Origin of the sequence: Enterococcus mundtii, assembly GCF_003957375.1 — a bacterium.
Classification (GTDB): domain Bacteria; phylum Bacillota; class Bacilli; order Lactobacillales; family Enterococcaceae; genus Enterococcus_B; species Enterococcus_B spodopteracolus.
The window spans coordinates 1,341,886-1,399,556 of the sequence record NZ_CP025473.1 but is presented as its reverse complement, the minus strand read 5'-3'; the positions used below and the strand labels follow the sequence as shown (position 1 = coordinate 1,399,556).

General features: G+C 39.1%; 49 protein-coding genes and 3 pseudogenes (1 of these 52 running past the window's edge). 32 read left to right on the top strand and 20 right to left on the bottom strand.

The annotated features are described in order from the left end of the window. On the bottom strand, nucleotides 1–1,130 hold the 5' portion of the coding sequence (locus tag CYK55_RS06935; RefSeq protein ID WP_126134096.1) for a DUF1846 domain-containing protein. It extends 373 nt beyond the left edge of the window; 1,130 of the gene's 1,503 nt are visible here — the first part of the coding sequence; it begins with the start codon at nucleotides 1,128–1,130; its stop codon lies beyond the left edge, outside the window. 159 nt (nucleotides 1,131–1,289) lie between these two features. Between CYK55_RS06935 and CYK55_RS06930 the strand changes: the two genes are divergently transcribed. The 12 genes from CYK55_RS06930 (at nucleotide 1,290) to CYK55_RS06875 (ending at nucleotide 14,039) form a co-directional block, all read left to right on the top strand. Continuing rightward, entirely contained in the window at nucleotides 1,290–1,481 is a 192-nt protein-coding gene (locus CYK55_RS06930) for a hypothetical protein (RefSeq protein WP_010735437.1), read from the top strand. Between the two features lie 191 nt (nucleotides 1,482–1,672). After that, a complete protein-coding gene (locus tag CYK55_RS06925; protein ID WP_034688319.1) occupies nucleotides 1,673–2,551 on the top strand; it encodes a hypothetical protein in 879 nt (292 codons plus the stop codon). Continuing rightward, nucleotides 2,551–3,627 carry a hypothetical protein gene (locus CYK55_RS06920; RefSeq protein ID WP_034688316.1) on the top strand — a complete coding sequence of 359 codons (1,077 nt, stop codon included), beginning with the start codon at nucleotides 2,551–2,553 and terminating at the stop codon, nucleotides 3,625–3,627. The genes CYK55_RS06925 and CYK55_RS06920 overlap by 1 nt, the downstream gene beginning before the upstream one ends. Before the next feature lie 116 nt (nucleotides 3,628–3,743). Continuing rightward, nucleotides 3,744–4,136: a DUF4430 domain-containing protein gene (locus CYK55_RS06915; RefSeq protein WP_034688312.1), complete on the top strand. Its 393-nt coding sequence runs from the start codon at nucleotides 3,744–3,746 to the stop codon at nucleotides 4,134–4,136. 30 nt (nucleotides 4,137–4,166) lie between these two features. After that, nucleotides 4,167–5,141 (top strand): cation diffusion facilitator family transporter, encoded by a 975-nt coding sequence (locus CYK55_RS06910; protein WP_126134095.1) that lies wholly within the window; start codon nucleotides 4,167–4,169, stop codon nucleotides 5,139–5,141. Between the two features lie 266 nt (nucleotides 5,142–5,407). Then, the gene (locus CYK55_RS06905) at nucleotides 5,408–6,187 is read left to right on the top strand and encodes an AzlC family ABC transporter permease (protein ID WP_034688309.1); all 780 of its coding nucleotides are present in this window, start codon (nucleotides 5,408–5,410) and stop codon (nucleotides 6,185–6,187) included. Next, entirely contained in the window at nucleotides 6,180–6,497 is a 318-nt protein-coding gene (locus CYK55_RS06900) for an AzlD domain-containing protein (protein ID WP_019723212.1), read from the top strand. The genes CYK55_RS06905 and CYK55_RS06900 overlap by 8 nt, the downstream gene beginning before the upstream one ends. Before the next feature lie 128 nt (nucleotides 6,498–6,625). Further along, nucleotides 6,626–8,218 carry a polysaccharide biosynthesis protein gene (locus CYK55_RS06895; RefSeq protein WP_126134094.1) on the top strand — a complete coding sequence of 531 codons (1,593 nt, stop codon included), beginning with the start codon at nucleotides 6,626–6,628 and terminating at the stop codon, nucleotides 8,216–8,218. 264 nt (nucleotides 8,219–8,482) lie between these two features. After that, nucleotides 8,483–9,331, top strand: a complete 849-nt coding sequence (locus CYK55_RS06890) for a DegV family protein (RefSeq protein ID WP_034688308.1) — start codon at nucleotides 8,483–8,485, stop codon at nucleotides 9,329–9,331. A 155-nt stretch (nucleotides 9,332–9,486) separates the two neighbouring features. Continuing rightward, the gene (locus CYK55_RS06885) at nucleotides 9,487–9,966 is read left to right on the top strand and encodes a DUF6530 family protein (RefSeq protein ID WP_010735448.1); all 480 of its coding nucleotides are present in this window, start codon (nucleotides 9,487–9,489) and stop codon (nucleotides 9,964–9,966) included. A gap of 21 nt (nucleotides 9,967–9,987) precedes the next feature. Continuing rightward, nucleotides 9,988–12,219 carry an AAA family ATPase gene (locus tag CYK55_RS06880; protein ID WP_126134093.1) on the top strand — a complete coding sequence of 744 codons (2,232 nt, stop codon included), beginning with the start codon at nucleotides 9,988–9,990 and terminating at the stop codon, nucleotides 12,217–12,219. 179 nt (nucleotides 12,220–12,398) lie between these two features. Then, nucleotides 12,399–14,039, top strand: a complete 1,641-nt coding sequence (locus tag CYK55_RS06875; protein ID WP_126134092.1) for a glycoside hydrolase family 13 protein — start codon at nucleotides 12,399–12,401, stop codon at nucleotides 14,037–14,039. A 64-nt stretch (nucleotides 14,040–14,103) separates the two neighbouring features. On the opposite strand, the gene CYK55_RS06870 is transcribed toward CYK55_RS06875, so the two are convergent. From CYK55_RS06870 to CYK55_RS06840, 7 genes and pseudogenes are all read right to left on the bottom strand, one after another. Further along, nucleotides 14,104–14,652, bottom strand: a complete 549-nt coding sequence (locus tag CYK55_RS06870) for a TIGR01440 family protein (RefSeq protein WP_034688301.1) — start codon at nucleotides 14,650–14,652, stop codon at nucleotides 14,104–14,106. Nucleotides 14,653–14,672: 20 nt separating this feature from the next. Next, nucleotides 14,673–15,167, bottom strand: coding sequence for an ECF transporter S component (locus CYK55_RS06865; RefSeq protein ID WP_034688299.1), 495 nt, complete (start codon nucleotides 15,165–15,167; stop codon nucleotides 14,673–14,675). Further along, the gene (locus CYK55_RS06860) at nucleotides 15,157–15,963 is read right to left on the bottom strand and encodes a bifunctional hydroxymethylpyrimidine kinase/phosphomethylpyrimidine kinase (RefSeq protein ID WP_126134091.1); all 807 of its coding nucleotides are present in this window, start codon (nucleotides 15,961–15,963) and stop codon (nucleotides 15,157–15,159) included. The genes CYK55_RS06865 and CYK55_RS06860 overlap by 11 nt, the downstream gene beginning before the upstream one ends. A 175-nt stretch (nucleotides 15,964–16,138) precedes the next feature. Beyond that, entirely contained in the window at nucleotides 16,139–17,668 is a 1,530-nt protein-coding gene (locus CYK55_RS06855; RefSeq protein ID WP_034688293.1) for an AMP-binding protein, read from the bottom strand. Nucleotides 17,669–18,284: 616 nt separating this feature from the next. Further along, nucleotides 18,285–19,283: a tyrosine-type recombinase/integrase gene (locus CYK55_RS06850; protein ID WP_023519670.1), complete on the bottom strand. Its 999-nt coding sequence runs from the start codon at nucleotides 19,281–19,283 to the stop codon at nucleotides 18,285–18,287. Between the two features lie 205 nt (nucleotides 19,284–19,488). Next, nucleotides 19,489–20,840 (bottom strand): annotated as a pseudogene (locus CYK55_RS06845) (sensor histidine kinase). Between the two features lie 4 nt (nucleotides 20,841–20,844). Continuing rightward, nucleotides 20,845–21,519 carry a response regulator transcription factor gene (locus tag CYK55_RS06840; RefSeq protein WP_126134090.1) on the bottom strand — a complete coding sequence of 225 codons (675 nt, stop codon included), beginning with the start codon at nucleotides 21,517–21,519 and terminating at the stop codon, nucleotides 20,845–20,847. Between the two features lie 141 nt (nucleotides 21,520–21,660). Here CYK55_RS06840 and CYK55_RS06835 point away from each other — a divergent pair. The 7 genes and pseudogenes from CYK55_RS06835 to CYK55_RS06805 all read left to right on the top strand — a co-directional run bounded on the left by CYK55_RS06835 (nucleotide 21,661) and on the right by CYK55_RS06805 (nucleotide 28,416). Continuing rightward, nucleotides 21,661–22,384 (top strand): annotated as a pseudogene (locus CYK55_RS06835) (polyphosphate polymerase domain-containing protein). Then, a complete protein-coding gene (locus CYK55_RS06830) occupies nucleotides 22,374–23,048 on the top strand; it encodes a DUF4956 domain-containing protein (RefSeq protein WP_126134089.1) in 675 nt (224 codons plus the stop codon). Before CYK55_RS06835 ends, CYK55_RS06830 begins: the two are co-directional and overlap by 11 nt. A gap of 13 nt (nucleotides 23,049–23,061) precedes the next feature. Further along, complete coding sequence (locus tag CYK55_RS06825) at nucleotides 23,062–24,906, top strand: carbohydrate-binding domain-containing protein (RefSeq protein ID WP_126134088.1); 1,845 nt, start codon at nucleotides 23,062–23,064, stop codon at nucleotides 24,904–24,906. A 282-nt stretch (nucleotides 24,907–25,188) separates the two neighbouring features. After that, entirely contained in the window at nucleotides 25,189–26,262 is a 1,074-nt protein-coding gene (locus tag CYK55_RS06820; protein ID WP_034688285.1) for an ABC transporter permease, read from the top strand. 7 nt (nucleotides 26,263–26,269) lie between these two features. Beyond that, complete coding sequence (locus CYK55_RS06815; RefSeq protein ID WP_034688283.1) at nucleotides 26,270–26,950, top strand: ABC transporter ATP-binding protein; 681 nt, start codon at nucleotides 26,270–26,272, stop codon at nucleotides 26,948–26,950. Between the two features lie 18 nt (nucleotides 26,951–26,968). Further along, nucleotides 26,969–27,580 (top strand): TetR family transcriptional regulator, encoded by a 612-nt coding sequence (locus CYK55_RS06810; protein WP_034688280.1) that lies wholly within the window; start codon nucleotides 26,969–26,971, stop codon nucleotides 27,578–27,580. 257 nt (nucleotides 27,581–27,837) lie between these two features. Then, nucleotides 27,838–28,416 (top strand): histidine phosphatase family protein, encoded by a 579-nt coding sequence (locus CYK55_RS06805; RefSeq protein WP_034688277.1) that lies wholly within the window; start codon nucleotides 27,838–27,840, stop codon nucleotides 28,414–28,416. 97 nt (nucleotides 28,417–28,513) lie between these two features. Here the strand turns inward: CYK55_RS06805 and CYK55_RS06800 are convergent, their stop codons facing one another. Then, nucleotides 28,514–29,386: a MurR/RpiR family transcriptional regulator gene (locus CYK55_RS06800; RefSeq protein ID WP_126134087.1), complete on the bottom strand. Its 873-nt coding sequence runs from the start codon at nucleotides 29,384–29,386 to the stop codon at nucleotides 28,514–28,516. 212 nt (nucleotides 29,387–29,598) lie between these two features. On the opposite strand from CYK55_RS06800, the gene CYK55_RS06795 reads away from it, so the two are divergent. The 11 genes from CYK55_RS06795 to CYK55_RS06745 all read left to right on the top strand — a co-directional run bounded on the left by CYK55_RS06795 (nucleotide 29,599) and on the right by CYK55_RS06745 (nucleotide 40,900). Continuing rightward, nucleotides 29,599–30,636, top strand: coding sequence for a Gfo/Idh/MocA family oxidoreductase (locus CYK55_RS06795; RefSeq protein WP_126134086.1), 1,038 nt, complete (start codon nucleotides 29,599–29,601; stop codon nucleotides 30,634–30,636). A 215-nt stretch (nucleotides 30,637–30,851) separates the two neighbouring features. Beyond that, nucleotides 30,852–31,895, top strand: coding sequence for a LacI family DNA-binding transcriptional regulator (locus CYK55_RS06790; protein ID WP_034688269.1), 1,044 nt, complete (start codon nucleotides 30,852–30,854; stop codon nucleotides 31,893–31,895). Between the two features lie 146 nt (nucleotides 31,896–32,041). Beyond that, nucleotides 32,042–33,376: a PTS sugar transporter subunit IIC gene (locus CYK55_RS06785; protein WP_126134085.1), complete on the top strand. Its 1,335-nt coding sequence runs from the start codon at nucleotides 32,042–32,044 to the stop codon at nucleotides 33,374–33,376. A 12-nt stretch (nucleotides 33,377–33,388) separates the two neighbouring features. After that, on the top strand, nucleotides 33,389–33,826 hold the full coding sequence (locus CYK55_RS06780) for a DUF3284 domain-containing protein (RefSeq protein WP_034688266.1): 438 nt from the start codon (nucleotides 33,389–33,391) through the stop codon (nucleotides 33,824–33,826). Nucleotides 33,827–33,918: 92 nt separating this feature from the next. After that, a complete protein-coding gene (locus tag CYK55_RS06775) occupies nucleotides 33,919–36,165 on the top strand; it encodes an alpha-galactosidase (protein WP_126134084.1) in 2,247 nt (748 codons plus the stop codon). Next, nucleotides 36,162–38,210, top strand: a complete 2,049-nt coding sequence (locus CYK55_RS06770) for a beta-galactosidase (protein ID WP_034688264.1) — start codon at nucleotides 36,162–36,164, stop codon at nucleotides 38,208–38,210. The genes CYK55_RS06775 and CYK55_RS06770 overlap by 4 nt, the downstream gene beginning before the upstream one ends. 83 nt (nucleotides 38,211–38,293) lie before the next feature. Beyond that, nucleotides 38,294–38,587 carry a hypothetical protein gene (locus CYK55_RS06765; protein ID WP_034688262.1) on the top strand — a complete coding sequence of 98 codons (294 nt, stop codon included), beginning with the start codon at nucleotides 38,294–38,296 and terminating at the stop codon, nucleotides 38,585–38,587. 162 nt (nucleotides 38,588–38,749) lie between these two features. Further along, nucleotides 38,750–38,941: a hypothetical protein gene (locus CYK55_RS06760; protein ID WP_034688259.1), complete on the top strand. Its 192-nt coding sequence runs from the start codon at nucleotides 38,750–38,752 to the stop codon at nucleotides 38,939–38,941. A 34-nt stretch (nucleotides 38,942–38,975) separates the two neighbouring features. Next, a complete protein-coding gene (locus CYK55_RS06755; RefSeq protein WP_034688257.1) occupies nucleotides 38,976–39,320 on the top strand; it encodes a hypothetical protein in 345 nt (114 codons plus the stop codon). Beyond that, nucleotides 39,317–39,841 carry a hypothetical protein gene (locus CYK55_RS06750; RefSeq protein ID WP_126134083.1) on the top strand — a complete coding sequence of 175 codons (525 nt, stop codon included), beginning with the start codon at nucleotides 39,317–39,319 and terminating at the stop codon, nucleotides 39,839–39,841. The genes CYK55_RS06755 and CYK55_RS06750 overlap by 4 nt, the downstream gene beginning before the upstream one ends. 114 nt (nucleotides 39,842–39,955) lie before the next feature. After that, nucleotides 39,956–40,900, top strand: coding sequence for an L-lactate dehydrogenase (locus tag CYK55_RS06745; protein WP_034688252.1), 945 nt, complete (start codon nucleotides 39,956–39,958; stop codon nucleotides 40,898–40,900). A 1,270-nt stretch (nucleotides 40,901–42,170) separates the two neighbouring features. On the opposite strand, the gene CYK55_RS06735 is transcribed toward CYK55_RS06745, so the two are convergent. After that, nucleotides 42,171–44,711, bottom strand: coding sequence for a cation-translocating P-type ATPase (locus tag CYK55_RS06735; protein WP_126134082.1), 2,541 nt, complete (start codon nucleotides 44,709–44,711; stop codon nucleotides 42,171–42,173). Between the two features lie 261 nt (nucleotides 44,712–44,972). Here CYK55_RS06735 and CYK55_RS06730 point away from each other — a divergent pair, with 261 nt between their 5' ends. Next, nucleotides 44,973–45,461, top strand: a complete 489-nt coding sequence (locus CYK55_RS06730) for a GNAT family N-acetyltransferase (RefSeq protein WP_126134081.1) — start codon at nucleotides 44,973–44,975, stop codon at nucleotides 45,459–45,461. A 32-nt stretch (nucleotides 45,462–45,493) separates the two neighbouring features. Here the strand turns inward: CYK55_RS06730 and CYK55_RS06725 are convergent, their stop codons facing one another. The 3 genes and pseudogenes from CYK55_RS06725 to CYK55_RS06715 form a co-directional block, all read right to left on the bottom strand. Then, nucleotides 45,494–45,808, bottom strand: a complete 315-nt coding sequence (locus CYK55_RS06725; protein WP_126134080.1) for a hypothetical protein — start codon at nucleotides 45,806–45,808, stop codon at nucleotides 45,494–45,496. Nucleotides 45,809–45,884: 76 nt separating this feature from the next. After that, a pseudogene (locus tag CYK55_RS06720) lies at nucleotides 45,885–48,056 on the bottom strand (DNA topoisomerase 3). Nucleotides 48,057–48,343: 287 nt separating this feature from the next. Then, nucleotides 48,344–48,685: a hypothetical protein gene (locus tag CYK55_RS06715; RefSeq protein WP_126134079.1), complete on the bottom strand. Its 342-nt coding sequence runs from the start codon at nucleotides 48,683–48,685 to the stop codon at nucleotides 48,344–48,346. A gap of 8 nt (nucleotides 48,686–48,693) precedes the next feature. Between CYK55_RS06715 and CYK55_RS06710 the strand changes: the two genes are divergently transcribed. Further along, nucleotides 48,694–50,382: an RNase A-like domain-containing protein gene (locus tag CYK55_RS06710; RefSeq protein ID WP_126134078.1), complete on the top strand. Its 1,689-nt coding sequence runs from the start codon at nucleotides 48,694–48,696 to the stop codon at nucleotides 50,380–50,382. Between the two features lie 151 nt (nucleotides 50,383–50,533). On the opposite strand, the gene CYK55_RS06705 is transcribed toward CYK55_RS06710, so the two are convergent. The 7 genes from CYK55_RS06705 to CYK55_RS06675 all read right to left on the bottom strand — a co-directional run bounded on the left by CYK55_RS06705 (nucleotide 50,534) and on the right by CYK55_RS06675 (nucleotide 57,651). Further along, the gene (locus tag CYK55_RS06705; protein ID WP_235186308.1) at nucleotides 50,534–51,103 is read right to left on the bottom strand and encodes a hypothetical protein; all 570 of its coding nucleotides are present in this window, start codon (nucleotides 51,101–51,103) and stop codon (nucleotides 50,534–50,536) included. Nucleotides 51,104–51,615: 512 nt separating this feature from the next. Further along, nucleotides 51,616–52,767 (bottom strand): LCP family protein, encoded by a 1,152-nt coding sequence (locus CYK55_RS06700; protein ID WP_034688243.1) that lies wholly within the window; start codon nucleotides 52,765–52,767, stop codon nucleotides 51,616–51,618. A gap of 114 nt (nucleotides 52,768–52,881) precedes the next feature. After that, complete coding sequence (gene aroE / locus CYK55_RS06695) at nucleotides 52,882–53,742, bottom strand: shikimate dehydrogenase (protein ID WP_034688239.1); 861 nt, start codon at nucleotides 53,740–53,742, stop codon at nucleotides 52,882–52,884. 181 nt (nucleotides 53,743–53,923) lie between these two features. Further along, nucleotides 53,924–54,694, bottom strand: a complete 771-nt coding sequence (locus tag CYK55_RS06690) for an ABC transporter ATP-binding protein (RefSeq protein WP_034688238.1) — start codon at nucleotides 54,692–54,694, stop codon at nucleotides 53,924–53,926. Between the two features lie 2 nt (nucleotides 54,695–54,696). Continuing rightward, nucleotides 54,697–55,578 (bottom strand): ABC transporter permease, encoded by an 882-nt coding sequence (locus CYK55_RS06685; RefSeq protein WP_034688235.1) that lies wholly within the window; start codon nucleotides 55,576–55,578, stop codon nucleotides 54,697–54,699. Then, the gene (gene trpX / locus CYK55_RS06680; protein ID WP_126134077.1) at nucleotides 55,575–56,600 is read right to left on the bottom strand and encodes a tryptophan ABC transporter substrate-binding protein; all 1,026 of its coding nucleotides are present in this window, start codon (nucleotides 56,598–56,600) and stop codon (nucleotides 55,575–55,577) included. The genes CYK55_RS06685 and trpX overlap by 4 nt, the downstream gene beginning before the upstream one ends. A gap of 424 nt (nucleotides 56,601–57,024) precedes the next feature. Next, nucleotides 57,025–57,651 carry a hypothetical protein gene (locus CYK55_RS06675; RefSeq protein ID WP_034688229.1) on the bottom strand — a complete coding sequence of 209 codons (627 nt, stop codon included), beginning with the start codon at nucleotides 57,649–57,651 and terminating at the stop codon, nucleotides 57,025–57,027. Between the last annotated feature and the right edge of the window lie 20 nt (nucleotides 57,652–57,671).

Below are 57,671 nucleotides of genomic sequence, written 5' to 3'. Positions count from 1 at the left end.
GTAAGGATCACTTGATCAAGAAGTTCGATCGCAATCACTGCCATCGGTTCAGTACTAGCCGCTTGACTAGCTTTTGCATACTCATGAGCAGGGGTCACGACTTTACGATCTTCGGGACGTAAACCGACTTCTTCCATGATCAATTTGATGCGACTGACGGCATCTTCATCTGTCAAACCTTTTTTAAAGTCACAAGCCGTTTGGAAATAGCGTCTGATGATCTCTTGTTTCGATGCTTCCTGTACAACTTCATCATCCGTGATACCGAAGCCTACGCGGTTGACTCCCATATCAGTAGGAGACTGGTAGACCGATTCCTTGCCAGTGATTTTTTCGATGATCCGTTTAATGACTGGGAAAGTCTCCACATCACGATTATAGTTGACTGCCATCTTATTATAGGCATCAAAATGAAAAGAATCGATCATATTGACATCTTTCAAATCGACTGTTGCTGCTTCATAGGCAATGTTCAATGGATGTTTCAATGGAACATTCCAAACAGGGAAAGTCTCAAATTTAGAGTAACCTGCTGCATTGCCTTTTTGGCTTTCGTGATACAGTTGGTTCAAGCAGGTAGCTAATTTCCCACTACCTGGACCAGGAGCTGTCACGACAACGATTGGTTTCGTTGTTTCGATGTATTCATTCTTGCCGAAACCATCCTCTGAAACGATTTTTTCGACATTGATCGGATAATCCTCGATTTCAGCGTGTTTATAGACTTTGATATTCCGACGCTCCAATTTATTGATAAATACTTTAGTTGCTGGCTGTCCGTTATACCGGGTGATCACTACACTATTGATCGATAATCCATATCCTCGTAATTCATCAATCAAGCGCAAGATGTCCATATCATACGTGATCCCATAATCACCACGAATCTTATTCCGCTCGATATCACCAGCATACACACAAATCAAAATCTCCGCTTGGTCACGTAACTTTTGCAATAATTTGATTTTAGCATCTTCTTCAAATCCTGGTAAGACACGTTTGGCATGCTTATCATCGACTAATTTCCCACCAAATTCCAGATACAACTTATCATAATGATGAACGCGTTCAAGGATATACGCAGATTGCTCTTCGATATACTTTTCTGAGTCAAAACCAATTTTTTTCACTTGTTTCCCTCCTTAGCTACTCTCGCATTTTTTCATTTTTTGAAGGTTTCGTCAACTATCAATTAAGTATATAAAGAAATTTCAAAGAAAAAACAAAAGAAACATGCTTGTCTCAGAAGGCATTCATTGGTATGATAGGTTTGATAAGGAAGGTGTCCTATGAAAAAAAGACAAAAAAAGAAAAACGCGTACAAACAGTATATACGCTCAATTTTTACAGGATATGAGCATATGCTAGAAGATAGTGAACTAAATGAATTAAAATTCTCTTACTTAAATGAAGAAACATTACTTACACGAGATGAAAACCAACGCATCCATTTTACAACAAGAGATTTACCCAAAAAATAAAGCTAAGAGCGGGGAATCGCTGACCCGCTCTTTTATGTTTTCTAACTTTCAATTATTACGAGTAAAAGTAATTTTTGTTCTAAGTCAGCGCATACTTAGTAACACTTTTTTCTTAGAAAATGATACTATTGGATTACATAGAATAATTGATGGAAAATTGATGCGTTCAAAAGCAAGAGGAGGCCAGTAAGATGATAGACCCACAGACGAACGAACATTATGATGAAAACGAACAAGAGGAAGCATCTTCGTTTTACGATATCAAAGAAAAAGCAAGTATGAATCTTTCACAATTATTAGAAGATCTGCAAGCTTTTGAACAAGCTGTCCGCGAGGAGAATATTCCCGCAATCTATCAGTTATACAATGGACGCTTGAACGATGAGCTTAAAAAAAGCTCAAATGAAAATCATGAGATCGATCAGCTATTGATGCGGAAGATCCATGACCGTTTCTTGCAAGAATTTCCCTTTATGAAACATACAGAGACTATCTCTCCGACGATGAGTTATTACCAGATCGGCACTTATTTTCATGAACGAGCAACGATTGGGATCGATGCTAGCTTACCTGAAATCTTTGTATTACCGCAAATCGATGAAGAATGGGAGAACTATGCGACGCAACAAACCCATGATTTTGATAAAAAAATTAATGAGTTAGAGGCAAAAGTGATCACTGCAAAAACAGAGATCGAGCGTTTAGAAGAGGCCATAAAAGAGATCGATCGGCAAATCACTGACTTAGATGATACGAAGGGTTTCTTGAATCGTAAAAAAATAGACGAAGAAATCCAAGCGTTAGAACAAAAGAAACAAGCACTTGAAAATGAAAAATTAGGTTGGTTACCTTATATCGAAGAACCAGAAAAAATCCAAAAACAAAAGCAAACCTTATTACATGAAGAAAAAGCGGACCAGCTACGCGCTGCAATCGTTGAAAAAGAACAACGTCAAATCAAAAAGTATTTTAGTGACATGGAAGGTTTCAGACAGTCGATCCATCGTTTCTTGATGTCGTACCTTGGCAGTGAAAACCCTGAAATAGTAGAAGAGGGAGGAGACGAGTGATGACAAAACAAGAAGATTTAGACCTACAAGAAGTAACAGCTGAAAATCATGGAACGACTGACCCAGTAGAAGAAGCATCCAGCATCGACAAAGAGTTGGCGAATGAAGTAGAAGAAATTCGCGAAGAAGCCAAAATCCATGAAAAAGAAAAAGTCGTCCCAGACTCGACGAATCAAACAGATTATGAACGTTCAACGATCGAGCAAGCGGTCAATGAAAACCAAGCATATCTTTCCGGTAAACAAAATGATTACGAAGATATCGTTGACTTGATTGCAGCTGCAGAAGAAGAGTTGGCCGATTTACGATTACGTAAATATTTGATCGAAGCGGATTTCACTGAGTTATTGGTCGCCTATCATCGCTATGTGTTAGAAGATACACCGATTTCTGCAATTGCTAAGACAAGTTTGATCGAATACTTTGCCTACGAGATATTAAAACCATTGAATGATATTGGCTTGGAGTTATCCAAACAAGCATATGATGTATGGGAAACAAGATATTTTTCAATCAATTATAGTTTGACCCCACAAAAAGAATTGTTGTTTTCCTTTGTGTTACCAACGATCGACCAACGATACCAAGTAGAATCCATCAATTTGATGCGAGTCTCCCCGGAACAAATGACGATTGAGATCGATGATGACCGAGTGTTAGCATTGATTCGTCATTGGTCTGTTGAACGTGTATTTTCGGCTAGTCAGATCACGATTTTCAATCATAAGTTGAATCAATTATTTTCTTATGCACGTAAATTAGGTTTTACGGTGGATCAAACCTTGTTAGACAACACGAAGCCACTAAGATTAGATATAGCAAGTAAGTTTCCAGCCACGCAAGAAGTATTAGATGATATTTTTATTGTCACAATGAAAAATCCGCAGTATGATCTGGAGAAATTGGATGACACGACGTATAAGGTGTTGCTGGATAAAGGTCAGTCGCTCCAAATTTCTCTGAAAGACACAACACAGACAGATCTAGCGATTTCTTCTGGTGACTATCATCGTTCAGTGATCGATTTCTTTATCAATTATGAATTTTTAGTACCTTTGATGGTCCGCAAAAATTGATGAAAAAGAGCAATCGTGCGTTATATGCTTCAGAATGATCCATTTAGATGATCGATGAAAAAAGAGCCAAGGAATCGGTTTTCTCCTTGGCTTTTTTTATACTTAGGAGGGGGAAAATGAAAAGGAGAGGAACCAGTTTACTCATTGTCTGTTCGATGTTGCTTTTCTTTACCGGTTGTACAAATCAAGAGACAAAAAAAGCTGATCCAAAACCGTCATCCTTGGTGACGAATGAAACAGCAACTATCACCTTGCAAGAAGATGGGCTTGATACCTTAGTAAAAAAAGTGACGTTCCATACAGGAGAAAATTTACTGGACGTGCTGGAACAAAACTTTAGTGTGGAAGAAGACAAAGGATTTATTACCTCAATCAATGGTCAGAGGCAAAATACCGAAGAGAAAAAATATTGGATGTTCAGTGTGGATGGTAAAAATACAAAAGTAGGCGCAAAAGAAACGATTTTAAAAAATAATCAAACCGTCATCTTTAATTTAGATACTCTTTGATGTTGTTAAGAATGAAGGGAAGAAAAAGCAATGGAGAATTTGAAGAAGAGCGGAATGTTTTCTGTATTGTCAGCGTTAGGTGCTAATCTCTTAGTTGCGTTTAGTAAATTTGTCGGTTATGCCATCAGTGGCAGTGCCGCTATGTTGAATGAAAGTATCCATAGTATCGTTGACTGTAGCAATCAAGTATTACTACTAGTCGGTGACAAACGTGCGAATCGTGGTCAAAGCGAATTACACCAATTTGGCGAAGGACGAGCAAAGTATTTTTTCAGTACGATTGTTGCCATGATGTTGTTTTTTGGCGGGGGCGCGCTAGGTGTGATGGAAGCTTTTGAAAAACTTACCCATCCCGCCCACGAAGTTGGTAATCCTTGGATTGTCATCCTGATTCTATTATTTGGTCTAGCTGTAGAAGGTAGTTCATTACGAATCGCGATGAAAGAAATCCGCGAATTGAACAGTGAAAACCTTTCAACTATGCGTTTTTTACGTGAAAGTCGCCACAGTGAGATACTCGTGATCTTCACCGAAGATCTCTGTGCTGTAATTGGTCTCGTTCTTGCCTTAGTCGGCACCGGGTTGACCATCTTGACAGGGATCGCTGCTTTTGATGCCATCAGTGGACTATTGATCGGCTTTTTATTGATGGGTGCTGCTATCTTTCTAGCAAAAGAATTTTATAGTTTGATTATTGGCGAGAGCGTGACTACGACAGATTTGAAAAAGATCAAATTTGCTTTTGAGCGAAATGAAGTGAATTGGGTCATTGATATCAAAACTGTGCATTTAAGTCCGACAGAGATTTTAGTTGCGGCAAAAATTGATTTAGATGAAAACAAAGAATACCAAGTACACATGATCATCAATGATATTGAGCGGACGATCCGTGAACAATTAAAGGATAAAAAAATCTATATTTACATTGAAACAGATAAATATGATCCAAATTATTCGCAAAGAAATAAAACACAAGAAAATACGATAGAGAACGTCGAGAAATAATTTAGAAACTAGTGTTATTTTTTTGCTTATAAAAAAGCTTGATGTTAAAAAACAACTTGTTTATTTATTGTGTAAAATCATCGGTAAAGTAGGAGGAAAATGAATTTTCTCTTATATTTTTCGATGATTTTTATTTTTTTTAATAGTTGTGCTTTAAAAATGAGAAAAATATCATGTTGTTTAACGATAAAACGGCTACATTTTTATTTATTTATGTTACAATTAGTCCGCTATTTATTTGTTGTAAATTGAAGGAGATATCGTTAATGAATAAACAGAAACGGGCGCCTTGGCAGGATTCGCTACATGCTTCGTTGCCACTTTGCCTTAGTTATATCCCAGTTGGGTTAGCTTGCGGAGTCTTACTGCAGCAAGTTGGCTTTGATCCACTCTTAGCTGGTCTATTATCTATTTTAGTATTTTCTGGTGGCGCACAATTCTTAGTTGCCTCTATGTTAGCCATACAAGCGCCATTTTCAACTACACTTTTGATGGTCTTTTTCTTAGAACTACGGTATATTTTGCTAGGGTCGAGTCTTTCAGGCTTTATGAAGAAAGAAAAGCGATTCTTTTTAGCTGTGTTCTCTCAATCATTGAATGACGAAAACTATGCAGTCAATTATTTGAAGTATTCCACTGATCCCACTTGGGACAAGCGAAAAGCTTTATATGTCAATTGGTTTTCAATGGGGGCGTGGGCGTTCAGTAACATGGTCGGAAATATTTTTGGATCAGTGATCCGAGTGGATACGGATTTGGTGCATTTTGCCTTAACTGCTATGTTTATTTTTATGTTTATCATGCAAATGAAAAATGCTTTACTCATCTTCACAGGGATTTTTTCTGGGATACTCAGTGTCTTATTCATGGTACTTTTTAAAAACACTTTCGGTTTGATCGTTGCAACGTTGATTGCTTCTTCGGCGGGTTTTGTATTAGAAAGAGCCTTCAAGAAGGAAAAAGAAAAGAAATCCAGCAAAGAGACCCAACCTTTGAATGAGCCATTGTTCCATTTCCCAGAACAGGAGGTGCAACATCATGACTGAGTGGTACTTGTTGTTATTGGTGATCAGCTTATTTGTCGTTGCATACATTCCACGAGTTTTTCCTATGCTTTACTTTACACATCGAAAAGTGCCTAAATGGTTTAGCGAATGGATGAAATATGTACCAGTTGCTTTGTTTGCAGCGTTGGCCTTCAAAGATGTTTTTATCACGCATGAACATTTAGATATTGCGTGGAACATCAAAATCGTTGCGATGCTATTTGTAGCAGGTGTTGCTTATAAAACCCGCTCAATGGCTTTGTCTGTCATTACAGGACTTGCTTCTGTGTTTTTATTATCAATGTTATAGAATTTCTTAAGCTTCTCCAAAAAATTGGGAAGCTTATTTTTTTGTTTTCCTCAACGAGTTGTCCTCCAAGTTTTTTTTGTTATAATAGGGAAGATGTTTATTCTAATAGAGATAGATGAGGTTGACATATGAATAAGAAATTGATGCAAGGGACATTTTGGCTTACCTTTGCCAATCTACTTTGTAAAGTTTTAGGTGTCGTTTATTTGATTCCTTGGTTAAGTATGATGGGGAACAATCAAGATGGCATGTTAGCAACTACCCTTTATAATGTGGGCTATTTACCATATGGCCTTTTCCTGATGTTAGGTACAGTCGGGTTTCCAAATGCGATAGCAAAAAAAGTGGCGGTGGCGACGAAAAAAGGGGATGAACAAGCTTGTCGGGTCATTTTTCGCAGTACGATCAATATCATGTTCGTTATCGGGATCATATCTGCCTTATTGATGTATTTGTTTGCTCCCGCTTTGGCGAAAATCAGTCCGATCTCGAATGTCGATAACGGTATTTTGGCGATTCGTAGTCTCTGTCCTTCCTTAGTAGCGATCCCAGTATTAAGTGCGATGCGAGGTTACTTCCAAGGAAAAAATCATCTTCGCCCTTACGGTACTTCCTTGATTATTGAACAGGTAGTCCGTGTAATCGTGATCTTAGCTGGTACGTATTATTTGCGTGTGTTGACAGATGGCACGATTGTGCAAGCGGTATTGATCAGTACTGTTGCTTCTTTTTTCGGTGGACTAGCAGCTATTGGTCATATGTTTGTTATTGGACGGCAAAACGATTATTTCCGTTTAAAAGATTTCTGGATCTCAAGTCGCTATTTCCAAAAAGACAATCGTTCTGCGTCTGTTTCGATCATTCGAGAAACCTTACCGTTCATCTATGTTGGTTCGGTGATCACGATTGTACAAATGATCGATCAGGTGACGATGAAACCATTCTTACATTTGTTCAGACCAGAAATTGCAGACCAGCAACTCGAATTTTTGTTTAGTCGTGCATCAGTCAATCCGAACAAATTGACACTGATCTTGATTTCAATGGTCGGAACGGTCGCAATCAGTAGTCTGCCGATCCTGAGTACATTAGGAAAAAAAGACCGACTACAGATTGAAAAAACAGTCGGGGACAGCTTCTCGATTGCTTTATTGATCCTTTTGCCTTCGTTAGCAGGGATGTCCTTATTAGCAGGACCATTATACACCTTGTTTTTTGGCTATGATCCAGAGAGTGTCGGGTACTTCCAAATGGCGCTTCTAGCTTCCTTGTTCTTCTCGTTGTTTACGATTTTATCGACGATGCTCCAATCATTGAATCATCATTTGGTTGCGATCAAACTGACAACAGAAGCCATTATTTTAAAAGTCGTATTCCAAGCGATTGGGTTAGCTTTATTTGGCGGATACGGAATGAGTTTATCTAATACAGTGGCTTTTGCTTTTGTGTTTGTTCGTGGATATCTTTATTTATCAAAAGAATACCGCATCTCGCCATTCGCAAAGATCAGTCATTTCTTCTTGAAGACGTTTCGTTCGACAATGGCCATGTTGCTTCTGTGCTGCATTCTTTTCTTCGTTTTGAGTCTTTCCCTATCCATGACATCAAAAACGCATGCAGTCATTTATTGTGTGGTGATTGGCAGTGTCGGTGGCTTGACGTTTGCCTTTGCCCAGTTTGGTAGAAACGCCATGCAGATGGTCAAGAATTTCAGACGATAAGGGGATGCTTTGGCAAGCACCAGTGGTTCTATAGCTAACTAAGAGTGCAAGCTCATTTCGGATAATAAGTCAGGACTTGAGAAAAATTTTTCTAGTCCTGGCTTTTATTCGTTCTAATAAATAATGAAAGTGATAAAAACCTTAGATTTTAATAAAAAACATGGGTTGCTTTTTCTATAATCTGGACAAAGGTTCAAATCTTTTCTTACTTATGATATAGTATTAAGGACTGGTAAAATTCTTTGAAACGAGGAACTTAAATAAATGAAATTAGCAATCGTAACTGACAGTACAGCTTTCCTGCCAACACGTATCAAAAACCATCCTGATTTATATGTGATTCCTATTCCTGTGATCTTGGATGGAAAAATTTATAACGAAGGCATTGACATCGAAGCAGACGAATATTACGGACTATTGAAAAACAGTAAAGATTTTCCAACAACTTCCCAACCTGCTGTAGGTGAAGTTTTGGCACTATATGAAGAACTGAAAACCAAAGGCTATGATACGATCTTAAGCATACACTTATCAAGTGGGATTTCTGGATTCGTCAATACATTATTTGCGATGAAAGACGGCGTCAAAGAGATGACGATTATTCCTTATGATTCGAAAATCACCAGTATGCCAATGGGGCATATGGTCGAATCTGCTTTAGACTTGAATGATAAAGGTTATTCACTTGAAGCCATTTTAGCTCACATCGATCGAATTAGAGACAATACATACGCCTATTTGATCGTTGATGACTTGAACAACTTAGTCCGCGGTGGTCGCTTGACTAATGGGGCTGCGCTGATCGGGGGACTATTGAAAATCAAACCGATCCTGACTTTTTCAGAAGGTAAGATCATCTTATTCGAGAAGATCCGTTCAAGTAAAAAAGCTTTTGCCCGTGCAGAGCAAATCATTGGCAAACGAAATGAAGAAATTAAACCACCAGTAAAATTATATGTGATCCATGCAAATAATTTAGTAGTTGCCGAAGAAGAAAAAGCAAAACTTCAAAAACAATACCCACAGGCAGAAATCGAGATCGGCCACTTTGGTCCAGTGATCGGTAGTCACTTAGGTGAAAAAGCGATCGGTATTGCGATCTCTGCACAATAAATAGGGCAGAAAGCAAAAATACTAGGAAAAGAAACAGTTTAAGCAATGATTTGCTTGGGCTGTTTTTTTGCATTTCTATCTTAATTATTTTATACTAGTTTTAATTATCTAGTAATTTACTAAATCACTAAATTACTAAAAAGGAGTAGAGAAGGATGGAAATACCAACAAATTTGAAACATAAACCAGTGATCGTCGTCGAAGATTATGATAAAGTTGATGGCAGAAATGCCTTGCATACAGATGCAAAAGGACTGTCTTTAGGATTAGCTCAGTGGAATGATCGAGGCAAAGTCGATATCTCAGGAAAAGTATGGCGTCATACAGGTGAAAAGTGGTCACGTCAATCGGAAGAATTACCGATTACTCGTATCCTTGACTTAGCGATCTTAGTCGCGCAAGGAAGTGTTTACTTCCAAGATGCTTACCGTCATGAAAAATTTTACGACCCTGAAAATCCTGTCGTTGATATCATCGGTTTGCAAGGAAACCGGATGACGGTGGAAGTAGACACGAAAAACCCTAAAATCGATGAAGATATCATGTTATACTACGATGCTTTACAAAAAGATGGCGAATTACTTGGCGAACGTTTTCGTATCTTGAAACGTCTATTAGATGATCTAGGGTATTAATGTTATAAGGAAGTGTTTAAAATGGAAAACTTTTCACTCACCGACCAGCGAACGTTTACGCCGATCGAAAAACAAATGATCTGGAAAAAAACGACAAGTCATCAAACTAGTGCTGAAGAGCTACGTATTGCGACTGAAATCAAAACAAACTGGCTAGATCCGGAAATGAAAATCAGCAATGTGTTATTGGAAGGGGATGCAGGTTCCGGGAAAACGCAATTAGCAAAAGCTTTGTCTTTTGATCTGCAGTTACCTTATACGAAAGTAACATGCTTTGCTGATATGGATAAATCAGATGTCTTTGGAGCGTTACTACCTGTCATTGATTCAGACCAAGAAGAAGATCAGGAGTTATTGACCGCTATTTATCAAACGGATACATTAGCTGCGGTATTGACGTTGATCGAACAATATTACTCCGTCGATCAACAAACGGCAAAACAAAAATTAGCCGATCTCGTGCAACGAATCGAAAATAATCAAGAAAGTACGATCCACTACAAATACTATCCGTCAGAAATCGTTCGCGCGATCGAAAAGGGTTATCTTTTAGAAATCCAAGAACCAACGGTGATACGTGATGCTTCGGTTCTTGTTGCCCTGAACTCCGCCTTAGAAACCAACGGTTTGTTGAACTTACCTACTGGTGTGATCAAACGCCACCCTGATTGTATCATTATTATTACAACGAATCGCAACTATCAAGGAAACCGACCGTTGAATGAATCACTTCGAGATCGTATGCAACATGCTGAGAAAATGGATTTGCCAGAGCTTTCAGTCATGGTGGAACGCGCTATCAGCAAGACACAAGTTAAAGAGCCGATAATTTTGTTGAAAATGGCAGAAGTGATCCGTTTGTTAGATGAAACTGTTAAAGCAAATGCCATCAAAGGTGTAGCAGGTATGCGTTCTTATTTTTATTGGGTTAATACAATGAAACAAAATCAAGACATTTTCGTATCGCTCTATCCTAAGGTCTTATATAAACTGACGACTGATCCAGATGAATTACACATTTTGACGACTGCACTAACTGATAGTGGGCTTTTAGATGAACTCAGAGAATTGGTTCGACAAAAGAAATGGGGGGACTTATCAGACGGATCCTCACGAATCAAAGGGCGGACAATTCGCGCAGCAGAAGCGATGGAACGTCAAATCGATCAGTTGGCAGAAGAAACAACATCACTTGCTGAACACCCCTCAGAAAAAGAGGAAGTGTTACAAGAAGAGCAGACAAAGGAAGCAGCGGCGAAAGAAGAAACCTCAATTGACACATTGCCTTTATCGGAAGAGCGGAGTCAAGAAGTCGAAGGGCATGGTCAACAGCAATCAGATGATGAATCCCAAGAGATGTCAGCTTCAGATATGGAAGCCCTAGATAAGCAACTCAAGCGTGAACTCAATAAAGAAGCGCGGCAGCTGATGAAAGGGACGATCCATGAAAAAGAAGGAATGATCGTTCATCGCCCTAAGTTTGCTATCATAAATCCTGAAGTAGCGATTATCCGACAAGAAATCGATCCGATCGTGGATTCATTGAGTCGGCAAATCCTTGATCTTTTGGAAAATGAACAAAGCGAAACTTATCAAAAAGGGAAATACGAAGGCCAACGTTTTAATGCTAGTCGAGTAGTTTATGGTGATTTACGACAATTTGATAAAAAAAATCCCCCTCACGAACAACCTTCTTTGGCAGTGGCTCTGCGAATCGATGAATCTGGTTCGATGGTTCGTGAAGACCGCATGATAGCTGCAAAAAAAGCTGCATTTGCTATTGCCGCATTTGCCAAAAAAGTACGTATTCCTTTATTGATCTACGGGGATACAGCAGATGTTTCGACAAGAGAAAAAACATCTGTCTTTTCGTACAAAGAATTTTCAGATTCATTTGAGTGGTTGGAACAGAAATTAGTGACTATGAAGCCAAGACAAAATAATCGTGATGGTGCAGTGTTGCGTCTAATCGCTGGCAAGCTGACAGAACAACCTGCGACTACCAAACTGATAGTCAACATCAGTGATGGCCAACCAAAAGCGTTACCTGATTATACAGGCGCTAAAGCAAAAAAAGATATCCAAGAAGTCTTGACCGAATATGAACGCCAAGGTATCATCTTTATTTCTGCGGCAATTGGACAAGATAAGGAAGAAATCAAAGAAATCTATGGCGCAAGTCGCTTCGTTGATATTACCGATTTATCGACATTTCCCAAACAATTGATCCAATTGATTTCTCGTTATTTATAAATAGATATTAAGCGAATACCAAAGATGATGTGTCACCCATGATCTTTGATGTTCGCTTTTTTGAGGTCTTTCATTTATTATAAGCACTACTCCAACTGATGTAAGCATGAAAAAAGTTAACGGTAACAAATATGTAACCGCTTGAAATTAAGCTATAATAAAGAAAAAAGGGGATAAGCATGAAGCAGTCAGAAAAGTGGTGGAAGGAAGCGGTTGGGTATCAAATCTACCCAGCAAGCTTTAAAGATAGTAACAACGACGGTATCGGTGATATCAAAGGCATTCGCGAAAAACTTAGCTATTTGAAAGAGTTAGGGATCGACTTTCTTTGGATCAATCCTATTTATCAGTCACCATTTGTCGATAACGGTTATGATATCAGCGATTATCAAGCAATTCTTGAGAAATTTGGTACAATGGATGAGTTTGATGCTTTATTAGCTGAAGCCCATCAGATGGGGATAAAGATCATCATGGATCTAGTCATCAATCATAGTTCCGATCAGCATGAATGGTTTATTGAATCACGTCAGTCGGTCGATAATCCTTACCGCGATTACTACATTTGGGTCGATGGCACACCTGATCAAGCCCCAAATGAATGGCAGTCGATCTTTGGTGGTTCAGCATGGGCATACGATGAACAAACGGGTCAATACTACTTACACATTTTTGCAAAAGAACAACCTGACTTGAACTGGGAAAGCGATAAGCTAAAGGCTGAACTCTTCACGATGATCCGCTGGTGGTTAGATAAAGGGATCGACGGATTCCGCTTAGATGCCATTTCTCATGTAAAAAAAGATGAATACTCTGTCAAGGCAACTGAGAACCCATTTTCTCCTTTTCAAAATGTCTCCGGTATTGAAGATCATTTGACAGAATTAAAAAATGTCTTTGATGAATATGATATTATGACGGTAGGAGAAGCCAGTGGTGTATCTGCTAACGAAGGACCTGAGTGGGTAGGCGAAAATGGCTATTTTGATATGATCTTTGAGTTTGATCATATTTCGATCTGGAAACATGAAAAAGACGGGGATCTAGATGTATTGAGTTTGAAACAATCATTGAGCGCGTGGCAACGAGCACTGGATGGCAAAGGTTGGAACGCTCTTTATATGGAAAACCATGACGTGCCAAGATGTGTGTCTGTCTTTGGGGATACGTCTCCTAAGTATTGGCAAGTGTCTGCAAAAGCAATCGCCATGATGTATTTCTTTTTGCAAGGTACGCCATTTATTTATCAAGGACAAGAAATCGGTATGACAAATCTATCATTTTCTTCTATTGATGAGATCGATGCAGTAGATTCAAAAAGACTCTATCAACAATTGCTTGATGAAGGACGTTCTGAAGAAGAAGCATTGGATATCGTAGCCAATACCACAAGAGATAACAGTCGTACCCCGATGCAATGGGATGATCATTCGTATGCTGGTTTTTCTGAGGTTGCCCCTTGGTTGCTCGTCAATCCGAATTATCAAATGATCAATGTCGCTGATCAAACGAATGATCCCGAATCGATTTTATCTTTTTACAAAAAGATGATTATCCTGCGTCGAGAAAACAAAGGGTTGGTTTATGGTAGTTTCAATGAATATCTACCTGAAAATGAACAGCTCTTTGTATACGAACGAGTCCTAGATGAAGAACGTTATCTGATCATCGTCAACTTGACTGATGAAGCAGCGACTTATACCTTACCAACGGAAATCGAAACAAATTGGGAAGTATTATTGGAAAACCAATCCGGTCAAGAATTTCAATCAAGTAGTACATTTGCCCCTTATGAAGCGTGTCTTTATCGAAAAATTTAGCTGACATGAAAAAACTACGAACATAAGAAAGGGAACAACTCTCTTATTCGTTCGTAGTTTTTTCTTATTCGTATTGCGCGCGAGGTCCCCCAATGTATTTAGGACGAGACCGTAAAGCAGTGACATGCGCATGACCTAATGTGTTAGAACGAGGACGTACAGGCACTTGAACATGTTTGATGTGCATCCCGATCGCAGTATCCCCGATGTCGATTCCTGCTTGAGCAACGACATGTTCCACTTCGACAGGATCGCTGAATTGTTCAAATGCTGCAACTGAGCAGGCACCTCCTGCATGAAGTGCCGGAATGACAGAGACGATCTCCAATTGTTTCTTTTCGGCTACTGGACGTTCGACGACTAATGCTCGATTAAGGTGTTCACAACCTTGGACTGCTAACGAAATGTCAAGAGGATCTAATCGTTCTTTCAATGTTTCGATGACCCATTGCCCGATTTCTGCATTTGAGTTTTTACCAATATGTCCACCAACAATTTCACTGGTACTGCATCCTACAACGAATAGATCGCCCGCTTTAAGATTGGCTTCATTGAGAACGTCCGAAACCATTTCAGATAATTGCTGTTTGAAACTGTCTTTTGATACTTCCATTTTCAATTCATCCTTTTTACTTATTTTTTTACCGTTGATTGTTGCAGAGGTAAACGCATCAATGCCTTTGTAAGTGGGATTGCCACCACGATACCGACAATGTTTTGGAGCAAATTACTTGGTAGCGATGCGATACCGACTGGCCAGTCATAAAGCAGCCAACTGGCAAAGAAGTAGCCAGCAACCATGATGATCGTTCCAAGTGATAAACCAAAGCCCCAACGCACAGAACCTTTACCCGCAAAATAGCCAGCAACCAGTCCTTGTAAGCCATGGATCAATAAAGAGAAAATCGCCCATTGGGGATAGCCGGATAATAAATCAATAAACAAACCACTTCCTGCACCAACAATCAATCCACCCATCGGCCCAAACAGAGCAGCTGCCGTATAAATGCCAACTTCACATAAGGTGACAAATCCGTTGGTTCCAGGTATTGGAATCAAGATGACCAAAGAAACCCCCACAGTTAAAGCCGTCAACATGGCATAAATCGCAATTTTTTTAGTATTCATTCGTTATTTCCACTCCTTTTCCTTTTGACCAAACACTTCCTGTTTGATCATTCATCATGACACCGTTCAAGATACAGTCATAAACAAAAGCCTTACTCCGGGCAACAGCATCCGCCAAAGGATAATCTAAGACCAGATTTGCGGCAATCGCGGAAGCAAATGTACATCCTGCACCGTTGACAGTCTGTTCGTCTAACTTTTCCCGTCTAAATGAGATTGTTTCATTTCCGTTGAATAAAACATCCAATGCTTTGTTACCGATAATCCCAGTACCACCTTTGATCACTACGTTCCTAGCACCTAGTGAATGGATATATTTTGCACAATCGGTCATTTGGAGAAAAGTTTGAACGGGTTGGCCATAAAGCAGGGAAGCTTCTTTCAAATTCGGGGTCAATACATCCGCAAAAGGAAATAACTCCTGTATCATTTTTTGCATATAAGCTTGATTCAAGGTATTTGCTGTTTCCTTAAAGGCAAACACAGGATCGATCACAATGGGAACATCCTCAAAATATGTAAGGAAATCCTTCACAACGTCAATGGCTTCCAATGAATGTAATAAGCCAATTTTTATGCCATCTAAATCTGTCATACATCGAATCGAATCTAGCTGCTTGGCTAACCATTCAGGCGGGATCGTCTCTAATATAAACGAACCATCTGAGTCAAGCATTCCGATACAGGTCAATGCACTCATCCCAAAAATATGATGGTTTTCAAATGTCTTTAAATCGGACTGTATGCCGCCACCAGCAAACGGATCAGATCCTCCAATCGTTACTATTTTTTTCACTTTTATCCCTCCACAAAAAGAGTATACCTTGTTCGAATAAAAAGAAAAACAGCCAATTGGCAGATTATCAAGTCAGCCACTTTATATAGAAAAAAGAAAAGAAATCTATATACAAAAAAACAAGCACTTTCCTAACTACAGGAAAAGTACTTGTCTGGACTATTGGAGGAGATAATTATTGATTTGCTTCTTTAAATTCCTTTTCAATTTGTAACCGTTGGACTTTCATGGTTGCTGTTCTTGGAATATCTTCGTAAGCACGAATGATCGGTGTGTTCAAACGTGGCAATTCATGGACTTGGTTCCACCAACGATCCCAATCCATCTCTTGATTCGGCGCTAAAGCAATGATTGGTTGTGGTGAATTATCTTTATCACGAACGATGACGACTTCAGCTAAAAATTCCAATGAATCCAACAAATAATCTTCGATCGCTAATGTACTATTGATCGTATCGATCAAGTCAACTTGACGATCTTTCAGATGTAGATGGCCATTTTCATCGATACAACCATAATCGCCGCTATCCCACCAAACACCATACACATTTTCTTGAAATCGAGCATCTTCTTTATAATAAGTCAATGCACGGCCTTTTGATAACAAGTGGATGTGACCATCTGTGTTCGCCGGTAGTTCATTGCCTTCTTCATCAGTGATCCTTGCTTTGGTCAAGTCACCTAACCCGACACCCATATCACGTGCGTCACTTGTTTTTAAGCTCTCCAACGTATGAGCTTTCAAAATCATTGGTCCACATTCACTTTGTCCGTAGACTTGCAAAAAGATTGCTTCTTTTGTTGCTGACGTTTGAAGGAATACTTCCATTGTCTGATTGTTGATGGCATCAAATGTAGAGTGGTAGTAGCGAATACCTGAAAAAGCTTCTGGATGCTCTCTAGCAGTGAAACTCCACTGAACAAAGTTATTTGGATGTGTCTCTAAAGCAATTGGCGGATTCTCTAATAACAGTTTTACCACATGTTCACCTTGAGGATCTGCGATTGGCATCATCGGAAAGCCCATTGCCATAAGAGAAGAGATGCCGATGTTGAATCGTGAATGAACCGGCGAAATATGAAAAGCGACTAATTTCTTCTCGGTGATCTTAGTAAATACCGTTTTTTGCCACTTTGTCCGCCAGCCCATTGAATGTGCAGAGTGGCAAATCAATTTAGGAATGCCGGTCGTGCCTGAAGTGTGAGTCATATAAGAGATTTCATCATTATCTAATTTCTTTTGTGCCACAGGAGTTGCGGGTTGTTTGAGCAAATCAGCGACAGCCAATTGTTTGCTCTTCGTGCCGTTAGTGATGCCTGTAACGCGTTCACTTGTAACTTCGTCAAATAAGATAAAAGGATCTTCCAAACGATCAACAAATACTTCTAAAGTACTTGTTGGTAAATGGTAGGAAGGCATGACAGGAATTGCACCTAGATAAGAGGCAGCAACGGCCATCAAGTAGGTATCAAAAGCAGAGCTTTTGTAGATCATGATCTTGTCACCAAGTGTCACACCTAAACTAGCCAGTTGATAGGCACGTGTTACTACTAATTCATGACATTCGCTGTAAGTGCTTTTAAAACCAAGCTCCGGAAAAGCCACTAATGTCTGATCAAAAATCATTGGGACATCAGGTGTGCGTTCAGCAGCTTCTTGAAAATTCGTATAAAGATTAAGTGGGGTATAGTCGATTGTTTCCATCTTTCACGCTCCATAAATAAATTTGTTAATAAATGTACAAAGTCTTAAAATATGATAGCATATCCACAATCTAAATAACAGAAAAACCTAAATGTAAAGTTATCTTTTGGATTGAGAGGGCACATTGGATGAAAAATGTGCAATATCCACATGAGGTGACGTAAGGTTTTTTTTTTGAGAAAATGCTTGACCACTCGCTTTTTATAAAGGATTTATCAATCATTTTTTTTCAAAAAACTGTACTTATAATCAGTTACTTTTTTAATAAGATAAACGAAAATAATAGATATACTATTTGAATTAATCAGCTGTATTGAAAAGGAATGAAAAAATGTAAATCGAAGAGCATCGTAAAGCAGTCGGTACATTTGAGAATAAGCGCAATAAAAATTCTGATCAAAATGCTAAGCAAGAATCAGTCAATGTAAAATGAACAGTTACGATAACCTTATTTCAAGAAAGAAGACAAAAGCAACTTGATCGTTTTTAAAAAATTTAAGTGAGGATACTTGTCAGTTAATAAATTCTTTAACAAGAAATAGATCGCATAGAAAGTGAAGAAACAAAGCGATGTAGCGAACTTTCTATGCGATGATTTCATAGATCATTGAACGATTCAACGATAGGAGAAGTCACGCATTTTCTCGTAGATTTCTTCAAATGAGTGTGGACGTACATAGCGATTGCCACAGAGATAATTCACTGCATCTTTGTCGCCTAAGTATAATTCAGTATAGTAACGGAAAGTTTTCCGACACAATTCCGGTGAAACGTTTTTGTACACCGTGATCCGATCAAGGATTTGGCGAATCGTGCGAGGCGAGATTTGTTCATCGTGTGAAGAGCGGAAAACATAGGATTCTCCAGATGCACCATTTTTATGTTGGTTGGCATAATTCGCAAGTATCGGAAGGGCTTCATTTGGAATAGGTACTCGCTCCAAACGATTCGCTTTCCGATCTACAACTAGAATCTGTTTCTTCATATCAATATTTTTCCATTTTAATTCAACGACTTCATGGATTTTCAAGCCACAATAGAGGAGAACAGCCACGATTGCCAGATTTCTTGCACGATTTTTTTGTTCAAAAAGTGCTTCCCGTGGAGAATTAAAACCTTTTTCAGGAACGAAAAGCGAGTCAAAATTACTTAATAAAGAAGCGTCGATGTAACGGGGAGCGGCAGAGGTAGTTTCTGGTAAACTATCCCCTAATAAGGAAATCTCTTTTTCAACAAGGCCTTTTTCATACAAAAAGCGTAGAAAATGATTCAAAGCATATTGCTTACGAGAGATCCCGTAGTAACCATTTTTGAATTGCTGTTGTGTTTCTTGTGCAGCAGCTGTATGAAAAGCTCGCGTGTGAAGGTAAACTTCACTTAAAAAATTAAGATAGACTTGTTTTTCCAATTGGATGATCAACTGATCATTTATTTCTTGTTTATGCGTTTTTCGTAAGTAATCTGTAAATAAATGGAAATCTTTTGCATATTCATAGCGACTGGCTAATGATAATTTTTTTGAGTTCGCCTGCAAAAATTCATTGAAGATCGGTGGTAACTGGAGCATTCGTTGTTTCAACTTTTCTTGTATCTGTTTTCTTGTTTTGACATCCATGCAAAAAACCTCCATTTCGTATCTAAAATCATGGGAACAGGAACTAGTGTATTTCTGGAAAGATTGCTTCTGCCTACCCAAATGTATTAGTCTGATAGGGGAGCGATGAAGGGCAACTGTTACTTGTGATCCTCGTCTTATTTTACTACAATCATTCACTGAATACTAAAAACTAAATCAATAAAAAAGACACTCTGACGTAGCATCAGCTATGGTTCAAAGTGTCTTTTCGCGTGTCACTAAATGATGATTTGATGGGTAACTGGATCTTGAAATCCACACCCACTGGCAGGTGATCTGACACAGTCAATTGTCCCTTGTGTTGCTCGATCAATTGTTTTGCGATTGCTAAGCCGAGTCCATAGCCACCCGTTTCCTTTGAACGAGCTTGGTCTTCACGGTAAAAGCGATCAAAAATCCGGTTTTTATCTTCGTCACTGATTGCAGGACCTGTATTTTTGACATGGATCACCCAATCTTTATTGGTGCTAGCTGATGTGACAATGATCTCGTCGTGTTCACTCGTGTATTTGAGTGCGTTATCTAGCAAAATGACTAATACTTGATGGATTTTTTTCGGATCAGCTAAAACGCTCATGTCTGCTTGGTTATCGACTAAAAATCCTTTTTGATCAATCGTTGCCATCTCTTGGAAAGGTTTAATCAATTCAGTGATAAATCCCTTTGTTTGTAGTTCTTGCTTTGCGAGCGTATCTTGACTCGAATCGCTTCGTGCTAAGGTCAATAAATCAGAAGTCAAGCCAGTCAGACGTCTTGTTTCAGACAATGCTTGCGCAATACTTTCAGATTCTTCGATGATCGTATGGTTTGGTTTAGTGAATAGATGTTCCAAACTGTTTTGGATAATTGTTAGAGGTGTTCGCAATTCATGGGAAGCATTTTCCACAAATTCTCTTTGTCGGCGCCATGATGCTAAGATCGGACGCATGTTGAGCTTAGACAAATAATAGCTGACACCAATGGAACCTAACCAAAAGACGATCATACAAAGAATCAAAATCGTTTGGAATGTTCGAAGAGAGGAGTTGATTTGATTGGTATTTTCTAACACTTGGACGTAGGCAACTGCTCCTTGGTTTGTTGCTTTTTTAGTAATCGATCGAAAATAAAGGGGCGTTCCTTGGTCAGCTTGCACCAGTTCAATATTTTGGATCGTATCTAACTGACTCGTATCCAACTTGATCCCTTCGATTTGATTAAAACGACCACCAATGGTTTCTTTATTCAATACTTCACCTGATGCCGACCACAAGATCACTTGAGTATTGAAACGATCTCCTTCAAGTAGTGACTCTGTTTGACGGGGGGGATCTGGGCGTTGAAAAAAGGGTCTCCCTTTTGATAACGTTCGATTTCTAGTTGCACCATATGGGAGTTCATTGAGACATTCTTCAACATCAGGTCGGTCTCACGATAGGCTGACTGATTCAATAATTGTAGAATGATTCCTCCAAGCAAAAGAAAAATCAAGGCAAAGGCGGTCACATTGGCTGCAAAAAGTTTTGTACGTTGTTGATTGAAAATACTGTCTGTCATCGCCTCACTCTCCCTGTAAGATATAGCCGACATTACGCAATGTTTTGATTTCTTTATCCAAGCCGTTCACTCGAAGATGTTTTCTAAGATTGCTCATATAGACTTCTACGACAGTGATCGTCGTGTCAGAATCAAAGCCCCAGATACGGTCGAAAATCTGCTCTTTCGTCAAGATGATCCCTTTATTTTGCAAGAAATAAACAAGCAACTCAAATTCTTTCCCTTGGATCGGAAGTAGTTGTTTCTTGTATTCGACGGTATTTTGTTGTAAGTCACAGATGATTCCCTGATACTCCAATATATGTTCACTGAAGAGTCCGAGTGAACGTTTCAATAATGCTTTGATCCGCATCAGTAATTCTTCACGATAAAATGGTTTGGTCAAATAGTCATCGGCACCACGTTCAAAACCTTCAATTTTGTCTTCTAAGCCATCTTTAGCTGTCAAGATCAGCACAGGGGTCAAGATGTTCTTTTTCCGAAGATGCGCTAATATTTCATATCCATTAATTTCAGGGATCATCAAATCAAGAACTGCTAGATCATAAACACCAGATTCCAATTCATATAAGCCTTCGCTGCCGTCATAGACTTGGCTCACTTCACCGATCTCAGAAATGATCTCTTTGATATTATCTGACAATACATGATCATCTTCGACCACTAATAATTTAATCATACATTCCACCTCTATTGTTTTCACCATATAAGTTGATTTTACCATGATAAGCATAAACAAAACTTAAATTTCGGATTAAGTTCCATTTAAGTTAACCTTTGTATGCTAGGTGACATCACTTGATACGACAGGAGGAAGAAAATGAAATTAAAAAATGTATTCCAACGCAAAGAAACAAAATATCTGATCCCAACGGCACAGTTCCATTTTTTTTAAAGACCTGAAAAAACAGATGCAGATCGACGAATACGGGCTGCATACTATTTTATCCTTGTATTTTGATACACCTGACGATCGCTTCATTACCAATTCTATGACGAAACCAAAATACAAAGAAAAATTCAGAGTAAGAAGCTATGACATACCGCAGAAGACATCGATGGTCTTTCTAGAAATCAAAAAGAAGGTCAACGGAATCGTCTATAAAAGAAGAATGCCACTCACTTATGCTGAGTATCTGCAATGGCTTGATCAAAAATATTTTCTCAAGAATGAAGACGAACAAATCCCACAGGAAGTGAATTGGTTGTTCAAAAGAAATCCAGATTTGTCGCCTAAAACAATGATTATTTATGAACGAATGTCGCTATTTGGCACATCAGATACAGATTTTCGTGTGACGTTTGATCAGAACATCCGTTTTCGCAGTACCAATTTGGATCTATCAATCACAGGGAAAGAGACTTTGGTTGCTCCTGAGATTGGCATATTGATGGAAGTGAAAGCGCTAGGGGCGTATCCCTTGTGGTTTGTGGAGCTGTTGAACGATTATCAGCTAAGAAAAGGGAGCTTTTCAAAATACGCAGAAACGTATCAGCGACATTTATTCATTCAGACAAAGGAGAGAAAGAATCATGCTATCTAGTTTAATCGAATCAGGGACAACCATTCAACCTAAAGAATTATTGATTTGTATCGCCACTTCATTAGTTTTAGGGTTATTAGTTGCAATTATCCATATGCAACGTAACGTCTATACGAAAAGTTTTGTTGTTACCGTCGCTGTTTTGCCGATACTGGTTCAATCAGTCATCATGTTGGTCAATGGCAATCTTGGAACAGGCTTGGCGGTCGTCGGTGCCTTCAGTCTGATTCGCTTTCGTTCGGTTGCCGGTGGTTCAAGAGAAATCACTAGTATTTTTTGGTCGATGGGCATCGGGATTGCTACAGGGATGGGCTACGTTGCATACGTGGTGATATTCTCAGTTATCGTCGCGCTCTTTTTACTACTGCTTTATCTTTCATCTTTTGGCAATCAGAATAATGTAGCTGAGCGAGAATTGAAGGTAACGATTCCAGAAGATTTAGACTACCCTGAACTGTTTACCGATATTTTTGAGAAGTATACGTATACGCATCATCTCAGTTCTGTGCGAACAACGACAATGGGGAGCTTGTACGAGTTACGCTATATTCTTCTCTTGCAAAATCAACAGCAGGAAAAAGAAATCATTGATCAAATACGTGTTCGCAATGGTAATTTACCAGTCGTACTCGGTAAAGTAGCCACGAATCGTGATGAATTATAAAGGAGGAACTCGCATGAAAAAATTCTATTCATTAATCGCTACCAGCCTCTTATTAACAGCCTGTTCCTCAGCAAACTCAGCTTCTTCGGGTAAAACTAGCACAGAGGAAACAGATACAAGTACAGTGACAGATCTCTCGACAGATAAGACATCCACGGAATCAGAAACGACGTTCGGTAATTATGAGACAGAAGATCTAACAACTAGCTATGAGGAAAGTTCCGTTGTCGACATCCAATTAGGGGAGGAGTCAGAAGTGACAGGAGAAGGTGCCGAAGTTTCTGATAAACAAGTAACGATCACGCAAGGAGGGACTTATGTTCTCAGCGGAACATTGACTGATGGGCAATTGATCGTGAACTTGCCGAAAGAAGAAAAAGTCCACCTGATTTTCAACGGTGTAACGATCACCAACTCTAACGGGCCGGCTGTTGATATCCAACAAACAGAAAAAGCGATAGTGACTTTAGCAGACAATACTGAAAATCACTTATCTGATAGTGAGACATATCCACTAGCTGAAAACGAAACTGAGCCAGATGCCACATTGTACAGCAAAGAAGATTTGACGATCAATGGCACTGGCGTATTGACTGTCGATGGTAATTATAACAACGGGATTCGTAGCAAAGATGACTTAGTCTTGATCTCTGGAACCTATACGATCCATGCAAAAAATAACGGATTGAAAGGAAAAGATGCGGTATCGATCATGGGCGGGAGCTATCAGATCACTACCGAAGAAGGAGATGGCATCCAAGCAAATGGGACAGAGGATGAAACAAAAGGTGCGGTGGCAATCGACGGCGGGACTATCAATATAAACAGTGGAAGAGACGGTATCCAAGCAGAAACATCCATCCGTAGCCAAGGAGCAGAAATCACGATCCAGACGGCAGACGGAGCTGATAGCACGAACTTAGATACAAATGAAAGTTACAAAGGCATAAAAGCCGGGAATAATGTGTTGATCAGTAGCGGAAACCATACCATCAATAGTGCCGATGATAGTATCCATACCAATAACAGTGCGGAAATAACAGGCGGGACACTCACATTAAACTCTGGAGATGATGGGATTCATACAGACAATGAGTTGACCTTCAATGGCGGCACAATTGACATCCAGCAATCCTATGAAGGAATTGAATCAGCAGTCATCCTCTTCAATGACGGAGAGATACATGTCACTGCTAGTGATGACGGAATCAATGCTGGCGGTGGCAGTGACACAGAAACGACGACTGGACAGTTTGGCGCTGACAGCTTTGGTGGTCCACCGGATGAGGCGGATGAGAGCAAAGAAGTCACGATCAATGGTGGGACGATCTATGTTGATTCAGAAGGCGACGGGTTAGATAGCAACGGGAACATTCAAATGTCCGGTGGTACAATGCTGATCAACGGCCCCGTAAATGGTGGTAATGGTGCATTGGACTATGGTGGGACATTTACTCTAACAGGTGGAACATTTGCCGCGGCTGGCTCAAGTGGAATGGCGCAAACAGTCAGTGATAGTTCTACTCAAGCAACAGTAGCGATCAGCTATGACACTGTTCAGCAAGCAGATACACTCATGAGTTTGCAAACAACCGCAGGGGAAGCAGTAATTGCGTATCAACCTGCTAAAAATTATCAAACAATCGTAGTCTCGTCACCACAGCTTGCAGTTGGAGAAACGTATACGATTGCTACCGGTGGCACGACTCAAGCTGAACTTACTAATGGCTTTAGTGAACACCTATCAATCAGTGATGCAGAAGATTTAGGCACGTTCAGCTTCACAGATACGTCAATGACAATTTCTCAATCTGGGGAAGAAGTTTCCTTTGGTCAAACGGGACCAGAAGATTTTTAGTTCCATCATCGAAGAGAACGAAGGATAGCGATCCCAAGAATAGCGTGCGAACAAACGCCATTTTGGGGATCATTTTTTTGTTCGTCACTACTTCCGTAAAAGATCGCAAACGCCAGTGTTACTTAGAATATGGCTATCTAGTTTGTTTTTTTCTTAAAAATACTAATATTATGAACGAATGTATCAGACGAAGCAATTGACTTATTGGATGCATAAGCGCTATACTTTTACCCAGTGACAATTTGTCACTTAGAGAGAAATCGAAACGGAGGAAACAAAAAAATGTTTTTAGCGATAAAAGAAATGCGCTATGCCAAACTACGTTATGGGCTGATTATTGGGATCATGTTCCTGATCGCTTATGTTGTGTTTATGTTAACTGGTTTAGCAAGTGGACTCTCCGAAGAGTTCAAAAAAGCAATTGTTGACTGGAAAGCACAAGAAATCGTGTTATCAGAAGATGCCAATAAAGTCTTTGCTGCCTCTCAATTGACGAGAGAAGATCTGGATCAAGTAGACGCAAAAGACAAAGCGCCTATTGGCTTATTCAGTGGAGCAGTCAAAGCAGAAGAAAAGGAGAATATCTCTGTATTCGGGACGACAAGCGATGCGTTCTTATTGCCTGATTTATTAGAAGGCGAGATGTTCAAACAAAAAAATGAAATCATTATTTCCAAAAATATGGCAGATCTAGGTTTTTCGATTGGCGAAAAAATCAAAATCGGTAGCTATGATGAAGAGCTAACAATCGTTGGTATCTTCCCTGAAACGTATTACACGGTTAGTCCGGTCGCTTATACAGATCTTGATACATGGACACAGTTGAAATTTGGCGACCAGCCTTTTGCTTCTGATGAGAAGAAGCCGATCAATGCCATTGTCACGAAACAGGCTGCCACTATTCAATCGGATGGGGCTTCAAAAACATTACAAAAATTATCGATTGAAGACTTTATTCAAAGTCTACCAGGTTATTCTGCACAAAACATGACATTGAATGCGATGATTTATTTCTTGTTTGTCGTTGTTGCAGCAGTTGTAGGCATCTTTATGTATGTGATCACCTTACAAAAAACAGCGATTTTCGGTGTGATGAAAGCGCAAGGGATCAGAAATTCATTTATCGCCCGTTCCTTGCTAGCACAAGCATTCATCGTAGGAGTGGTTGGTGTAGCATTCGCAGTAGGGCTTGCTTTCTTGACTAGTTTGATCTTACCGGCTGCCATGCCTTTCGCGATCATGTGGCCTCAGTGGCTTTTATATAGTGGAATATTGATACTCGTAGCAATGATCGGTGGGCTATTCTCCATTCGAACAGTCGCTAAAGTTGATCCAGTTATTGCGATAGGAGGGTAATAGAAAAATGAAAGAAATATTGACAATGAAAAATATCGTCAAAAAATTCGGCAACGGCCGAACAGAAGTGACTGCACTAAAAGAAATCAATTTTTCAGTGAAACAAGGAGAATTTGTCAGCATCATCGGCCCTTCTGGTTCAGGGAAAAGTACATTTTTAACCATCTCAGGTGGACTCCAAACACCTAGTTCAGGTGAAATCCACATTAACGGTCATTCGTTTTCCGAATTAAATGAAAAAAAACGAGCAGACTTACGTTTTAAAGAAATTGGCTTCATTTTACAAAGTTCAAATTTGATCCCATTCCTAAAAGTCAAAGAACAGTTTTACTTAGTCGACCGTGTCGCTAAGAAAAAAGCAGGGGATGAGCGAATCGACGAATTGCTAAAATCATTGGACATCTATGAGTTAAAAGAAAGTTATCCAAAAGATTTATCTGGCGGAGAAAGACAACGAGTAGCGATCGCAAGGGCTTTATTCAATGACCCAAGCTTGATTTTAGCGGATGAACCCACAGCAAGCTTAGATACCGATCATGCCTATGAAGTTGTCAAATTGTTAGTCAAGGAAGCCCATGAGAAGCAAAAAGCGACTGTCATGGTCACGCATGATTCTCGGATGATCCAGTGGAGCGACCGCATCTATCGCATGGAAGACGGCTATTTAAAAGAACAAGCTAAAGCTTAAGCAGTAAGGAGAGTGTTTATGCCAAAAGAAACATTTTTCAATATTTCCAAAGAAAAACAGCAATGGATCTTAGACATTTTATTAGATAAATTTTATGATCAGCACATCAGCCAGATCAAAGTTTCAGAAATCGTTGAAGCAATGGGGATGTCTCGTGGTGCATTTTACAAATATTTTCGGGATTTAGAAGATGCGTATACTTTTACTGTCCGAAACTATTCCAATCAAGTCCATGGAGATATCATTGCTTCGATCAATCGAAATCGAGATCATTTTTTCTTAGGAATCGAAGAATATCTCGCCTGGTGTGGACAGCTAAGTAAAGATAGTTCTTATTGGCGATCCATCAAGTTACTCACACGTGCAAATGATCTAGGTTTAGCAAAGCGTTTAAAGAATCAAGGTGACACATCGATGGTTGAACAATGGATTGATTTATTGAAAATCAATCAGATCGTCATGGCTACGACAGAAGAAGCTATCAGTTTTTTATATTTCGTGATGGCTCTTGTCATGAATTCTTTGACAGATTATATGATCAACCAATGGACAGCTGAAGAACTAGTAGAGGATTTCCGCTATAAAGTCAAATGGCTAGAGATAGGAATAAAGAGTAAGACTAATAGTTAGACAAATCTATAAATTAAAAGAAGCATCTATTCCGCATCATTTTTTGTAATTGGGAGTAGGCGCTTCTTTTTTGTACAGCCGCTGTATAACCATTATTAAAGCTTGATGGTAAACATCTGGAGCATTGATTATTTCAAGTCAAGACAACTTTTATCCCAACCTCATCGAAAAAATAGGTTTTCTATTGACTTGGAGTTTACTCCAGAGACTATACTAAATAATGAAGATACATCCCCAAATCGACAGGAGGTCTTTAAATGAAAAAACTTTATCTCATGCGTCATGGTCAAACCTTGTTCAATCAATTAGGGAAAATCCAAGGGGCTTGCGACTCTCCCTTGACAGAAGCTGGGATCAGACAAGCAGAGGTGGCAAGAGACTATTTTGACACCAATCACATCACCTTTGAGGCGTATTATTCATCCACACAAGAACGAGCTTCTGATACGCTAGAAATCATTATCGGGGAAAAAGAATATCAGCGATGCAAAGGGTTAAAAGAATGGAACTTTGGCCGATTTGAGGGAGAAAGTGAAGCATTGAATCCTAAACGACCAGTTGGCGAAACTTCCTATGGTGATTCATTTGTTCCTTATGGTGGGGAGTCGGCAAAAGAACTCCAACAAAGAATGAACACCACCTTGATCGATATCATGGAAAAAGAGCACCAAAACGTGTTAGCAGTTAGCCATGGTGGTGCCATGTATTTATTCATTCAAAAATGGTTGCCTTATGAGCAAGTAGCCAAGATAAAATTTTCAAATTGTTGTATTTTAGAATTCGAGTATAGTGATCGTCAGTTTTCATTTATCCAGGCGATCAATCATCAATTTTAAGTTTTTTTGATAAATGAAGCATTATACGCCCACACTAATAGCCCAAAGACTAAACGAAGGATTCAGTCTTTGGGCTATTTCTTTGTTACTATCACGCTTACTTCTTGTATTCCTTTAACACCCCTTTTTGGATCAGCTCTTGTTTTTCTTTCAAATTCAATAAATTTTCTTGGTAATTTTGCGTATACATCAAGGAGTACAAGGTATTCAAGACATAGTCGAAGGCAATTTGAGAAGAGAATGTAGCAACTTTCGCAAAATCATACTCTTCTTGAGACACGACCAACCGCATGGCTGCTTTCTTTGCCATTTCAGATTGTTCATTTCCTGTGATCAATAAACTAGGTGCGCCAATATGTGCCAGGTAAGTAAGAATACGTTCGTAATGATGGATGCGTCCACTATAGCTAATAAAAATCCCGCAGTCATTTTCCGTCAAATTAGCCGCATTCCAGGACGAATCGCTATATTCTTCGGCTAAGATCAAGAACTTATTTAGTTTGACTAATTTGTTTTGGAATTTCCGAGCGGTTGTTTGCGAATCACCTTTTGCAAATAAGAAAATGCGCTCTGCTTTGTTTAAAACATTCGCGATGGTTTCTAACGATTGATTTTCCATTTGAAATTGCGCTTTTTTGATAGCTTGAATGGATAGATCTGCCATTTTTTTGGCAATCATCTTTGCATCATCATCAATGGTAAAAGGAAAATTAGGATCGATGACTTGATTAAACTGAGCAACCAGTTGGTGGACTTCTCGTCCTAATTCAAAGCGAAATTCTTTAAATCCGCTATAGCCGATTTTTTTACAGAATCGGCTAATGGCGGAATGGGAGGTATAGGTCTCCTTTGCCAGCTCTTCAATCGTCATATAAACTGCTGCTTCCAAATTCATCCGCAGATAATCGGCGATCCGTTTTTCATTTGTAGTAAATGTTTCTTGTTGGGTTAATTTTTCTTCGATAAGCATCCATCACACACCTCCAACTCTATCTTACTGAATAACTAGAAAAATAACCACTTCTTTTTATAGTAGTCTAAGATTGAACATCTTTTTCAAAAATATCGTCATTCTTTCAATTTCTTTGAACATTTTTACCAAAAAATCTAGAATCGACTTTCTTTTATCTCTTGTGCGCTATACTCAAGAAAAGAAATCATTCGAAAGTAGGAGGAAACGACATGTTAACAATCGCATATTTAGGCAATGGCAAAAGTACCAATCGCTATCATTTACCCTTCTCAAGAAGGCTACCTGATAAAATCAACGTCAAAAAAATCTACTCTCCATCAGCACCAGTGTGGGAAACTTTTGATGAGATCGAATATACCGATCAGTTGTCTGATCTGTGGGATGATCCTGAGATCCAATTAGTAGTCATTACGACACCAAGCCAATTTCATGCAGAATACGCCAAACTTGCTTTGGAAAATGGCAAGAACGTGTTAGTCGAAAAACCTTTTGCAGAAACTTCAAAAGAAGCAAAAGAATTATTTGACTTAGCAGCGGAAAAAGGACTATTTATCCAATGTTATCAAAATCGCCGCTTTGATTCGGACTTTTTGACTGTCCAAAAAGTGATCGAAAGTGGGAAGCTTGGTGATCTTTTAGAAGTGGAAATGCACTATGACTACTTCCGCCCAGAAATCCCAGAGGGTACTAAGGAATTTTCAGTTGCCAACAGCTACTTATATGGTCATGCCTGTCATACAGTAGATCAGGTCATTTCTTATTTTGGTGAACCAGATGATATTCATTACGATGTCCGTCAATTACTAGGCGCCGGTCGAATGAATGATTACTTTGATTTAGACTTTTACTACGGTCGAATGAAAGTTTCGATCAAATCAAGTTATTTCCGTATCAAAGAACGTCCTAGTTTTGTCGTCTATGGCAAAAAAGGGATGTTTGTCAAACAAACAAAAGACCGACAAGAAGAACACTTAAAAATGTTCTATATGCCTGAAAATGCGGACTTCGGGATTGATCAACCGGAACACTATGGTGGATTGACCTACCTTGATGAAGAAGGAACTTATCATGAAGAGAAAGTTGTTTCTGAAGTCGGAGATTATCGCCGAGTGTACGAAGGAATCTACGAAACGTTGATCAATGGTGCAGAAAAAATCGTAAAAGATGAAGAAACGTTGATACAGATGAAAATATTAGAATCAGGTATCCAACAGATTGAAGAAGCAAAAACTGCATTTGAAAATTAAGGATGTTGTTACATCCAAAAGGGGATACTCTTTTTTCAAGTAATGAAAAAATCGAGCCGTAAATCAATAGGAGGATTTACGGTTTTTTCGTTTATTCTGCCCAGTGATTCACGCAGAGCAACAACAAATCCTCAAAGAGCAAACGCTAAATTTTCATTCGCCTTTTGTTTAATCTTCTGTTACTATTTAGTAAACAGTAAACAAGAGGTGAGTAAATGGCATCTATACGTGATATCGCAAAAATCGCTGGGGTTTCAGCAGCGAGTGTTTCCCGTATCCTGAATGAAGATCCCACATTTAGTATCAACGAACAAACGAGGATACGTGTGATTGAAATTGCCAATCAATTAAATTATTCTGTCGATAAAAATAAACGCGGCAGTCGAAGTTTAGGAGATGAAATGACGATTGCCTTGATCGTTCGACATCAAGAAGAAGCCGAATTAGATGATCCCTATTTCCGCAAAATCCGTGGTGGCATAGAAAAAGAAGCAGCAAAGTGGCGTTTTCGCACGATCCGTGCTTTCCATATGAGAGATGCCCATAAAGAATGGAAAGAGTTAGCGAAATATGGTGCAGTGATCATGATCAGTGAAATGACGATTGAAGCAACGAAAAAAATCGCTACAATCAATCCCAACTTGATCTTGGTGGATAATTACTCGAACTCTGAGGAATTTGATTGTATCCAAACCGACTTCCAACAAAAAACCGTTGAAGTATTAGAAGTTCTCTATAAGAAAGGCCATCGAAACATCGCATTTATCGGTGGATACAGCAGTCAAGTAGCTGAAAACGGTGAAGTTCATAAAAACAAAGAGGAGATCCGGGCGGAATCTTACCTTAAATGGATGAAATTAAATGGCCTGCAACATTATGCCAATACCTATCAAGGAAACTGGAAACCTGAAGATGGCCTTCGTTTAGGCAAAGAGTTATTGGCGCAATCCTCGCCGCCCACAGCAGTTATCGTCGCCAGTGATCCGATGGCAGTAGGTGTCTATAAAGCAATCAGTGAAGCAAATAAAAAAATCCCTGATGATATTGCTGTCGTGAGCTTTGATGATATCGAAATGGCTCAATTCATGACACCAAGCTTATCAAGTATCAAGGCAAACCCGGAAGAAATGGGGCGTTTAGCTGTACGTTTAGCGAAGGAACGCATGTTAAAAGAACGAACGATGCCGATCCGTGTGATCTGTCACAGTGAACTCGTCTTACGAGATTCCATCGGACCGGACAGCTCGCGTTTCGATTAACTCATTGACACATTTATCCCTTGAAAAAGTTCGAGAATCTCTCTTTCTCGAACTTTTTTTATTTTCTTACTTGTGTAAACATTAAGTAAACAATTATACTCACCAAGTAAACGTTTGCATATATTAAATAAAAGGAGTTATCACACATGAAATTTGTCGATAAATTAGCTGAAAAAATGGTGCCCGCTGCAACGCTGATCGCAAATAATAAATATCTACTCAGTCTCCGAGATGGTTTTATGATGGCTTTTCCTGCAACAATGTTTGCTTCAATCATGATCATTATCCAAAATTTGCCAACGACCTTTGGGTTTGCTACGTTTCTACCGGAAGCATTCAATACCTTTTTAAACGAATTCTTTGGTCCTGTAGGTAATGCGACAATGAGTATTTCTGCACTTTTTATTGTATTTGGGATTGGTTATCAATTGGCTGGGCACTACAAACAACCACAAATCTTTGCTGGTGCCATTTCACTTTCTTGTTTTATCATGCTGTTACCTTTTGGAAGCGATGAAACAATGGGGACATTTGTCCCTTTATCGAAACTAGGTGCTGAAGGGATGTTCGTCGGTATCTTGACAGCGATCGTCGCTACCGAAATCTATAGTCGGATCAGTCGCTCAGGGTTTACGATCAAGATGCCAGAATCTGTACCGCCGATGATTGCTGAATCTTTCGTGGCCATCATTCCTGGAGCTGCTCCTTTGTTTTTATTCAACATCATCCGCTATCTATTTACTTTTACCACCTGGGGAAATGCAGTCGATTTCGTTTATCAGATGTTGCAACAACCTTTGATGGGACTTGGCGGAACTTTACCAGCTGTATTGATTGCTGTTTTCTTTACGCAACTTTTCTGGTGGTTCGGTATCCACGGCACGTTAGTCATCAATGCAGTGATTGATCCAATCATGGGTGCTTTAGCCATCGAAAACTTTGAAGCATATAAAGATGGTGTTGAGCAGTTGCCACATATCATCAATACGACTTTTATGGGCGTGTTCGTCAATCAAGGAATGCAACTTGGTATTTCAATCACAATGGCGTTCTTTATTGCTCGCTCTATCCGAATGAAGAAAACGATGAAAACGATCATTGCGCCAGCGATTTTTAATGTATCAGAACCAATGACGTTTGGACTGCCGGTCGTGCTGAACCCTATAGCATTCATCCCTTGGATTCTAGCGCCACTAGCTTCTACCACGATTTCATACTTTGCGATTTACTTTGGCTTCGTTCCTCGTCCAATCGGGGCAACGGTTGTCTGGACGACGCCGATTTTACTGTCAGGTTGGTTAGGAACTGGTTCGATTACCGGCGCACTTTTGCAAATCGTAACAGTAGTTGTGATGACATTGATCTGGGTGCCTTTCTTAGTTGCGATGGACCGTGAATATTTGAAGGAAGAACGTCAACAAGTGAAACAAGAAAAAGAAAACCAACTGATGGACGGAAAAATCACTATAGAAGAACAATAGGGAGTGAACCGTATGCGGATCGATACCTTGAACTACCGAAAGAAAATACCGACACACCCCGCACATTTTTATCAAGTACTACTTGAAGAACAATTAAACTATTTTCATAGCAAGGACCCTTCAATCACCCAGCTGACAGAAGGAGTAGCCGTCACGACTGCGCTTCAAACAAAACTAGGGCAAGCGACTGTCGAAAGTACGCTAACGATCCAACGTTTAGTCAAAGATGAACTAGTTGAAATGACTACTGATTACTCCGGTGGAAAAATTATTCAAACCTACCAACTAAAACGTCAAGATGAGCAGCAGTTCACATTGCATTATTCTGAAAGAAATGAACTGGTTGATGCCAAAACGCAGCTGAGTTTGCTTTTTGTCCTGCCATTTTATAAATTCTTTTACAATCGTCAGTTAGCCAAAAGAGTCAATTATTTGATACAAAAGCTCTGATTTCTCCACAGACAAGGAATGGAGGAACAAAACGTCGTTCTCTTCATTCCTTGTCTGTTTTACTAACTAAAAATTAAGAGGTGTTACCTTCCATGATTGAACAATTAAATAACCGCATATTTCACATGAATAATTCGCAAGTTAGCTTTATTCTCCATGTCATGCAAAATGGACAGATCGAGCAAATCTATTACGGTAAGCCTTTACATGGTTTATCTGTCGAAGAAATTGACTACTTGGTCACAGATCAAAATAAATCTGCTGGAACAGTCAAGTTTTTTGAAGATGACCCTAACTTTACGTTGACTGATCATCCACAAGCATATCCCGTGTATGGTTCTTCTGATTTTAGAGAAGGCGCGATCGAACTTTCAAGTAACCAAACACCTTACTACACAGATTTTCGCTTTGTCGAAGCCACGACTAAAAAAGGCAAGAAAAGAAACTTAAACTGTCCGGCTGTCTATGGGAATGAGGAAGAAACCGAAACACTCTCATTGAGATTAATGGATCAGGAACGTCAATTAGAGCTAATACTTCATTACACATTATTTTACGATTCCACCGCCATTGTTCAAAATCAGACGCTGATCAATCAATCTGAGGCAGATTTACAGATTCATCGCATGCTTTCAGGCGTATTGAATCTTTCTACCAAAGCATATGATTTTACTCATTTTTCAGGTGCTTGGTTAAAAGAACGGCATGAAAAGAAACGGCCGCTTGAACAAGGAATCGTAGCGATTGGCTCACTAAAAGGTGCAAGTAGCCATCAGCATAATCCCTTTATCCGGCTAGAACATCAAGACTCAACACTTGATCAAGGAGAGGTCTATGGGATGAATCTCGTTTATTCCGGTAATTTTCTCGCTCAAGCAGAAGTGGATGAATGGGATAAAACGCGAGTGATGATCGGTATCCATCCGACACAATTTCTTTGGACATTAGCGCCTAAGAAAAGCTTTACGACACCCGAAGCAGTCTTGATGTATAGCGCTGCAGGTACGAATGGTCTTGCCAAACAATTTACACATTTTATCGAAAACTACCTGATTGATCGTCAATGGCAAGACACGCCACGACCAATCATCTTCAACAACTGGGAAGCAACATATTTCGATTTTACTGAGGAAAAACTCCTGTCCCTTGCGACCATTGGAAAAAAATTAGGAATGGAATGTTTTGTCTTAGATGATGGCTGGTTCGGCAAACGAAACAACGATCGTTCCTCATTAGGTGACTGGACACCTAATAAGCAAAAATTCCCACACGGTTTGGCTTCCTTTGCAACTAAACTAAAAAATATGGGTCTTCAATTCGGCATGTGGTTCGAGCCTGAAATGATCTCTCCTGATAGTCAGTTATTGGAAAAACATCCGGATTGGGTAGTGAAACATCCCTATTCACGTATCTCAGTCGGACGTGGGCAATATGTGCTTGATTTTGCGAATCCGGCTGTTGTTGAAGGGATCTATGAGCAAATGGCAAAGATCATCGAAGAAACGAATTTGACCTATATCAAATGGGATATGAACCGAAATATCACTGAAGCCTATTCCGCTTATTTAGAAAAACATCGGATTCATCAACAGGAGTTCTTCCATCGCTATGTCCAAGGCGTCTACACGCTTTACGGTAAATTATTGACCAGCTATCCTGATCTTTTGATTGAAGGCTGTGCTGGTGGGGGAGGGAGATATGATTTAGGCATCTTATTTTATAGTCCGCAAATCTGGCCAAGTGATACTAGTGATGGGTTGGAACGATTAAGTATTCTTAGCGGAACATTAGCAGGATATCCCCTTTCTAGCTTTAGTAATCATGTCTCTGCTTCTCCGAATCATCAAGTATTACGTGAGACTTCTTTAGCATTTCGCCAAGATGTGGCGATGTTTGGCCCTCTAGGCTATGAATTAGACCTATTGACTTTGACAGAAGCAGAAAAACAACAGATCAGTGACCGGATCAATTTTTACAAAGCCCATCGTCATTTGCTGACTCATGGGGAATTTCTTCAGATTTTGCCAAATCATCCTGCTGATAATGAAATTTGTTGGGGTGTTTTCAGTCATGATCGGTCAGAAGCGATCATTGGCTTTTATCAAAAATCGGCACGAGCCAATCCAGCAGCAAAGGCATATTTACCACTTCCAGAATGTCTGAATAGGGATAGGCATTATCAAATCAATGAAAAAGAAACGATTAGCGGTCATTTCCTGATGAATGTCGGTCTGAGAAAACCACGTTTGTTCAATGGAGTGAATCATACCACTTACCAACTTGCAGGAGACTGTCAATCATTCATCTATCATCTGGTAGAAAGGAGGGAAATGAAGTGAAGACTTATAATGATACTCGTTTACTCCATGGTGGGGATTATAATCCGGAACAATGGTTGAATCACCCTGAAGTATTGAAAAAAGATTTTGCGTTGATGGACAAAGCTCATGTCAATACCGTAACTGTCGGGATCTTTTCATGGAGTACATTAGAACCAGAAGAAGGGGTTTATCACTTTGACTGGTTGGATAAAGTGTTTGAAGAGATGTACAAACGTCAAGGTCGTGTGATCTTGGCCACACCAAGTGGCGGACGACCGCAATGGTTGAGTGAAAAATATCCAGAGGTGAATCGAACGAATGCAAAAGGACAAAAGCATCATCATGGTTTTCGCCATAACCATTGCTATACATCACCTGTTTATCGGGAAAAAGTCCAGCAAATCAATCGGCGATTAGCTGAACGATATGGTGACCATCCGGCATTATTACTGTGGCATATCAGTAATGAATACTCAGGAGAATGCTACTGTCCACTTTGTGCAGCCAAATGGCGTGAGTGGGTCAAAGCGAAATATCACACCTTAGAAGCGGTGAATGACGCTTGGTGGATGACGTTTTGGAGTAATGATTATTCCAGTTGGTCACAAGTTGTGCCACCTTCGCCTCTTGGAGAACATAAAGTACATGGCATGGATCTAGACTGGAAACGATTTGTGACTGATCGGACGATCGATTTCTTTTTACATGAAATCGAGCCGATCAGAGAAATCACACCAGCTATTCCAGTAACGACTAATTTTATGGCAGAAGGCCATGATCAGCATGACTTTATTCCCCTGGAAGGACTTGATTATTCCAGATTTGCTGAAGTTGTTGATATTGTCAGTTGGGATAGCTACCCTGACTGGCATAATCCGTATGAAGCTTTACACGTGACCGCCATGAAATCAGCTTACGTCCACGATCAATATCGTTCATTGAAGAAACAACCGTTTCTCGTGATGGAATCGACGCCTAGTTACGTGAATTGGCATGCATTCAACAAGGCGAAGAAGCCAGGGATGCACCTGCTAAGCGGGATGCAACAACTGGCACACGGGTCAGATAGCACACTCTATTTTCAATGGCGGCAATCACTAGGGAATTCCGAAAAATTCCACGGGGCGGTGGTCGAACATGACAATTCAGAAAACAATCGAGTCTTCCAAGAAGTTTCGGCATACGGAAAACGATTAGACACTTTGTCTTCGATCAAAGGTACACAAACAGAGGCAAAAGTCGCTATTTTATTTGACTGGGAAAGCAATTGGGCATTAAAAAGAGGCGGTGGTTTTGGCCGTCCAACTCGTCGTTATATCCAAACACTACAAGAACATTACCGATTCTTTTGGGAAAGAGATATTGCTGTTGATATTTTGACGCCAAATCAAGACTTCTCCAATTATTCTTTAGTCGTTGCACCAATGCTCTATTTGATGCGTGAAGACACGATGGCTGAACTCTCAGAATATGTGACAAAAGGCGGCACCTTGATTGGTAGCTATTTTACCGGAATGGTCAATGAACACGATCGGTTACATCTTGGAGAATGGCCACAAGTATTGCAAACACTTTTTGGTGTCTTGCCAAAAGAGCTTGATACGCTTTATCCTGGGGAATACAATCAAATTCTATACAAGGAACAAACGTATCAAACAAAAGACTACTGTGGTATCGTCAAAGAAACGACAGGAAAGGTGAGGGCTACTTACCAAAAGGACTTTTATACTGGTACGCCAGCTTTAGTTGAAAATCACTTAGGGAAGGGGACTGCTTATTACTTAGCGGCCCGTACCAATCTGGATTTTTTAGAAGTATTTTACCAACCGATCATCGAAAAATTAGCGTTGCAACGAGGAATCGTCAAGGCATCGCATCCAAAAGTATCGATTCAATCGCGAACAGATGGAACACACTGCTATTACTTTCTAATGAATTTTTCTGAAGAGATACAACAACTTGAGTTACTTGATTCTCACTTGGACATCGGAACAAATCAAACGCTTACTGGTATACTAACGTTTGCACCTTACGAAGTGAAAATACTACGGAAAGAAAATTAATACGAATGATCACACCTTTATGTTTTGACAGTTATTTTATTCTTGTTGTAGGATAGAGACAGAGCAACAAGGAGGACGAGAACATGACAAATTATGATGGAGAAAAAGAAAAACGATTAAGAGGATCAATGGCGCCTAAAACAGACGATGAAGTTGCGTTAGCCGGAACTAATTCTGGTGAAACAACAGATAAAGAAGAGGCGTTAGCTGGAACCAACTCCGGGGAAGAAAAAGAAGTCGCGATGTCTGGTTCAAATGCAGTGGAAGAAGAGTCTGAGCATCCAACAAAGAAACATCATTTGAAGGAAGAACTAGAAGAAGTAGTAGAAGAAGCGAAAGAAAAATTTGATGCTTTTAAAACGAAACACAAAGAATAAGTAATCAAAAAAAGAACTTGTATCCACATGAGCCATGTGAAAGGCTTACGGATGCAAGTTCTTTTCTATTTTTTCAAAATAAGTCAAAAAGAGTTTTTTTCGGACAATCCTTTCATTATAAACTATGATTGCTTATTGCATGTCTAAAGGAGGTGAAACATAGTGGTTGGTCATACAGACATCATTCAATTATTGACAAAATATTTTATCAATAACACATCAATGATCATTGGTATCACAAGTTTTGTTATTGTTTTATGTGTTTTTATTTCTGTAAAAATGGTTGCACAACCTAAAATGGGGAAACCATCTAAACAAGCACTCGCCAAAAGTCGGTATAAAAAGGGGAAGTAATCACTGGATCAAAGAGGAGAAGGGGGAAAAGAAAATGGGCATATACTGGGTTTCAACATTTATTGCGCAACAGCAGGAAAATTTTTCACCAGCTAGTCAAGCAGATAAGCTTGCTGCTTTTGTTATGGCGTTTATTATTCAGTTTAGTTTTTCTGGCTTTTTTACGGTTTACTTACTTGTCGTAATTATTTGGCAAATATTCAAATATATAAAAAGAGTGACTCGTAAAGATCGAAGACATTTTAAAAAAGAAGTTGCGGCTTCATATAAAGTCCAAGAAGAAAGAGTTAAAAGCAATATAGAAAAAGAAAAGGCCCGAGCAAGTAGACAAAGTGATGTCTTTGAGCCATGGAACCAGAATGAGGAGCAAAAAGATTGAGGAACTTTATACTGTATCAGTTTCATCGATTATTCAATACAAATACATATCGGGAAATGTTATTCCAACGAATCAACGAAGCCATCTATTCGACTTATCATGCTGCAAACTATCCTAAATCTACTGGTGAAAATGAAATGGAGCGGTTAGCTAAGAAGCTCAAGCGCAGCGAAAGAAGAAAAAACTTGCTCCCTAAACTTGGTGATCCACTCTATAAAAAACCTTCTTCAAGAATTTATGTCGAAGATTTACAACTAAAAATTTCTCCTACTCGTTTGGAAGAAGAGCCTAATTTTAGTTATATTTCACGACAATCCAGTACCAATTCTTTACCTGATGAACATCAAGCTTATCAACCAACAAAACCTGAACTTATGTCTTTACGATCTAAAGTTAAAAACCTTTCACCGCAAATGACTGCTTTAGCAAAAGCAAATGATCCTTCAACTAAAGAATTGCCCACTTCTCGTAAAGAAATACCAAGAGTGAGAAGAACACAATCTGACTATAAACGTTATTGACTTTCTATAAAAAAAAATTATAGTATATATAATTTCTATATTATTGAAAAATGATGGTAATCGATTTATAATTTTCATGAAAATAACAAAGAACGGATGAAAGGTGTGTTAGACATGAAAAAAACAAGTCGTAAAGTTGTAATCGTAGGTACAGGATTTGTCGGTACAAGTATTGCTTATGCGATGATCAATCAAGGTGTTGCCAATGAACTTGTCTTAATCGATGTCAACCAAGAAAAAGCAGAAGGAGAAGCTTTAGACTTACTAGATGGAATGGCATGGGGCGAAAAGAACGTTTCCGTATGGTCTGGCACGTATGAAGAATGTCAAGATGCAAATTTAGTGATCTTAACTGCTGGCGTGAACCAAAAACCTGGTCAAACTCGCTTAGATCTAGTGAAAACAAATGCAACAATCACTCGTCAAATCGTTAAAGAAGTAATGGCTTCAGGATTTGATGGTATCTTCGTTGTTGCTTCAAATCCAGTTGATATTTTAACTTACTTAACATGGCAAGAATCCGGCTTACCAGCTTCAAGAGTAGTAGGAACTGGAACAACCTTAGATACAACTCGTTTCAGAAAAGAAATTGCTTTGAAACTGGCAGTTGATCCACGTAGCGTACACGGTTATATCTTAGGTGAGCATGGGGATTCAGAAGTAGCTGCTTGGTCACATACTACAGTCGGTGGTAAACCAATCATGGAATATGTTGAGAAAGATCATCGTTTAGAAGAAAATGATTTAACAGTACTTGCTGACAAAGTAAAAAATGCAGCTTATGAAATCATTGACCGTAAAAAAGCAACTTATTACGGTATTGGTATGAGTACGACTCGAATCGTCAAAGCCATCCTAAATAATGAACAAGCTGTACTACCAGTTTCAGCTTACTTAAATGGCGAGTATGGTGAAGAAGATATCTTTACTGGTGTGCCATCGATCGTTGATGAAAATGGGGTAAGAGAAATCATTGACCTATCGATCACACCTCAAGAAAAAGCAATGTTCCATCAATCAGTCAGTGAATTAAAAGCCGTACTTGATACTGTACGCTAACATCAACAATGAAATAAACAAAAAATGGGAACAATCGGGAAGTAACAAAAAAATTATTTCCGGTTGTTCCCGATTTTTTGATGATAGAAGAGTATATAGAAAAGAAAGGGGCATTTATAGGTATAGCTATTATTAATGAAAAAAATGCCTTTGATTGGTATTGCATTTCTATTATGGATCGTGATTCTCAGTTTATTACTTATATCTTTACTGTAGAAGAATAAGAAAGCAAAGTACAGTTGGGATAATAAAGGAGCCAAGATCGTTCCGTTAGTGTTTGCTGTTGTTTTACATATTCTATTTGGAGTATTTATTGGGATTATTTTTTATCATATTTCCGTGTTCCGTTTATAGTGAATTATAGGAACATTTGAACGGATAAGAGGGCATTCGTGGATAGAGAAAAAAGAGTCTATAGGGCTTAGACTCATACAATTTGTAGAATTTATCAGCGATTTTTTTCTCCGTTGTGATTTTTTCTAATTATGAAATCGCTTTCTCTGTACACATCAGCTCGATCATTTCAATCATATCTTGCTCATTGGCTTCATCTATAGATAACATATCACATTAAACTTGGTCAAAGAGAACCAAAAAAGTGATTTTCGAGGAAAATAAGGAACTTAAATAGCTAAGTTATTTAAAGTAATAATAATAGAAAAAGATTGCTAAATCGATCGTTCATATGCGATTTATGGATAAACATATGGAATTAGTAAAACGTACTATTGAACAACTGATATAAATTAGTTTACGATAAATACATAAATTGACGAAGTCATAAGAACTTCTTGAGACCAACTAAAATCTGATGCAAGAATGGCAATCTGTTTTTTGCAGACTTAGGATGAACATAGATTTAAAATCAGTGGTTTCTAGTAAATGGATAATGAATAACTAGTCAGAGAAAACCAATCAAGTGCAAAATAATTTTAAAATTTTGCAGGAACAAATAAAGGTTCATTTCAGATCTAAAAAGGTTTAATCGGGGTGTAATTCGCTTTAAATCTACTTTGTATAATATATATTATGTAAACTAGAATAAATAAAAATATTTATCCGTGTGTTTTTTCGCTCTAACCTCTCTTGCTTATGATCAAATACAGCATTTTACTTGTTTTTTAGACATTGACATTTATTTTTGTCATTTATTCTTTTTTCCAATCAATATAAGAAAAGTTCGTCTGTCTTGCAAAAAATGGAATACAGACGAACTCGAACAGTAAAATTTAGCTTTATAACTAGTGGAAAGAAAAATTTCTGGTAATACTTAAAACAGATGTGTCCATTTTTTCACTTCGATATAGGCTACTGGAAGAAAAGACAAACCAAGAACCCATAGCCAGTTGGAAAGTCCAATCGTAACAAATCCAAAGATATGTTGTGTAACAGGGATTGTCACTAATAAGACAATGATCAATGCACCAATTGCTGTAGTTAAGACTAGCAATGGATTACCCAAAAATTTCAATCGTAAAATAGATACTTCACTGCGACAATTATACATATGGCTGATCGTGGATAACCCTAAGACAATAAATGTCATTGTTTCAGCAATCGCTACTGATTGTGTACGACCAATAACTATCGCCAATAATGTGACGACGGTAAACACGACAGAGATTTCAAGAATCTTAAAGGTCAATCCTCGTGAAAAAATGCTATCGTATTTATGAATCGGTTGTTTTTCCATATTTTTTTCCTCTGCAGGTTCGACACTTAAACTAAAACCAGGGATGCCATCTGCGACTACTTTGATGATCAACAATTGGATCGCTGTGACTGGCGCGCCCCAACCTAAGATCAAAGAAATCAATACGATCGTTAAAGCTGAAATATTACAACCTAACATGGCATATAGAGATTTACGGATATTTTGATAGACTCTTCGCCCCTCTTCTACCGCTTGGACGATCGTTGCAAAATGATCGTCTACTAAAACCATATCAGAAGCTTCCTTCGCCACTTCCGTTCCACTCCCCATAGCAATACCGACGTCTGCTGCTTTCAGTGCTGGCGCATCGTTTACTCCGTCCCCTGTCATAGCGACGATTTCGTTCTTTTGTTGAAAAGCTTTAACGATTCGTATCTTGTCTTCAGGTGACGTTCGGGCAAACACTCGAAACCTATCGATAGTTTCGGTTAACTGTTCGTCACTCATTCTTTTCAGTTCCGCCCCTGTCATGGCCCGGTCTCCTTCTCCCATTATCCCTACTTCTTTAGCAATACGTGAAGCTGTTAATAAATGATCGCCAGTAATCATAACGGTTTTGATTCCTGCTGTTTTGGCTACTTCCACTGCTTTCGCTGCTTCTTTTCTCGCTGGATCAATGATGCCGATAAAGCCGGCAAATGTCAGCTCCTCCTCTAATTTTTCCTCTGATAATTCTTCGATTGATTGTTGGAATACCTTGTAGGCTACCCCTAATACACGGTACGCTTGATCAGCAAGTTGATCATGTTCCGCTTGGTAATCTTCGTTTAGATTCATCAAATGTAGTCGATCGAATGCTCCTTTTGTGACTGAAAAATATTCTTGACCTCTACGATAGACGACAGTCATACGTTTTCTTTTTGAATCAAAGGGCAATTCTTTGATTTTTTTCAAATTGGAAAGAGATTCCTGTAATTCTTTCTCCGAAAATTGATCTTTTACAGCTTTTTGAATCGCTAATTCCGTTGGATTTCCCCCTCCTTCGTTCTCAGAAAAACCACTCGCAAGATAAAACAGCAAAAGTAGATTTTTCTCCTTGTCTTTAGTGAAATCTATAAGAGTAGGTATTTCTGTTAATGGAGTAATTTTTTTCACAGACATTTTGTTTTCAGTAATCGTCCCCGTTTTATCTGAGCAAATGACAGAAACGCCACCTACTGTTTCAACGGTTGACGGTGTCCGAACAATGGTTTTCTTAACTGCCATATTCCCCATTCCCACAGCTAAAGAGATGGTTACGACAACAGGTAATACTTCTGGTATTGCTGCCACTGCCATTGAAATTGCAGTCATGATACTTGATTCTACGCTCAAACCTTTTACTAAACCAATTACAATTGCCAAGAAACCAGCAGTGATTGCGACTAGCCCTAGTACTTTAGCCAGTCTTTGCATTTTGATTTGCAGTGGTGCGACATGCGTTCCTTCGTTCGTGATCAAATGAGAGATTTTTCCGATTTCTGTCCCATTGCCAGTTTTTTCTACTAAGACTGTCGCTTTACCTGTCACGACTAATGAACCAGAAAATACTAGATCTTTACGATCACTCAGTCCTTCATTATCAGTAGGTTGATAAGAAGCGTCTTTTTCACTCGGTTCACTTTCTCCAGTCAAAAATGATTCGTCAACAAAGAAATTAGTACTTGTAATTACTTTCGCGTCAGCAGGGACACGATCACCCAATTTAAGTTGTACGATATCACCAGGAACGATCTCAGTGCTATTGATTTCTTTAACGAAACCTTCTCTCAAGACAAGACTGGTTGGCGTACTCATTTTTTTCAGTTGATCCATTGATTTTTCCGCACTTTTTTGTTGCCGTATTGATAAATAAAGATTTAATAGGACAATCGAAAAAATCACAACTGGTTCTGTAAAATCATCTGGATGCGTGCGATAAGCTATAAACGTAGATAATCCGGTAACAACAAGTAAAATCAAAATCGTGATATCTTTTATTGCTTCTTTGAGATAAGCAATAAAAGATTTAGTTGGCTGATTGTCAATCGAGTTCAAACCGTAGTATGCTAATCGATCGTTTGCTTCTTGTTCTGTTAATCCTTTTTGTCTATCTGTCTGTAAGTTTTCTATTTTCATTCTGCCTATTCCCTCCCAAAACAAAAAGGAGTCAGGCAAACGAACCATTAAAGCCTACGGTTCGTTTGTCTGACTCCTACAAGATCGTTCCGGCGAACGCTCTTAAGTCATAAATTTTTTATGAAGTTATTATTTCACAGTTCAAGCAATGGGTCAAGGGAGAAGTTGATAAAAGAATGTCCCTCTGAGTACAAAGTAAATTGACCCTTCCGTTCATTTGTATTACGATAAATAAACACGATAGAAAAGGAGCCTTGTCCGATGCTGATCCGAGAAATTAAACCACAAGATGATCCAATCATCAAAGAAATTATTCAAACTTCCCTAGAATCACTCGATTTGGCGATTGAAGGAACTGCCTATTTCGACCTACAATTAGACCATTTAACAGACTACTACCATGTTCTCTCCTGTGCTGCTTATTGGGTGGTGGAATTAGAAAATAAAGTAGTTGGCGGAATCGGCATTGCACCTTTCGACGAGCAAAAGCAGATATGTGAATTACAAAAATTGTACTTAGCCCCAGAAGCAAAAGGTTTAGGAATTGCCAACCAATTGATGGAAACAGCATTGTCTTATGCCACTCAACATTACCGTCAATGCTATTTAGAAACGATGCATTCCTTAAAGCCTGCTTGTAAACTGTATGAAAAGTTCGGCTTTCACTTGATAGCTGATCCACTAGCAGGTTCTGAACACTCCACGATGGACGCTTGGTATATTAAAGAGTTAAAAAAAGACGGCGAATAAGGAAATTTTTCTCTTATCGTCGTCTTTTTTATTTATATGAACTGTTGAATAAATTGCGTAATCATCGGTAAGAAATAAACAACACCCGCCGCAGCTAATACGAAAAGCAACTGTTTCCGTTGTTTCTTTCTTTTCAGTAGACTACTCGTTGTATGCAACAAGTAAGTGCCACTCTTGGCTGCTGCAGTCAAAGTTGTCAAAATGACCGTCGGTGAGTAGCCAGTCGGATGTTTTGTAATAGCTAATAATTTGGTTCCGTATTCTGGATATGCGATGACCGCTTGATAGAGCGCAACCAACGTTAACAATCCCATCGCATAATTCAAAAGCGAATTGATTTTTTTCACGTACAAGTACTCCTCTAATAATTATTACTTTAGTATTTTTTGGTTTAGGTATTTTAACTTTTCGGAATATATATACCTACTCTTGTTTTTCCATCCAAGGAAATGAAAAGCCGATCGTTAAATCTTCTTTCAAAACTAGGACTGCATCAAACTTCCCTTTTTTACCAGTGAATCCTTTGACCACTTTACTAGTCTTTCCTTTTGAGAGTAACTCTCTAAGATTGGTTTTGGTCAATTTCTTCTTAGCAATCGTAGGCCACAATTTAAAATCACATTCCTTGTTCGTACATGTCGCGATTTTTGGATACAACATCACAATGCCTTTTTTACATTTCGGACAACGCCCGATTTGGTCATTCTTCTTCTCCATTGCTTCGATTTGCATCAAACCGCTTTGCTCTTCCGACAAGTCGACTGTTTTTACTTGTTCTGGGACGACTTCTAATAAATGCAGAATAAATTTTTTGATATTTTCTAAAAAAACTTCCGGCGTTCATTGCCGTTCACCGATTTTTTTCAAATAACTTTCCCACCGCGCTGTCATCTCAGCACTTGTCAGTAAAGATTCTCCTGCTACTGCTTTACACAAAGTGATACCTTTAGCAGTCACTTGAATATCATTTTTATTGACTTCGATATAGTGCCTTTGTTTCAAGTTTTCAATAATGCTCGCGCGGGTTGCTTCCGTCCCGATCCCTTCCACTTCTTTCAGAATCTCTTGCGCTTCTTCATCATCTAAGGTCTTTCCTGCGGTTTTCATCGCAGTGATCAGCGTTCCCTCATTGTAGGGCTTAGGTGGCTGCGTTTCTTTTTCAAGGCTTCTCAGATCAACAGTCACGACCTCTTGCTCACTGACTTTAGGCAAAAACTGACCATCTGATTTTTTCTTGCTTTTTACGGTCAAGATTTGTTGCCAGCCTTCTGCGATCGGACGTTTCCCGACACTTTTTAAACGTAATCGTTCCACTCCTGTAAGGATCACGGTTTCTTCATAGCGATAATTTTCTGCAAACATTGCTAAAGTCGTACGCATCACCTGCAAATAGATCGCTTGCTCTAGTCGGGAAAGCTTCGCAAAACGTTCCTTCGTCGGTATCGTTTTGGTTGGAATGATCGCATGATGCTCTTGGACTTTTTTTGCATCCACATATCTTTTTTTAGGAAATGTTTCTGGTGTCGCTACCTCTGTGATCCCTAAAAACGATTTATAGCGATCAAGATTTTGGACAAGATACTGGTGTTCACTTTCTGTAATGTAAAAAGAATCTGTCCGAGGATAACTCAAAAACTTGCTTTCGTACAAACCTTGGACTGCATCAAGCGTGGCTTTCGCACTGACTTTCATCAGTTGATTCATTTTCGATTGTAAACTTGACAAAGAAAACAAACGAGGACTACTTTGTTGTTTTTCTTTTTTCGTTACTTGTAAGATCGTTCCTTGTTGTTTTCCTAAATGCGCACCTTTTGCCTCTATCGCAGCAACTAATTCGTCCGCAGTCTTAAAGGTTTGTTTCGGTTCGATTTTACCGACAAACTGTCCATGTTGACTTTTGATCTGCGCTTCTCCTTCGAAATAAGGCTCTTTTTTAAACTTCCTGATTTCTTCTTGTAACTGGTAGATCATATAAAGCGTTGGTGTTTGGACACGCCCTAATGAAAAGCTTCCAGAAATCCCTTTTTGTTGTAAAAGTAAACTATATAGCGGACTGCCATTCATCCCGATCAGCCAATCCGCATGTTGACGTGCTTGTGCTTCTTTGTATTTTGGATAAAATTGCTCCGCTGGTTTTAGTTGTTTGAACCCTTGATAGATGGCCTCTTTTTCCAATGAATTGATCCATAAGCGTAAGTACTGCTTTTGCTTCGTAAAGGCTTTTGCTTGCTGGATGATCGACCAAGCAATCGCTTCACCTTCACGGTCGCTATCTGTTGCGATAATGATCGTATTAGCTGCTTGTAATTGTCGTTTGACAATGGCGAATTGGCTCCGTTTCTCTGGAGGCACCGTATATTTGAATTGGTCAGGAAATATCGGCAAGTTGGGCAATGACCACTTCGCCCAGCGTTCTTCATACTCTCCAGGAGGAACCATTTCCACTAAATGACCAAACCCATAAGTGATTGTTACTTCACCTGTGAATAGTGGATCACTAACTTCAAAATAACCTTCCTGCTTTTTCCTTTTTTTGAACGTTTCCGCATACGCTTTTGCTTGAGAAGGCTTTTCAGCAAGTATCACTGTTTTCATGTTTTCCCTCCTCCTCTTGATAAAATAAGAATTCCTTAACAGTTTACCAAATGGTTTTCAAAAAGAATAGCGAAAAAATTGAAGATGTTTTTGTTGAATGGAAAAAAGCGTTACAAAAAAATAACTATAACCACCTAAAGAATAACATTTATCTTTTTATTATTATCATGCTGTTATTTTTAAACAAGAAGATAAACATTGATAAAAGAACAGCAAGAATTAACATATAATTAGTTTTTGCAAGGTAAATAACCATATAAAAAATGAGGTTTTTTATAATTGTAATTTTAAATAAACTTGAAGTTTATTGTTATATTTTGGAAAATATAATTAAGCAATCTACGACACAAATAAGGAGGTTTTTGGTAGTTGAACTGTTGGTAGTCACTCAAGCCATTTGATAAAAAGGAGTAAAAAATGAAAAAAATGTATCGCCTATTACTTGTTGGTCTGTTGCTCGTACCTTTTGCCACTTTGCCACTTGATGTCCACGCCCAAGAAGCGATCGCTAGCGAAATCACCCAACCTGACGAAACCATCGGTCCGATCGATACCACCTCACCGATCCCTTCGTCCGCAGAACCGCAAAATGCAGCAGTTGCCATAAACGTTTTTAATGGAATCAGCATGTCTGCTTATGGATCTGGTTTATCAGGTAGTACACTTAGCGCTGGCTTACTGTCGACCGCCGCCTCTGCTAGGAATTGGTCTAGGGGTCGGTTTTTATCAGCTCGGCGCCTCTTTAGGCGTCGCAACAGCTGATTTAGCGAAAACAAACAGTGGTTTATTTGAATCGATCGGTAGCAGTGCCTCCACTCAAAATGAACTGAACACTTTTGCAATGTCTGGAATCGATTCGACAACAAATACCTACAATTTCTCCGCAGCCTTACAAAACCGCTACGCACAAGATGTAACAAGCAATGCGTTGATGCGTGAGTACTTGACTGTCGAGAGCGACCACGGAATCTTTACTTTCAGCGTCAGTGACCGTGTTGAACTTTATCGTCGCTACATCAACTACACCATCCCTTGGACACTACGGGAACAAGCAGCCGTGGTCGGACGTAACACGTCACTAGCCGATTCTCTCTCCCAGAATGAGTTTTTCGTTTTAGAAAGCATCCAGTATAGCGAATCCGTTCGTGGTGCAGATGATGCCATCTTGAACATCACCGGTTCTTCTTACTACGGCTATGATTTCCCAGAACCTTTTAACTATCAAGTCAAGCTTGATACGAGCATCTCTACGCTCTTAACAGAGATGATCACAACAAAAGAACAATTGCTCGACTACGTCCAAGCAACCACACCCTTTGAATTCGGGGTCGTCAATGAACCTTCTAAAGCCTTAGCTATTGAAACTGCCCAAGAAATGGCTGTCGCATATGATGAACGAACCAGCCAAATCAGCCAAAGTTTAAGCGAAGCCTTGGCTCCCAACAACAATGGGTTAGACTTTGACCCATCAGGAATGATCGCTACATTATATGGTGCCGCAGTTGTATCGGATCACGCTGGGAACTTTATCTATGCTCAAACGCAACAAGCCGTTCCAGCACATTTAGTTGGAGCGATTGAGTTTTCTTATAGTGCTGAGGCACTACCAAATGATGATTCGATCACTATTGATGGGAAACGTGGTGTGTTGGATGAAGAGACTGGAAATATTATAGATGATAAGACAAAAGAAATTTTAGTCCTAGGCGCAATGGGAGCTAATTGGCTCTCTGAAAGTTTAGAGAAAATTTATCAAAAGATTAAGGAATTAGCAGATGTTGATATTGAAGATGAAGAAATTGAGTGGTACACTCCTGTTGATTTATATTATGATGAACATTTTGCAGATGGAGGGAAAGGGCATACGATTGCTAGTCATATAGGGAAAAATCATGGAGAATTAAAAGGACGTTTAGATATATCGCATGATTTAATAAACTATACATCGACTTTTAATGATCCCATTCAAGCGTTGGTATATATTAACATCGCTATATTTACTGCGAATCAAAATTACTTAGACCGAAAAATCAAGCTTCCTTTAGGAGAATGTCGTTTACAAAAATCAAATGATCGTGTCATTTATCAGTCTCATGCCTATATTTCTGGAATAGTTCCGAATGGCTGGGGGCTTTGGAGAACAGTAGAAGGAAAAAATGATTATTTACCTGTAAGTAATATTACCTACTCTTGCGTAGTAATCCAGCGTACTCGTAATGTGATACGAAAAAAAAGAAAGTATTATATTCTCACTGCCTATCCAGATCTAAAAAAAATGATAGAAATGAACCTGCTAATAGCGGGTTCTATTTATAAAAAATACTAATCTACATAGTCATTTTTTTAGATTAACGCAATTATTTAAAATTTTTAATTCAGTAATCTGTAAGTATGAACCTATATTATCTTATGATACCTTATATTACGCCGGTTCTGCCAAATAAATACTGATAATCGTAAAGATTTGGGTTCTAGAATCATAAACACTCCAAAGATAGGCGCCCCAGCCCACACGCGCATAGTTGAAGTAATTTTGTAAACTCTGTATTCCAGGAATAGATGATCAATTTATCTTTTAAAGGAAAGAACCGTTGATTTACCAGATTAAAGTCTGTCTTAGATAAATTTGTCCCATGAAATTCATTAAAAAAAGCTTCCTCATATACCCCACCTTCCATAAATAAATCTTCCGCAGTAAGTTCTGTGCCTTCCATCATCTCTTCGTTGACTTCAATTGGGTAGCCACCTAAGTTTAACGTAGTAGGATCAATTTCTGTATAAATAATTGAATCAGAATTCAGTTCACGAAATTTCGCTACATACATTTCACAGTCAACAGGTTTTCCTGTTTCTTCGCGTTTTTTTGATGACCAAAGATTTGTTTTTGCCAAACGACTTAAATAATTTAAGTAGGCTAAGATTGCCTCTTTATGGGTGATCTTTCCTTGGTAATTATTTTCCTTAAAGAACGTGTAACCGACGTAATACGGAAAAAGTATATCCCTTTTTTTTCCTAATGCTAATGTTTCTTTTACCAATAATTCCATGTCTTTGCCTCCTCTAAATAATGATGTATGTACTTAATGAGTATGATTCCTATACTTTACAAAAAGACCGATTCATCTTTGGTTCACCAAATGTATGCTTAAATTTCATAATCATCCTCCGAACCTCTAAAAAATTAAACAGAAAACATAAGAGGTGTTTTTCAATCGTTATTTTATATGTATTTAATAAAAATAATTATCTTTATAAGATTATATTATAGCATGATAAAGAAATAGACAAGTTCCACTGATTTATTTATGTTGTTTTTTTATCAAGTCATACCTGCGAAACAAAGATTTATTTTTAAGAAATAAAAGTAAAAATACAAGCTCATAAAAAACTGGAAAATTGTTAATAAATTCAATCTGAATAATAAGTGGATTTTTGCGAGGAGGATAAAATAGAGCTATTGGAAAAAGAAACACTATATAGCAATTAAGACATCCACACAAAAAAAGCTTTTCCAGAAGTTATCACCTCCAGAAAAGCCTTTTTAACAAAACATCAACGATTATTTACTCAAGAATTGTTCAATCTTTTCACGGTTCATTTGTTTATCTAATACGAGGATACTACCCGCATAATCACTTTGACCATAGCTCCAAGTATTATCCGCTGGGACGCTTAAGCGGTCGATTCCGCCAGCACCACGTAAGATAGAGAAACTGTTTTTGACTAAAAAAGTCATCGGTACATCGGTGGATGTATAACCGATTGCTTTTCCGGCAGCATATGGCGCACGGATCAAGTTCAATGGATTTTTCAGTTGACCGAAAATCGCATCCATTACTTGTTGCTGTCTGCGGACACGACCGAAGTCGCCTTCTTCGTCCATCCGGAAACGCGCATATTGCAACAGCACATGACCGTCCATTCGTTGTTTCCCTTTAGCGATATCGACACCGTCTAGATTCAAGTCCTTTTCAGCATCGATCGACACGCCGTTCATGAACATAGCATCAATCACTTTTTCAAAAGATTTGAAATCGACTTTCATATAGTATTGACAGTTCAGTCCAAAGTTCTCTAACAAGGTTTGTCGGACTAACTCCGCGCCACCATAAGCATAAGCTGCATTGATTTTGTTGTCTCCGACCCCAGGGATCGTCACGAAGCTATCCCGCATGAATGAGATCAATTTGGGTTTACGCGCAGGTCCATCTAATTGTAGAACCATGATCGTATCTGCTCGCCCCGCATCTTCACCCCTTGTATCACTGCCTAAAATCAAGATATTGTGAGCGCCACTTGTTGATTGGGTGCCGTTGAATGTTTCTGAAGTCGCTGGTTCCAGTGACTGATCATTTTCAGCCACGAACTTGCCGACGAAAAATGAAATCAGTGAGAAGACAAATAAAAATAATAAGATCCCTACTATGATTTTCCACCAAGACCGCTTCTTGCGTGGATCTTTAGGCTGTTTCTTTTTAAAGAGTCCTTTTTTCTGGGGTTGTTGTCCTGAATGAACGTGTTCCTCGTAAGGCGTTGAGTATCGAGAATCACTTGGACGTTCGTCATAAGTTTGTTCGTAAGAAGGGCTTGCTTCCTCTTCAGACTCCGCTTGTTTCTTACTTGCGCGTCGCCAAGATAATAGCGGCGATGACTTTTCTTTGATTGGTTTTGCTTTTTTATGGATGTTCTGATAGCGATCCATCCGACTCATTTGATTTCCTCCCTTTGTTCAACTCAGTAAAATCATACGATACTTCTTAATGAAAAACAGTAAGATCGTTGTAAATTTAACTAAAAGCTAACGAATCCTTTGATAACACTCGTTTCATTCCTCTGAAATGAGTAAAGGTTGGATCTTCTCAATCGGCATGGTCTCATCTGTCCAAAGCTCAAAGGCAATTGCTCCTTGGTACATCAGCATCCCTAGCCCATTTCGTGTGACACAGCCGATTGCTTTGGCCTCTTTTAGAAAGCGTGTTTCTTTAGGGGAATAAATCAAATCAAAAACTGCGAGTTTCTTATGGAGAAACTGAGGATCAATTGGCATCAACTCTTTTTTTGCGCCCATGCCCATATCGGTACCATTGATCAAAAGGTCCGTATCTTCTAGATCTTTTTTCAACTGTTCAGTATCTGCATAATCTTTGACGATGATGGGACAGTTGGTTTGTTCCGCAACTCTCTCAAAATCCGCAACAACACTCGCAAAAGTAGCATTCTTCCGTTTATAGATGACGATTTCTTTTGCTTGATCTAACGCCGCTTGAACAACGATTGCTTTCGCTGCGCCACCTGCACCTAGCATGATTATTTTTTTGTTTTTGATTGCGACACCCGCTTCGTGTACTGAACGCATAAAACCCATACCATCCGTATTATAGCCGATCAAGCGGTTGTCTCGATGAACGATGGTATTAACAGCGCCTATCAACTGCGCTTCTTGACTTAATTCATCTAAATAAGGAATAACTGCTGTTTTGTTAGGCATGGAAAGATTGACACCTAACATATTGAATGTATGAATGCTTTCGACTGCCTGCATAAGATTCGTCTGATCGACTGTGAATGCCAAGTAAACAGCATCGATCGAACAAGCCTGAAAGGCGGTATTATGCATCAATGGAGATAAACTATGGGTAACGGGAGATGCAAAAATCCCTGCTAATCTTGTTTTTCCTGAAATCATGGAACGCCTCCTATAATACGCTAAAAATGCCGCGTCCATTCGTAGAACCTACGAATGAACAAGCGGCATCAATCATTTTTCTGATATGAATCGTGTTGATTTTGATTGTTATTATACCTGCTATCACAAGTATAAATTGAAGGAAACAAACTTGTCAAACGGAGATAGCGTTCTCGAATGACTAATCGATTACTTCTTCGAAGAAGTGTAAGAGATCGTTCATGGATAATGCTTGTTTTTCTTCTTTCGCTAAGTCTTTGACGATCCGGCCTTTTTGTAAGACGATCAAACGATTCCCATATTTCAAGGCATCTTCCATACGGTGCGTGATCATCAAGCATGTCAACTTTTGCTCTGTGATGCGTTGGTTGGTCAATTCCATCAGTAGCTTGGCTGTCTTAGGATCTAGTGCTGCGGTATGTTCATCTAATAAAAGTAATTCTGGCGCTTTGATCGTTGCCATCAATAAACTTAAGGCTTGTCGTTGCCCCCCTGACAATTCGCCAGCAGGTGTATCCAAATGTTGCTCTAATCCATTGCCTACTTCTTGGCATATTTTATAGAACGCTTCTTTTTGGGTTTTCAATTGACGCAAACAAAGCGTCCGTTTCTCCCCTCTTTTTTCGGCTAACAATAGATTTTCTGCCACCGTCATCCGTGGTGCAGTCCCCATTTTTGGGTCTTGGAATACGCGTGATAGAAATAAAGCTCGTGCTTCTTCTGATAACTTCGTGATTGGCTGGTCTTTGAAATAAACCCCACCTTGACTTAATTGCAATGTTCCGGCAATCGTATTGAACAAAGTACTTTTGCCCGCCCCATTACCGCCAAGAACAGTGATAAAATCTCCTTCATTGATGGTCAATTGGATATCATCCAATAATACTTTTTCTTCGTGCATCCCATTGTTGACTACTTTTCTACCATTTTTGATCGTTAAGATAGCTGTCATCGTTAGACCTCCTTTTCAAAGCCAGTTTTTAATTTCAGTGCTTGTTTTACTTGTGGGATCATCAAGCAAGCCGCTAAGATGATCGCTGAGAATAATTTCAGATAAGTCGTATCAAAACCTAGTTTGATAACAGCTAAAATCAGTAGTTGATAGATGATGCTTCCGACAACGATTGCTAATAAACGCTCGATTAATGTCAACTCTTGGAAAATGACTTCCCCGATGATGATCGAAGCTAGTCCGATCACGATTACACCGATTCCTTTATTGACATCCGCATAGCCATCGTTTTGTGCGATCAATGCGCCTGATAAAGCAATCACTCCGTTAGATAAAGTCAAACCTAAGATTTTCATGCGGTCGGTTTTGATTCCTAATGAACGTGCCATTGTCTCATTATCCCCAGTGGCAATATAGCCTTGCCCTAGATCTGTATTGAAGAAGAAAATCAATACGCTGATCAATAGACCGAGAGATAAGAGGCCTAATAAGACAGTGTCAAAATAATTCGGGAAATGTAGTGCGTGGAACACATCTTGTAAGACTGGATGACTCAACAATGAAAGGTTGGGTGTGCGCATCACAAACAAGATGACTGAGTTTAAACCTGACATTACTAAAATACCGGCTAAGATGACTGGAATTTTTCCTTTTGTATAAAGTAAGCCTGTAACAAATCCAGCCGCCATTCCGGCCAAAACACCTAGAATCGTTGCCAATAACGGACTAACGCCATGCGTGATCGCTGTTACACAGACAGCCCCACCAAGAGGGAATGAACCTTCTGTTGTCATATCAGGAAAATCTAAAATGCGGTAAGTCATAAAAATCCCTAAACCTAATATAGCCCATAACATCCCTTGTGAAATTGCGGATACGATCATTGTTCTTCCTCCTTGATCTCTGTCAATACTTTTGCATCTTTTTTGATGGATTCAGGAATCGTGATTCCTAATAGTTCTGCTTGTTTTTCATTGACGATGATATCGCCTTTATCAAAGACATAGACAGGGGTTGTGGCTGGCTCTTTCCCATTTGCTAAAACGGCTGCCATTTTACCTGTTTGCACACCTAATTCGTATTGATTGATCCCGATTGTCGCTAACCCGCCTTGTTCGACCATCGTATCGACAGAAGGAATTACTGGGATATCTGCTTTATTTGCTTCTTTGATGACCGTTTGCATCGCATTAGCAATCGTGTTATCTAAAGGAACATAGATAAAATCAACTGATTGGCTCATGACTTGGACGGTTTGCGCAATTTCATTCGTTGAAGGGACGGCATACTTCACTGGTGTTAGTCCTTTGGCTTTTGCCGCTTCTTCTGCTTGGCTGACTTGATAACGTGAATTGTCTTCTGATGATGCATAAAGAATCCCAACCGTTTTTGCTTTTGGTAATAGTTCTGTCGCTAATTGAATCTGCGCTTCCACAGGCGGTTGGTCAGAAACTCCTGTGATGTTGCCCCCTGGTGCTTCTAAACTTTGTACTAGCCCCGCCCCTACAGGATCAGTCACTGCGCCCAAGACAAGTGGGATATCCTTCGTGGTGTTTGCGATGGCTTGTGCTGCTGGTGTCGCAATACCTACGAGAACGTCTGGATTATTTTGAACCAATTGTTGACTCATGGTAGCTAACTTACTTTGGTCGGCTTGACCATTTTGAAAATTGATTTCTAGGTTTCGTCCTTCTTCCAAACCTGACTCTTTTAATCCATCTTTGATCCCTCGATAGATTTCATCTAAAGCAGGGTGACTAACGAACTGTAAGACCCCAACAACTTTCTTATCACCTGTTCGATTGCCTTCAACAGGTGGCTGATCCTTGATCGTTTCGTAGATAAATGTACCGGTCAAATAGATAAGTATCAGTGCGATTACTGCGATCAATCGTTTATTTTTCATTTTTACTTCCCCTTTTTTGTTATGTATTTTTTTATAATAAATCAGCTACGTGTGTAACTTCGAGCGAATGAACAAAAAAAGACAATCACCGCTTGTACGGTCATTGTCTTTTACCAACAAAAAACCGCATAGAGCCATCTATGCGGTCGTCAAATTCTTGTCCAGCATAGATACAAACTTTAGAATCGTACATTGTTGTACTCTAAAAAGTTGTATCTACGAAAAAGTTCGTCCTTGATACAACTTATCTACGCCAGTTACGCCAATTATTTTTATGTTCTGATAAAAATTGAATTGATAAGTTCATCTTGGACCATCCTTTCCTTTGAGTGTTATCCTAAGTCTAATCGAATTTTATTTATCCGTCAACTAATTTTTTATTTTTTTGACTTTTTGTTATTTATCACTAAGTATTTCGCCACACTTATTCCAAGGTACTATCTGTTACTTTTTCCGCTTGTTCACCATTTGCTAATTCTTTTTCAAGCTGTTTGATGTTGATCAATGGCAATCGATTCAATGCAGGAACCAAGGTTTTCTCCAGTTCCTCTTTATTTTGGTCAGAAATAACTAAGCGATTTCTCTCTTTTCCGCCATCAAAGAAAATGATAGTGATTTTATCTTTTTCGATCCCATACCGTTGTTCTAATTCTTGGGTATCATAAACGAGTGGGTAGAAGAAAATCGTTCGATTCAACTCACTACTTTGTTGCGGATCCTCAAAGATATCCACCACTTGCTTGTAAATTGCCCCCTTCGGCAGACTAAACATGACAGAGATGGCTCGACTATCAGTGATCTCTTGATGCGCGGAAGAAAATGGCAAGGGCCGTAACTTTTCGGAATGGATCGAGGAATAGATCAATGAATCCACCTGTGCTTCTTTGATTCTACTCGGCAAAAAAAACATCGCGACCGTCAACAAAAATGAACAGCTCAGAAGAAGACCGATCCGTCTGAAATATTTTTGAGGATGTTGTTCAAAATTCTCTGATAAATTCGTGTAGCTTAGTATGATTTTATCCTTTATCTCTACCATCAATCGCTGCATCTTCTTTTCCCCCACCTGTT

Bases quoted from the DNA above. Each gene is read 5' to 3' on its own strand.
- CYK55_RS06930 (WP_010735437.1), top strand. From the start codon at position 1,290: ATGAAAAAAAGACAAAAAAAGAAAAACGCGTACAAACAGTATATACGC.
- CYK55_RS06925 (WP_034688319.1), top strand. From the start codon at position 1,673: ATGATAGACCCACAGACGAACGAACATTATGATGAAAACGAACAAGAG.
- CYK55_RS06920 (WP_034688316.1), top strand. From the start codon at position 2,551: ATGACAAAACAAGAAGATTTAGACCTACAAGAAGTAACAGCTGAAAAT.
- CYK55_RS06915 (WP_034688312.1), top strand. From the start codon at position 3,744: ATGAAAAGGAGAGGAACCAGTTTACTCATTGTCTGTTCGATGTTGCTT.
- CYK55_RS06910 (WP_126134095.1), top strand. From the start codon at position 4,167: ATGGAGAATTTGAAGAAGAGCGGAATGTTTTCTGTATTGTCAGCGTTA.
- CYK55_RS06905 (WP_034688309.1), top strand. From the start codon at position 5,408: ATGAATAAACAGAAACGGGCGCCTTGGCAGGATTCGCTACATGCTTCG.
- CYK55_RS06900 (WP_019723212.1), top strand. From the start codon at position 6,180: ATGACTGAGTGGTACTTGTTGTTATTGGTGATCAGCTTATTTGTCGTT.
- CYK55_RS06895 (WP_126134094.1), top strand. From the start codon at position 6,626: ATGAATAAGAAATTGATGCAAGGGACATTTTGGCTTACCTTTGCCAAT.
- CYK55_RS06890 (WP_034688308.1), top strand. From the start codon at position 8,483: ATGAAATTAGCAATCGTAACTGACAGTACAGCTTTCCTGCCAACACGT.
- CYK55_RS06885 (WP_010735448.1), top strand. From the start codon at position 9,487: ATGGAAATACCAACAAATTTGAAACATAAACCAGTGATCGTCGTCGAA.
- CYK55_RS06880 (WP_126134093.1), top strand. From the start codon at position 9,988: ATGGAAAACTTTTCACTCACCGACCAGCGAACGTTTACGCCGATCGAA.
- CYK55_RS06875 (WP_126134092.1), top strand. From the start codon at position 12,399: ATGAAGCAGTCAGAAAAGTGGTGGAAGGAAGCGGTTGGGTATCAAATC.
- CYK55_RS06870 (WP_034688301.1), bottom strand. From the start codon at position 14,652: ATGGAAGTATCAAAAGACAGTTTCAAACAGCAATTATCTGAAATGGTT.
- CYK55_RS06865 (WP_034688299.1), bottom strand. From the start codon at position 15,167: ATGAATACTAAAAAAATTGCGATTTATGCCATGTTGACGGCTTTAACT.
- CYK55_RS06855 (WP_034688293.1), bottom strand. From the start codon at position 17,668: ATGGAAACAATCGACTATACCCCACTTAATCTTTATACGAATTTTCAA.
- CYK55_RS06850 (WP_023519670.1), bottom strand. From the start codon at position 19,283: ATGGATGTCAAAACAAGAAAACAGATACAAGAAAAGTTGAAACAACGA.
- CYK55_RS06840 (WP_126134090.1), bottom strand. From the start codon at position 21,519: ATGATTAAATTATTAGTGGTCGAAGATGATCATGTATTGTCAGATAAT.
- CYK55_RS06830 (WP_126134089.1), top strand. From the start codon at position 22,374: ATGCTATCTAGTTTAATCGAATCAGGGACAACCATTCAACCTAAAGAA.
- CYK55_RS06825 (WP_126134088.1), top strand. From the start codon at position 23,062: ATGAAAAAATTCTATTCATTAATCGCTACCAGCCTCTTATTAACAGCC.
- CYK55_RS06820 (WP_034688285.1), top strand. From the start codon at position 25,189: ATGTTTTTAGCGATAAAAGAAATGCGCTATGCCAAACTACGTTATGGG.
- CYK55_RS06815 (WP_034688283.1), top strand. From the start codon at position 26,270: ATGAAAGAAATATTGACAATGAAAAATATCGTCAAAAAATTCGGCAAC.
- CYK55_RS06810 (WP_034688280.1), top strand. From the start codon at position 26,969: ATGCCAAAAGAAACATTTTTCAATATTTCCAAAGAAAAACAGCAATGG.
- CYK55_RS06805 (WP_034688277.1), top strand. From the start codon at position 27,838: ATGAAAAAACTTTATCTCATGCGTCATGGTCAAACCTTGTTCAATCAA.
- CYK55_RS06800 (WP_126134087.1), bottom strand. From the start codon at position 29,386: ATGCTTATCGAAGAAAAATTAACCCAACAAGAAACATTTACTACAAAT.
- CYK55_RS06795 (WP_126134086.1), top strand. From the start codon at position 29,599: ATGTTAACAATCGCATATTTAGGCAATGGCAAAAGTACCAATCGCTAT.
- CYK55_RS06790 (WP_034688269.1), top strand. From the start codon at position 30,852: ATGGCATCTATACGTGATATCGCAAAAATCGCTGGGGTTTCAGCAGCG.
- CYK55_RS06785 (WP_126134085.1), top strand. From the start codon at position 32,042: ATGAAATTTGTCGATAAATTAGCTGAAAAAATGGTGCCCGCTGCAACG.
- CYK55_RS06780 (WP_034688266.1), top strand. From the start codon at position 33,389: ATGCGGATCGATACCTTGAACTACCGAAAGAAAATACCGACACACCCC.
- CYK55_RS06775 (WP_126134084.1), top strand. From the start codon at position 33,919: ATGATTGAACAATTAAATAACCGCATATTTCACATGAATAATTCGCAA.
- CYK55_RS06765 (WP_034688262.1), top strand. From the start codon at position 38,294: ATGACAAATTATGATGGAGAAAAAGAAAAACGATTAAGAGGATCAATG.
- CYK55_RS06755 (WP_034688257.1), top strand. From the start codon at position 38,976: ATGGGCATATACTGGGTTTCAACATTTATTGCGCAACAGCAGGAAAAT.
- CYK55_RS06745 (WP_034688252.1), top strand. From the start codon at position 39,956: ATGAAAAAAACAAGTCGTAAAGTTGTAATCGTAGGTACAGGATTTGTC.
- CYK55_RS06735 (WP_126134082.1), bottom strand. From the start codon at position 44,711: ATGAAAATAGAAAACTTACAGACAGATAGACAAAAAGGATTAACAGAA.
- CYK55_RS06730 (WP_126134081.1), top strand. From the start codon at position 44,973: ATGCTGATCCGAGAAATTAAACCACAAGATGATCCAATCATCAAAGAA.
- CYK55_RS06715 (WP_126134079.1), bottom strand. From the start codon at position 48,685: ATGCTGATTCCATTAAAAACGTTTATGGCAACTGCTGCATTTTGCGGT.
- CYK55_RS06710 (WP_126134078.1), top strand. From the start codon at position 48,694: ATGGATCTGGTTTATCAGGTAGTACACTTAGCGCTGGCTTACTGTCGA.
- CYK55_RS06705 (WP_235186308.1), bottom strand. From the start codon at position 51,103: ATGGAATTATTGGTAAAAGAAACATTAGCATTAGGAAAAAAAAGGGAT.
- CYK55_RS06700 (WP_034688243.1), bottom strand. From the start codon at position 52,767: ATGAGTCGGATGGATCGCTATCAGAACATCCATAAAAAAGCAAAACCA.
- aroE (WP_034688239.1), bottom strand. From the start codon at position 53,742: ATGATTTCAGGAAAAACAAGATTAGCAGGGATTTTTGCATCTCCCGTT.
- CYK55_RS06690 (WP_034688238.1), bottom strand. From the start codon at position 54,694: ATGACAGCTATCTTAACGATCAAAAATGGTAGAAAAGTAGTCAACAAT.
- CYK55_RS06685 (WP_034688235.1), bottom strand. From the start codon at position 55,578: ATGATCGTATCCGCAATTTCACAAGGGATGTTATGGGCTATATTAGGT.
- trpX (WP_126134077.1), bottom strand. From the start codon at position 56,600: ATGAAAAATAAACGATTGATCGCAGTAATCGCACTGATACTTATCTAT.
- CYK55_RS06675 (WP_034688229.1), bottom strand. From the start codon at position 57,651: ATGCAGCGATTGATGGTAGAGATAAAGGATAAAATCATACTAAGCTAC.